The sequence below is a fragment of the Polaromonas sp. P4_F4 genome, from assembly GCF_056401355.1.
Genome location: NZ_JBFUJO010000025.1, coordinates 1 through 57,671, shown reverse-complemented (window position 1 = coordinate 57,671; position 57,671 = coordinate 1). Strand labels below are relative to the sequence as shown.

The following is a 57,671-nucleotide window of genomic DNA, read 5'->3' as shown; positions in this document are numbered from 1 at the left end:
CGAACATGGCCCCCACGCTTGCCACTGCGTGTGCTGCGCTGCCCCCCGAGGGGGCCGTGCCTTGCTCGGGGCGGCCCTTCGCGGCGGCCGCCGCCAGGGGAACCTGCTCCTGCCGCACCAGAATCTCGGGCGACGCCCCCACCACATGGAAATCACCGAAGTGGTAGTAATACATGTAGGGCGAGGGGTTGAGCGCGCGCAGCGCGCGGTACAGCGAGAGCGGCGACTCGGTGTAGCGCTTCTTGATGCGCTGGCCGACCTGCACCTGCATGAAATCGCCGGCCTCGATCAGCCGCTTGGCGCGCTCCACCGCGGCAATGTAGTCGGCCTTGGCAAAATCCCGCTCGGCCGGATAGCCCTGCGAGGGCTTGACGACCGGCGCGCTGACGGAGTATTTGAGCTGCTCCCTGAGTTCGCGCAGGCGTTTCTTGGCGTTGGCATAAGCCTCGGGCTGGGCCGGGTCCGCGTACACGATCAGGTAGAGCTTGCCCGAGAGGTTGTCGATCACGGCCAGTTCTTCGCACTGCAGCAGCATGATGTCGGGGCAGCCCAGCGTGTCCGGCGGGCAGGAGGCTTCGAGTTTTTTCTCGATGTAGCGCACCGTGTCATAGCCAAAGTAACCGGCCAGCCCGCCGCAAAAGCGCGGCAGGCCGGGCCTGAGCGCGACCTTGAACCGCTTTTGGTAGTCACTGATGAAGTCCAGCGGATTGTCTTGCGAGGTTTCAATGACCTGGCCGTCCTTCACCACCTCGGTGAGCATGTCGGCCCCGAAGCCCGAGCAGCGTATCAGCGTGCGCGCGGGCAGGCCAATAAAGCTGTAGCGGCCAAAACGCTCGCCGCCCACCACCGACTCCAGCAAAAAGCTGAACTTGCCGCCGTCTTTGGCATTGGCGAGCTTGAGGTAGAGCGAAAGCGGGGTTTCGAGATCGGCAAACGCCTCCAGCATGAGCGGAATGCGGTTGTAGCCTTGGCTGGCCAGGCTTTTAAATTCGAGTTCAGTAATCACAGTGGGTCCTTCATCAGGGCGGCGCGTTGTGGGCGCCTGCGCCTGTCATTCAAAACGCCCCGAAGTCCGGGGCCGGGATGCTCGTTGCGTGGCGCACGAGCGCATCAATTCAGGAGGGCGCAGGGACTGCAGCAAATGCACGGTCAGGCGGTACGGCTGACACGTGTACGCCTCAGGCGTGCGCGAGATGACAGGTACGCCAGGGCCAGGCTCCCCGGCCTGCACAACCTGTTTGAATGATGCGATGAATGAACATGTAGCCCAAAGTGTAGCAAAGAAGACCCCGACCGAAAGGGCCATCGTGGCAATTCGTGGAGTCCGGCAAATTCCGGTAAATGGGCAGACTCCCCTAATCAGCAGCAGCTAGCCCCATCCATCTGGCAAACCCTATAGCCGCCAGCGCGTCGCGGGCTTGAAAATAGCCTCACAAAAAAAGAACGATCGTTCTATTTAACCCCGTTGGAGACTTTCATGACTTTGCCTTTGTCTTTGCCTTTGTCTTTGTATAAGCAGTGCATCACCGGCCTGGCCGGGCTGATGCTGTCACTTGGCGTGCTGGCCGCACCGGTGGAGATTTCGGGGGTCAAACTGGATGATCCGGTGGAGCTGCATGGCACGAAACTCCAGCTCAATGGCGCCGGCGTCCGCTACAAGGCGGTGTTCAAGGTGTATGTGGCGGGCCTGTACCTGGGCAAGAAGGCCGCCACGCCGGAAGAGGTGTACGCGGCACCGGGCCCCAAGCGCCTGAGCATCACGCTGCTGCGCGAGATTGATTCCAACGAGCTTGGCAAGGCATTCACCAAAGGCTTTGAAGAAAACACGCCAAAAGGCGAGATGTCCAGGCTGATCCCGGGCCTGATCAGGATGGGCCAGATCTTTGCCGACCAGAAAAAGCTGCTGCCCGGCGAAAACTTCACCATTGACTGGATTCCCGGCACCGGCACCGTGCTCACCGTCAAGGGCAAGCAGCAGGGTGAGCCGTTCAGGGAAATTGAATTTTTCAATGCCCTGATGCGCATCTGGCTGGGCCCGCAGCCCGCAGACTGGAGGCTCAAGGACGCCTTGCTGAGTAAAAGCTAAAGCTCAAGCGATTGAAGAGTGCATCGGACTGCGCACACCAGGGGCGGGCCGCCAGACCACCTGCCAGTCGGCGGCAGCCCCCCTCCCCCGGCTGGAGGCACTGCGCTTATATCGCGACGCCCGCGGTGCTCGCCAGGTATTTCTCCAGCACACCCAGCTCTTCCGCCGTGGGCGCGCCTTTGCCGCTGATGACGGCATAGATGTTTCCCCGGAAGCCGTCGCGCGGATAGTAGCTGAGGTAACCCCAGCCGATCAGCATCTGGTTGAAGGCGCTTGGCGAAAAACTTGCGCTCGCGCCCGCCACCAGGGCAGAGTTCACACGCAGCTTTTGCGACCCTGGCGCGCAGGTGAACGACACCACGGACGGCACATTGACGGGCAGCTTGGTGGAGCCGGCCAGTTGCACAGTCTGGCCGTTGGCATCCACCCATTTCGCGCCAGGGCAGCTGTTGGTGAAATTGAGCTCTGACGTGAAGCGGGCCTCGGCCTGTGACGCCTGAAACAACACACCGGTGTTGTACTGGCCGGGCACGCTCACCGCCGCGATGGCAAAGTGCGAATCCTCCAGGTTGTACGGCACCCGGTTCCTGGGATTGGGCTGTATGCCGGGCATCTTGAGCGACTTCTTGCACCAGAAGCCCCAGGTGTTGTAGACCGCATGGTCCGAGTTCTTTTTGCCGTTGGTCACGCGCATGACGGGCACCGACATCGTGCCCATGCCGCCATTGGCCTTGTTGACCCAGTTGATCATTTCCAGGGCGTTGCCGGCGCTGGAGCCAAAGCCGGAGTCGGAGATGGCGCGCACCGGCTCGCCGGCGGCGGCGGGAGCGCCCTGCAGGTAGTCGGTGTACCCGTCGGCGAGATCCCATTTGGCGGCGCTGTATTTCGCCAGGATCGCCATCGCGGCGCCCGGCAGGCTGGTGGCCGCATAGGCGACCGGGTCATTGAGCGAATAGATCTTGCGCTGTGGCGGAACCTGGCCTGACAGCTGGCCATCGCTGGTATAGGTCAGCGTCGCGATGCGGTTGGACTCGGGCACGTAGGTGAAGGTGTCCTGGCCGTTCGCGCCGGCGGGAATGGTCAGCACCGTTTTGCTGAACGTGCCGCCGTTGTTCGAGGACACCCCAATGCTCACGGGCGCCGCCAGATTCCCGCGGGCATAGACCGTGATCGTGATGGGCGTGCCCGCCAGCGCATAACCCGGCCCGTCGTCAAACAGCACGGCTTTGGCGATCCCGGCGGACGCCTTCAGCGGGCCCGAGACCGACGGCTCCAGCGTCTTGTTCTGGTGCCAGCCCGGCACATGGTTAATCGCGTAATTGCGGATGGGCCAGTGGTTGCCACCCATCCAACTGTAGATTTCGCAACCGGCTGCGCGCGCATAGCTCACGGCCCTGGAGAACATGGCCTGCCACCGCAGGTCATCGATCGGCATGCCGGTTTCGGTCAGCGCCAGCTTGACACCGTTGGCCTTGGCCCAGTCCGTGGCAATCTTGATGCGGTCGGCGCCAGTCGACTCCGTGATGGAGCCCACGCCAAAGCCCGCGCTGTAGTTCTTGGCCACTTCGGTGTCATAGTCAAAGGCAGCGCCATTGCTGTATGCATCCAGGTACATGTGGACTTCGTAGATGAGGTTGCTGCCCATCAGCGGGAAACCCGGATTTTTGCTTCCGACGAACATGGCCGAATCCCACAGGTTTCCGGCAACATAGATGGGATTGCCAGCGTCGATGGTGCGAATCGCGTTGATGGCGGCCTGCGCAAAGGCCGGCCAGATCGTCAGGTCTTCGGCGGTTTTGACGGCTTCTTCATTCCACGCAACGATGCCGCCCGGCTGGGGCATATCGTGCGGTTCGTTCATCAGGCCGTAGCCGCCAAACCCGGGGTGGCTGCCCCACTTGGCCGCCACACGTGTCCAGAAATCCGTGAAATGGGCTTGCGTGAGCGTGGCGCCTGCGGCCAGTGCAAAAATCCGCGTGCGCACCTGCGTGCTGTCGGTCGTGTAGGGCCTGATCAGCGGATCCGACGGGACCGTCAGGCCAATCACGGAGCCGTCAACCTGGTACTTGAAGTCCTGATAGCGGCAGTAGTTGTGGTTGTCAATGATGCATTTGGTGCCGGCCGCCGCATGTGCGTCGAGGACGCCGGTGATGTAAGACTCGTAACCCGGATGAAATGCGCCCGGGCTGCCGATGGCAGCGATGGCTGCAGCATTGGCAGAGGTACCGGGCAGCATGGGCTGCAACAACTCCCACTGGATGGGCAGGCGGTTCTTGGCGTAGCCATTGGCCGCCAGGTAAGCGACGTCCTGCGCACGCGGCACGGTGAAGTTGAGGTTGGGTGCCGTGCTCATGCCGAAGCGCAAACCGGGCTTGGCCCACTCCATGCCGGAAAGATTGGTGCCCATGGGCACGCCCGAAATCGTGGTCGTTGGTGGGGGGGGCGTGGTAGTCCCGCCCGGGATCGTCTTGATGGGGCGCCCGGCCGAGGCCACGCCCAAGCCACCGAGAGCGGCCGCCGCAACGGCGGCCTTTGAAAATTCACGTCTTTGCATGAGGAATCCTTCAATTTGCAGGTGGGCGCTTCCTGCGCCAGGGGCCGGCCTGACAAAAAAAGAACAAGTCGGCAAATTCACGCTTGTTACAGCGGCGGGTGTACTGTGAAGCGACTCGCGCAAGCTCGGCAGCTGTGTGTGCTGGCGCACACTATTTGTAAGAATTCACCTACGTGCATTAAGGTGGTTTTGACATTGGCGAAATGCGAGGCTGTAGGAAGACTCCTACGGCCCATTTGAAGCTTTCGTGCTCGTTTTACCGTCACAAACCTTCTTCCATGCACCACAAAGTTTGCGGATTTCAGAAAATTGTTTGTAGGCGCATTCCTACAAGCCTCGTTGCACCGCAAAGGCTGAAACGAGACCGTGAATGTAGGACGAGACTTACAGCAGGCTAGCCGCAGCAAGCTCGACAATAAAGTGTGAAAATGAGCCAATTGCGGGAAGGCATACCCCGATGGCGGTCGGAAGCAACAGGAAAAATGTTAAAAATATCTGATATTCGAAACACAAAGTATTGCGTTGATTACAGTTTTTTTACCTTTTCACCCACCCCGACCACTTTCCGGGGTCGATGGCGCGCACCGGGAGAGGCTTCAATCAAGCAAGGCTTCAACGAGGGGCAGAATGCCCAAGAATGTGCCACCCGTTCAGGCGCATAGCCCGCCCGAAGGACCGCCGGGGGCACGCGCTGTTGGCGCGCCCGTTCAGGCCGAGGCCGCACCCGTCATGGCGGCCATTGCTATTGCCATTGCAACTGCGCCAGCGAGTCGACAAACCCATCAGCATCCACGGCACGCACCGGCTCGCCGTGGTTGTAGCCGTAAGTGACCAGCACCACGGGACAACCGGCCGCGCGGGCAGCCCGGGCATCATTGCTGGAGTCGCCAATCATCAAGGTGCGGCCCGGTCGGGTTCCCAGGGCCTCGCAGGTTTTCAGCAGCGGCAGCGGGTCAGGCTTCTTGCGCTCGAACGAATCCCCGCCAAACACCTCGGCAAAAAAATCCTCCAACCCCTTGAGCTTGAGCAGCGGGCGCGCAAAGGCCGCCGGCTTGTTGGTCACGCAGGCCAGCTTGAGCCCGGCCCGCTGCAAGCCCCGCAGCCCTTCCGGAACACCCGGATAGACCACCGAATGCAGGCCACTGATGCGGTCATAGTGCCGTTGATAGCCCGCATAGGCCCGATCGTAATTGGCTGCTGAATTAATAGCTGGAGATGCCTGACTTTCCTGGACCCGAAGGTGATTCAATACCGAGCGGACCAAATGCTCCGAGCCCTTCCCGACCATGCGGCCCACCGTGGCGGCATCCAGCGGACGTGCCTTGAAGCCCTCCTCGGAAAAATCCGCCAGCATCAGGTTGAGCGCGGCCACAAAGTCTCCCACGGTGTCCACCATGGTGCCATCCAGATCGACAATGGCCGCGTCAAAGGCGCCCTGGTTCAACTTAATAGAGTTCACAACAAAGTAATAGAGTTCACAACAAACGCTTCATCTTAAGCGGAGCGCACTTAATAGAGTTCACAACAGCCGCGTATTCGACGCGAGAATGATGAATGGGCATGGTTTTGCGAATACCGGTGCAAACTGACCGCCGTTCCAGTATTCGTTGACCGGACTGCTGGTTGATGACCATTGACCCGGTCGCTTTGCAGTGCTTGCTGACGCTCACCACTGGCAGCTTTCTGGCTGGCCAGCAAGTCTCAGGAGGCGCTAGTTCGCCTGGCCTTCATCCCGTGTTTGCAATCAATACGCCTCCGGAAAGAACACTGCCGACATTGCTCTGGCCCTGGACGCGATGGAAGCCAACCGTACTGGACTTGACCCGCTTCGTAGACCCTTTTCGGGTTTCTCGATGCCGCAACCACGTGCATCTTGGCCTGCTGGGCCCACCGGCATTCGAGCAGCTTTGCACAGGAAGCTGAAATATGTCCACAAAACGGGCCAAATCCCCCTCCTTACTCCGCAGGGGTTTGCAGCTACTAATAACATAGCCAGCTGAATACTGTATATAATCACAGCAATCGAGTATCACAATGACTTGAACTAAGCGTTTTCCCTCTGAACATCGGCTGAGAGGCTTATTTTTGTGACGATTTCAGCATTACTATTTCCGCACAGTGCAGACGTGTGCACAGCCATTTTGTGACGTCACAGACCCGTCGCCTGGTGAAGGTCTCCAGTTAGAATCCCGCTATGGGGAAAAACAAAAAAACGGCCGGCCCAACAGCCCACTTTTCAGGGCATGAGACCTTCCCGCTGCGTCAGATGTGGCTCAAAAAAGCATTCGAGCAGTCTGTCGGCCACGTTGTCCCCAAGACTGTTTTTGCTGACGAAAATGCCATCTCCTCATTTGGTGTCGGCAAAAACATGGTGGCTGCGATCCGTCATTGGGCGTTGGCATGCGACGTAATGCGTGATGACGCTCCCAACGGCTACACAATCACTAAGACTGCCATCGCCATCTTTGACGATGCGGGTTTGGACCCATATTCAGAGAACCCCAACACCGCTTGGTATGCGCATTGGTGGCTCGCGGGCAAAGGCAACCGCGCAACCACGTGGCATTGGCTTTTTAACCACGTCACCTCTCCGATCTTCTCCCGCGAAGAGCTTGAGGCACCGCTAGCGGAATACGCCCGCCGGCTCGACGCCAATCGCAAGCTGTCGCCCGCCACGCTGTCGAGGGACATAGAGACCTGCATTCGCAGCTATGCCCCGCGCCTGTCGGGTGGCACTCCCGAGGACTACGCTGAGCCGATGCTCGCCGAGCTCGGCTTGATCTATGAGGAGCACCGTGGACACTTCGCGTTTCGTCGCGGCCCCAAGGCCACCCTCAGCGACGGCATGTTCACCTACGCTTTGCTCGATTATTGGAAAACCGCGGCCCCCGGCCTGAGTTCGCTTGCATTCGAGTCCATCGCTTATGGCGAAGGCTCCCCCGGACGAGTGTTCAAGCTTGACGAGGATTCCGTGGCCGAGAGACTCCTCAATTTGGACGCCCTCACCAAAGGGGCCTTGTCATGGACGGACACCGCGGGGCTCAGGCAGGTGCACCGCAAAGAAGAAAAGATGGCCGGCCTCAGTGAAGCCATGATCGAAAGAGCTTATGGCTGAGGCGCACGACAAACTCAGCGACATCGTTCGCATCGCTCGGCATTACCAACGCTCGATCCGCATCGACATCGACTACGGCCGCCCGGACGCGTTGGATGGCTACATCTGCCATGGCACGGCGTCGGGAGTGCTAGAGGGGATGTGCCGGCAAATCGCCGACACCAATCAACGGGCATTCACGTGGACGGGACCATTTGGCGGAGGAAAATCCTCCTTGGCCGTGGCCCTCGCGAGCGCTCTCGGCCCCAACAAAGCGCTGCGCGCGAAAGCTCGAGAAGTCCTGCGCCTGGACGCGCAGCCAACGTTTGACAAAGCGTTGCCTTGCCGCAAAGGCTGGCTCGCCATCCCCATCGTCGGCAAGCGCGCTAGCGTCGTCCAAGAGCTCTCGCGGGGCATGCGAAAAGCGTTGGGCCTAGGCAATGAAGGCAAAAAGGCCACTGCCACCGGGCTTATCGAGGACCTGTGCGAAGCCGCCGAATCCAAAGAGCATGAAGGCGTCCTCGTCATCATCGACGAGATGGGCAAGTTCCTCGAAGCCGCCGCGCTGGGCGTTGGTGACGATGTTTATTTCTTCCAGGAATTGGCCGAGGCAGCTTCCCGCTCAAAAGGCAGGATCGTCGTGGTCGGCATACTGCATCAATCGTTCAGCCAATACGCGACGCGCCTTGGCATCGACACGAGGGACGATTGGTCCAAGGTCCAAGGGCGGTTCTCCGATATTCCATTAGTCGCCGCAAGCGACGAAGTGGTGGAGCTCATCGGCCGGGCCATCGTCGCGGACAAGCGCCCGTTCTGGATGCTCAAGGCGTCCAACGCCATCGCCGATTCCATCCGAGCCCGCCGACCCGCTGTGGGCGCCGACTTTGGCGAGGCCCTGAATTTGTGCTGGCCGTTGCATCCCGCGATGGCCGCCCTTCTCGGTCCCATATCCAAGCGGCAATTTGGGCAGAACGAACGAAGCACCTTTGGTTTCCTGGCTTCGGTCGAGCCATTCGGTTTCCGCTCCTACCTGGAATCGACTTCGCTGGCGACCGCGACCTGGTATCGACCCGACAATTATTGGGACTACCTGCGGGCCAACCTCGAACCCGCGATTCTTTCTTCCCCCGACGGCCACCGATGGGCGCAGGCAGTAGAGGCGGTCGAGCGCACAGAGGCGAAGACGAGCGACTCCACCTCCTTGGCTTTGATCAAAAGCATCGCCGTGATCGACCTCTTCCGCAACGGCTCAGGCCTCGCGGCCGAAGCGAGCGTGTTGGTGTCGGTGCTCTACGACCACTCCAAGAAAAAGGTGGAAGACACCTTGGAGCAACTGGCCGCTTGGAAGATCGTCCTCTTCAAGAAGCACATCAACGCCTGGTCAGTTTTCGAAGGCAGCGATTTCGACATCGAATCGGCGATTTCGCAAGCTCGGGGAGCTCTCCCCGGCGTGGACTTCGCATTGCTGTCGAGTCTGACCAACCTTTATCCGGTCATCGCCAAACGCCACTATCACCACACCGGCACCATGCGTTGGATGGACATGGCACTGTGCCGTTTGGAGGACGTCGAGAGGATCGCCGCGAACTTCAAGCCGCAAAAAGGCGCGTTCGGGCAATTCCTCCTCGCGCTCCCTGGCCGCTCCGCCAATCACAAAACGGCCGTGCGCCAAGGACTGGAGCATTCGCGAGTGAAGCCCTGGCCCATCGCCGTAGGCGTGCCGCCGAACCATACGCGCATCGAAGATCTTGGCGCGGAGCTCCTCGCTTTGCAGCACGTGCAATCGCGCCATGAGCTTGGCGGCGACAAAGTCGCTCGGCGCGAAGTCCAAGCTAGGCTGTCGTCAGTGCGGGCGAACCTCGAAGAGCAGCTTCGCGCGGCGGTGTCGCAGGCCTCATGGATGGCCGAGGAAATGGAGCCGGTGGCCGGCATCAGGCTGTCCCAACTGGCATCCAATCTGGCTGACGTGGTCTATGAGTCGGCTCCTGAGATTTGGAGCGAGTTAGTCAATCGCGAGAGTCCTTCAAGCAATAGCGTCAAAGGACGGCGAGACCTCCTTCACCGCATGCTGACGCATGAGGAAGAAGCGGCGCTTGGCATTGAAGGCTTCCCCGCTGAACGCGGCCTGTATGAGACGCTATTGAGGGCCACTGGCCTCCACCGCCAAGACGAGAACGGCATCTGGCGTTTTCTGCCTCCTACCGAAGAGCGCTCGCCCACGTTTTTGAAGCTTTGGGACGAGACCAAGAAAATGTTCGCGAGCATCGACGCGCGAGTGAAGGCCATCGACATCACCGCAATGTGGGCCGCTCCCCCGTTTGGAGTGCGCAACGGCGTTGTCCCCGTTCTTTTGACTGCATTCTTGTTGGCGCACAAAGGCAATGTGGCGGTCTACAAGGACGGCATCTTCATTCCAAGAATGACCGACGCCGACATCGACGAATACCTGCAAGATGAGAAACGCTTCTCCATGCGCTGGATCGTCATCGACGCAGAAAAGACGAGCGTCCTTTCTGGCATCTCTGAAATCCTCGCGCAGGTTGGCGCCGCCTCCGGCGCCCGCGACCCCCTTGAAGCGGCGCGTGGCCTCGTGGCCCTAGTTGTGGGGCTCCCCGCATGGAGCCAAAGGACGCACCGGATCAGCCCCGAGGCCAAGCTCGTGAGAGACACGCTTTTGAAGGCGCATGACCCGCACAAGGTTCTCTTTATCGATTTGGCGGCCATTTTGGAGAGCCCTGGTGGCGCTTCCTACGTCAATGCCCTCCGAGGTCCCATCGTCGAGATTTCGGGCGCTTACGACGCACTTTTGAAGAACATAGAGGCATCCATGCTCGGGGCCCTCGACGCTCCGGCGGACCGGCTCGACCGGCTGCAAGCCAGGGCCTTCGCGGTCGAAAGCGTGACGGGCGATCTGCGCCAAGACGCTTTCGCGGCCAGGCTCTCGAAGCACGATGGAACCAAGGAAAGCATGGAGGGCATCCTGAGCCTGGCGGCAAACAAGCCCCCTCGCGATTGGAACGACCGCGATATCGACGCGGCCCAACTCGAAATCGCCCAGGCCGCCCTGCGGTTCAGGCAAGCCGAAGCCTTCGTCGCGGTCAAAGGCCGCAAGCCCACCAGCGAGGCCTTCGCGGTGGTCATGGGAGCGGGCGCCGAGACCATCACCGTGTCGAGGGCGTTCTCGCTCTCGGACCGTCATCGCGAAACCGTGGAAACCATGGCGGACAAGCTCGCGCTGGATTTGAAATCTGGCGGCATGGACACCAACGTGCTGCTGGCTGTATTGGCCCGAGCCGGCATGAGGCTCACTGTCGATGACGACTCAAAGAAGGAGAAATCGCATGGCTGACAAACATGTCCTGGGTATTTCCGGCGGCAAGGACAGCGCGGCGCTCGCGGTCTTCGTGCGGCAAAACCACCCTGAGCTCGATGTCGAATATTTCTTCACCGACACCGGCAAGGAACTGCCGGAGGTCTACGAGTTTCTTGGCCGCCTCGAAGGATTCTTGGGCAAGCCCATCCTGCGTTTAAACCCGCGCCGCGACTTCGATTTCTGGCTGCGCGAGTATCACAACTTTTTGCCCTCGGCTCAGACGCGTTGGTGCACTCGCCAATTGAAGCTGGCCCCATTTGAGCAGTGGATTCGACCGATGCTCAATGCCGGCGACAAAGTCACGACCTATGTGGCGATCCGCTCCGACGAGGAATACCGCGAGGGCTACACCTCCAAGCACGACAACTTGAAAGTCAGCTTGCCCTTCCGCGATGCTGGCATCGACAAGCGCGGCGTCATGGACATCCTCGACTCGTCAGGAGTGGGCCTGCCCAAATATTACGACTGGCGCTCGCGCAGCGGCTGCACCTTCTGTTTTTTCCAGCAGAAAATCGAATGGGTCCGCCTCAAAGAGCGTCACCCCGAAGCATTCGAAGAAGCGAAGCTCTATGAGAAGAACGCCCTTGAGCACGGCTCACCCTTCACCTGGACTCAGCGCGAATCACTGACCGAACTGGAAAAGCCCGCTCGCGTCATTCAGATCGTCACCGACTTTGAACGTCGCAAACAACGCGACATGGCGAGCCGTCCCGTGAATCCTCTGCGGCCGGTCGATGCAATCGAGGATATCGACGAGATATTCGGCGAGGACGAAGGTGGCGGCGCGTGTGTTGTGTGCCATAAATAACTTTTCAACTGCTTTGGCCAGCTCGACTCGATAAGAACCCAGATGAAGCCAGTGGCAATTTGCCCCATTTGCTCCAAAGTTCGCGGACTTTCAGAGCACCTTATGGAGCTCAGCGAAGCCGCTTCGCTTTTAGGCAATAGGGCGCAATATACCAATGAGCACGGGACCGTAATCGTGCGCACTGAAACTATTGGCGATTGGCTTCGATTAGCTTCTCAGCTGGAAGAAGTCAAAGTTAACGCCTGGAAGTTTTCTGATGCAGACGCCGGCTTTTGTGGAACGGCTGCCGACGCCATCGACTCCCATTCAGAGCACTACACATCCCAAGCTACAAATCTCACGAGATTTTTGTTTGTTTGCAATGGGCTTGAAGAAGCCTATCGATTGATCGATTGCGAATATCCCTCTTTCATAGCCCGCAAGCCGCTTGGGAAGTCATCGCAAAAGCGGAGCAGTAGTCTTCGAGCGGCTCAGTTGATCGACGATCTTCTGGATCGCAAAACCCATCTTCAGCCAAAGAATTTCGATCATCTAACATCGAATTTCATCGACCTATTCCTCAGGTATGTAGCAAATCACCCTGCTGAGTTAAGCGGAATGGATCCTGGCGTTGAAAGCAAAAAAAGCCACGCGCTCCATTTGGTTAGAAATCTGCGAAACCATACGGCGCATGGCCTGTTCCCGTTTGGCCCTCCGGAGGATTTCGGAGGATTCACAGATGGTGAGGAGCTCCAACAACTTCTCAGGCATGCATGCAGAATCTCCGGTCTATACATCCAGATAATTCTGCGCGGTTTCAGTCCAGGGTTTGAATCCCACGATTACCGGGCGCTAGAGGGCGCCAATGGAATCGAGTTTGAGAGATATCTGGAGGGGTGCACCATCGAATACATCAAAGACCTTCATATCCAGGGCGAATTCGCATTTCATAAAGGTATCTATCAATTTGATACGGACTGAGTCATGGCTCGCCTTAACACTTAGCAAGCACTTGAAGAAATTCCGTTAGCTCCAAATAGTTGTCAGCTTTCGAAATCTTGATGATTTGAACTTTGAAATCCACCAGCCACCGCTCTTTCTCTGCGTCGCTTATGTCTTCATCAGCTAAAAGGGCGTAATGAACAGGGCCGGAAGTGCTTGAAAAAGCATCTGAGATATATCCGAGCAACAGATTAATCTCAGGGTCAGCCATTGACGCGCCAACAAAAACTATTGAATACATGGTGAACATCACCGACAGCAAACTGCGGTATCCCGGGTTGCCATAAAGCAAGGTTCGGTAGTCCACTTCAGTAAGGACAATGCCATTGCCAACTCTATTGGCATCCCCATGCGCTTTTAACAGGAAAAATTCTCGTCTAGATAACCTGCGGTGCACATCGCCAGCATCAACGAAAGAGCTCGGCGTGACAGGCTTGCCGGCGGCCATGAATGCCTCTTCGATCAACGAGTCGTAGTTGATAGTCAAAACAAACGGCAAATTTTCCAACTTTGCTAATGCATGATGAAGATCCGTCGGTTTGGCACCGGACTTGGTAAAAATTCGTTCTACGGTAGTGTCGAAGAGGGCTCCTAGTTGAGCCTTGATAGCGGCCGCGACCATCAGGAACTTTTCTGGCCGCACCAAAAGACTCTTATACATATCGGCGCGATCTTTTTCGATAAGGTTGTCGCCTTCCGCAGCCTCAACCAGTTGACCCAAGAATTCGCCCCACAAAGGCAACCCGGCTCCTTTTGAGGCGCCGGCACCAACTAAAATTGCGCAGCGTTTGTCCCGGTATGCCTCACGCAGAGAGCTAGGAATTCGTTTTTCTTCAAAAGCCATTCTGAGTCAATCCTTATCTGAAAAACGCTTTGATCGCATTGTTGCGAATTACCAAATTGCCATGCGTGCCGCCCTGCGACTGGAAGGCAACGATATACCGGTAGAGATGCTTGCTCAGTGCAGGAGTGAGCCCATCATGTCCGCCTGCGCGAAGCAATTTAGCAGGATTAGAAAGATGCAACCGGCGAAGCGATTCGAAGTGCTGGAAGCGGCGAACAATTCTTGAGACAGTCGGGACTCGGCCATCTTGCTGGTATTGCATGATCAACCAGCAGAGATCTACGAATATCCATTTCTGAATTATCGAAAGTTTGAGTTCCGCATTCACTTCAGCGAGCACAGTGAGGGCGTCATCAACTGCTTCGGACAATTGCAGAACTTCTTCCCCTCGGTCTGCGCCATATTCAGTGACCATGGCACGGAGGTCCGGTGCTTTGATGTCGCGCTGGCCCTGGTAGGCCGCCATCGCATAGACATGTGCGGCATAGTCAAGATGCTTGAAGCGATCAGATGAAATTTTACAGTTCTGAAAAAATGCATGAAGCCTTGCCGTTGAATCTATTGAATATCGAAGCGGGCCATCCATGGCATTTCTGAGCTCTGCTGGATTGAGCGAAACGCCCATTTGAAGCCGAGCAAAAAGATTTCGTATCTCCTCGGTTTTGGACGCAGTAATCTCGCCAATCGAGACGACAAATGCCTCAAATCTATTGCGGAGCTTAACGCTTAGTTGTCCGAACTTTTTCCCATTGATTTCCTCCCCGTCGATTGAAGGTAGAACATCAGAGTGAACTAGGGCGATACCGCCTGCGTGGAATGTCCAGATCGCGCGCAATCGCTGCTGCCCATCAACTGCGTCGTGAGTAAACATTCCATGCGAAAGCTTCCGCAAGTAAACCTTTGGGATATCCATTCCGCGCAGTATGGAGTCCAGTAACAAAACCTGGCGTGGCGGCTTCCATGCAGGTCCGCGTTGCCACACTGGGTTGAGCTCAATCTTGTCTTTTTGAGCTACAAGCTCCTCTATCGTCCAACTCTTTTGCTCCACCTTCACGATCCGTCTCCTGATGAAATATTTCGAATTTTTAGTTGATTACTGCGGCAGCCTTTATTGCCGAGACAGCAGCGTCAATGTCTTGATCGGAGAGGAATGGCGCTTGCGCAAACACCAAGCCCTGTTCGCCATTAAGCTTCGCAGCCATATGCCCCTTGCCCAAAAGCATCTCGGCTCCCGGGCGGTCCAGCGCGATTTTGGATGTCGCTTCGCTAGCCACTTTCAAGATTAAGCGGTTGCCTAAATTTTCTCGTAACTGCATCGGCATCACATCTTTGTCAGGACGTTGAGCCGCAAAGATAAGGTGAATTCCAGCCGCTCGCGCCTTCACTCCCAGCCGCTGCACGGCGGCGCTCACAGCCTGCTTGTAACCATCGTCCAGCATCCAATCAGCAAACTCGTCATGAACGAGAAACAGCATCGGCAGGCGACTCTCTGATTCCGCCTTCGCGTTAAAAGTCGTCAAGTCGCGAGCCCTGGCTCCGGCAAATAGCCGATACCGGTTTTCCATTTCTTCGACCAGCGCTTCGAGAACCGCGGTCGCCCGCTCGCGCGTCGTGACGATGGGCTCCCTCATGTGAGGCAAGTCCTCCAAAGCGGAGTAGTCCACGCCCATCTTCGGATCGATGAGGATGATTTGCGCGAGGTCCCTGGGATTCGTCGCAGCGATGTCAAGCAAGATTGCCTGGATGAGGACCGACTTGCCGCTGCCGGTGGCCCCAGCGACAAGCGAATGGGGCTCATGCGAAGACAATCCGCCGAACTCCCCGCCGAGATTCAAATACAGCAACGATCCATTAATCTCTTGGAGGCCCAGCACAAACGAGGTGTTGATGCCGGCTGCGTTGCGATTGATCTCGCGCTTCGCCCACAAATCCCAAAGGGAGACCGACTGGCGTTTCTCGCCGGCCATCGTCACCACGATCTCGCCAGGCTTCGGCTGGACTGTCACCAGGTTGATGGCGTGCGTGGTGAGCAGTTGCATCCTCTTAGCTTCGATGTCCTCCACGCGAAGCTTGTCGGACCCAGCGAGGCGGACTAAGCATCCATTGGGCGTAAGCCGAGTTCCTAGCACCGCCGCTTGGAGCCCATAGCCATTGAGCGCAGTTTTCAGCTTGCGGGTCATCTCATCGGCCCACGCTCCCCGCTCGTCGACCTTTCCGGCCAAAGCGGCCGACTTGAATGCGATCAGGTCCGCGAGGGCGTTGGAGCCATCGCCAGGGGGTTGAGGAAGAGCAGGACTGTCAGCGACCGCAACGGCTGCCGGGACATGGACCGGGGCCGGCTCTGCAGGCGTGGCTTCAGGTTCTTCGACCTCCTCGGGCGATGGATCATCTCGGGGAAGGTCCACGTCCGCCACTCCCGGCATCGGCTCCGCGCCCACGGCGAGCAAATCCATCATCGCGGTCCATGTGACGCGCGCGGCGGGCTCCTTGGCGTCCATGGCAAGCCAGGGTTCCATGGGTCCGAGTTTCGCCCGAACCGAGGCCGGATCAGCTTTGAACGCGTAGCTCTCCACCAGGCCGCGAAGCTCCGGGCGGTCGAACACTTCTTGCCAGGCCTCCACGCCTTGGTCGCTCTCGATGAGGGATTGCTCAGCCGCGGAGCCGCTTGCCCCGGCGTCGGCTGAATGGATAAAGACGTGCGAATAGCCCCGCAGCGAAATCTTGGCCTTTCCCTCGCGCAGCTCCGAGCGCGCGCGCTCCAACAACCCAGAGCAGCCAGGCGGCACGTCCGCGTCGATGAGCAAGTCAGCGAGTCGCGAAAGCCACACGTCCCGGTCCAGGCGCCCAGGATCGCCGAAAATGGCGGCCCGAAACGTGGACAGCGTCGCCAATAGCTGCGCGCGCGAAGATTTTTTCGCCTCGGCGGCCCCTGCAGATGCCACATATTTCGACTCCACCACTGCGATGTGCAGGTGGGGCACCCCATCGCGCTCTTCGACGCAAAGAGCCAGAATGTCGGCGATTCGATTTTCTTTTTGAGCCAGCCATCCCGCGTAGTCGTCGAGCAAAAAGAACACCGTGAAGGCTTGCGGAGCCGCGCTCGACAGCGCCTTGAACTCGCTGTGGATCAAGTAGCGGCTCATGACCAGACCCAGCATCTCGCCGGCCGACACGCCGCGCTTGGCCGCCCTCAGGACAATGTCTCCGGACACCGACAAGGCATCCTTCTTGATGCGGGTGGCCAAGTCGTCGAACTGCTCGGGCGGCATCGCTAGGCCGAGTTCGGTCAGGCGCCTCCGGGTCAGCACGCTCAGCAGGCGCAGCTCCGAAGTGGAGCTCACGATCATGTTGCGACCATTGGTCGATGCGCGGCGATACCTGACGATGGTCACGCCATTCGCCTGCAGCTGCCGCTTGTCGAGCAGCTCATCGTAGGTCGCGACCCATTCGGCGAGCGCGTGCGCGTCGCTCAATGTCTCGCTGAGTGCCTGGCTCTGCACAGATATGCGTCTGGCTGGCATGAACCGCTGCCCATCGATCAGGTCGGTTTGACGGGCGACTGAACCCACAGCTCCCACATAGGCCCACCCCGTGGCGGTCTGCCTCGGGCAGGTTAGGAACGTGGTCGATTTGAGTTCGTTCTCGCCTGAAACGCTTCGGTAGGACCAGCGGGACGGCGCATGCTCAAGGCTCGGCCGCTCGTTCGCCCAATCCACTGGGATCCATTCGGCAGCGGCAGTGCGCGAGACCACGTCGTGAAGGAACGCGATGTCGAAGGGCTTGAAGGTGGCGTTGGCCGTCGATGGAGTGGAGGACGAGGGCACCACTGCGATGCGCAGCTTCGAGATGAAGTTCTCCGAAGTCTCGCTCACCACCGGCAAGTCGGGATCGTCCCCGGCTTTGGTGACTAGCTCGGCATACACGCGTCGAAGCTTGGATGGGTCCCGGTGTCGGACTGCGACCGCGCACTGGAACTCCGACTCCGATTGGATCGGCGAGAGCTCGCGCACCACCGCCAGGGGAAGCTCGGCCGCGTCGGCGTTGTAGAGCAGCACGCTCAGATTGGCCGCCTCATGCGGCTGGAGGCCGACGTAGCGTCCCAAGAGCTCTTGGACCTGCTTGGCCGCCTCGGCGGGATCGACGTCCGTGAGCATATCCTCGTCGCCGCGCACGGGGCGCTCGAGCAAGCTGTATCCATTGACTGTGCTGCTTTCGGAGAGAAGCACGGGAGCGCCGCTGCGCTGCACGACTGCGATCTCCGGATAGAACGGATGGGCCAACTCCTCCGCGAACTCGCGGAAGAAAATTCCCCGGTCGCCAAAAAGAACGTTTTGGCCCGCCAGCATATGGGTGACGAGGCCCGCCACGCGGCGGGTCTTCACTGCCAGAGCTTTCATGCGCTCCGGGTGCCACGGGGGGATGATCACACACGGCTGCTCGCCAGCGACGCGCACCGTCCCAATCGTCAATATTTCGGCCACCAAGCGCGAACGGCACACGTCACCCCGCGCATGCACCGACAAAGCCCGGAGCAACGCCGCGAACGAGTCGGCCTGTTTGAGCACAGCCTCCCCATGCAGCCCCACAGAGATGAAATCATCCATGGCTTTGATGTAATCCGACTCGAACTCATCCCATGCCGAGCGCAACGTGTCGCGCTGATCCGGCGTGAGGCGTCCCTCGTCCGCCAGATCTTTGATCCGGGATTTGATGTCGGCCCGCAAACTTTTCATCTTTGCGGGAGGCGGCACCAGCGAGCCGGCGTCGCGGGAGAACGTCGCCTCCAAAGTGTTGGTGTCGAGCAGCGACACGCTCTGGACCCCGCCCTTCTTGCTCACGAGCCGGCGCGGAACTTCGGTGCAGCCCACGGCGCCCTTCTCGCGCAGCCTACCCATGTCATCGACCAGCGAAAGCCCAATCGATTCAGGCTTGAACATCCAAAGCAGTTGCGTCTTCTCGATCACTTCCTCTTTGTCGCCCATGCGCTCCAAGAGGGTGACTTCAAATTTGATCTGCGTTGAAGCCTTCGCGATCGACACGACGGGTTTTGTGTTTCCCTTGAAGATCGACTGCTCTTTGGCGAAATAGGCCGGATATTTGAAGAGCGGATCGGGCAGATCGGCGGTCCCCATTTTCAGGACCTTCCAATCGACCTTCGACCCCATCAACTCCTTCAACCCCCGATGCATCGCCGAAAAATACGATCCCACGTCGTGATTGAATCTCTCGCGCCACTCCTTGCGGCCCTTGTTGACGGTGATCCGCAAGAATCGCTCGCCCTTGGGCGCGGCGGAGCCCACGATCAAATGGTGAGCCACGCTGGTGAAGCCTTCGAAAAAATCCACACACTCGATGGGCTTACCGTAAATGACCTTCTCCCATCGGGACAGGAGCCTGGGGTCTTGTTCGAGGTAGCGGCGATGGAGATTGAAGAAGACCTCGTCCTCCTCGTTCCAATCCGACCGCTTTTCACGCGCCTTTAAATCTTCAAGATGTTTGAGCCACTGCGCATCCAGAGCGTCGTTCTCGGCGCAGACATGCTGGAAGAAATGGATCGTGGAGTCCGCCAAGCCCTTGAGCTTTTCGCGCGGCTTCTCAAAGATCAGGTGGACGCCGTCGGACTCCCATTCCAACTCCGCCACGGCCCATGCCGTGTCTTTGTCGCCGGCCGGAGCATTGATGAACGACTCGAGAACGACGCGAGCCGCGTCGGGGATCGCGGCGATGTTCTCTTCGAACCGTTGGCGCATGTCCTCGGGGTCGATGGGTTGGCTGTTCGGGCGTTGCCGCGCCAGGAGCGGCGAGCGGTTTTGATACAGCTTCTCGAACGCCTTGCGCCATGGGGCAACTTGCTGGCCGTATGTCTTGTCGTTGCCGAAAAACGCCGTGTCCCTGGGCAGATCCACGCAGGGCAGCGACCAGCCGATGGCCAACCGGATAGGGAGCCCCTTGGAGGGATGTGAGGCCTCCGCGATCTTGGAGCAAAACTCGCCGAGCTGAATGAGCGACATGTCAGTCACCGACACCAGTCCTTTGAGCGCCGACTGGAACACCTTACGATCTTCAAACGTGGGGGCCAACGACGCCACGTGGCAAGTCGCCTCGACCCAAGCCTCTTCGTAGGCCCGCAACTCTTTGGCGCCCAGCGCGGTCACGTGCCCGAGCGTGTCGGCCAGGCCTTGTTCGTTGCCATTGGCCGTGAGCAAAGCTTCCCTCGTCGTGCCGGCGTTTCGAACGGCGCCCGCGTTCATCAGCGTGAGGGCGGCCTCAGGCAAATTCTCGCCATCGACGAGCATGCGAGGGATTTTTATGTCGATGCGGTCCGCGAGCTTGACGTTTCCAAGAACCTCGCGCACGACAGCCGCGATCTGGCTGGGGGCCAATTTGTCGAGACGAAATATCGCGGCCGACTCTGGCTGGTCGTGCTGTCCTTGGGTCGCATGGTCGAGCCGGTCGTCGAGAATGGTGGCCGCGACGCGTCCGATGATTCTGTCGGCGAGCATCATTGAGCGACCTCGAAGGTGAATGGGTTCTCAACGAATGAGCAGGAATCCGACAGGCGCCTCACGAGTCCAAGACCGACAAGCCGCGTTTCCAAGTTCGCGCGGTTGTCGCTCAAAGCCTCTTGGTCCACCAACTTCTCCTTGACCAAGCGCGCGCCTTCCGCGTCGCCGATGACCATGCCATAGCGATTTCGAATTTCGCTGAGGAATTCATCGAACTGCATGCGGTCGTCCACCATCGAAATGACCAAGGTTTTGAGAAGCTTATCGTTAGGGGCGTAGCGGGTGCGCCGCGAGAGGCGCCTGGAACTCAGCCCCACCGCTCTCGACCACGCTGCATGGATTTTCCCGAAATGCTGTTCATGGCGCGACTCGGCCATCTCCACAAGGCTCTTGATCAGCATCTCGCCGGTTGTGTCATCCGTGACGGAACCGTCCGATCCATTTTCCGGAGGCCATTGGAACCACGACCTCATGAGCGCGGCGCTCTGCGCATTGGGCTCTTCCGACGCACCGGCCCTGGTCCAGTCGTCGGTGAGCCGGACGCCCTCGATGGACGCCCTGATGGCACGCAACGACAAGCCCTGGTTGAATTGATACGACTCCCCGGAGAGCGCCCTCACCTTCGTGCGCTCTCGCGACACTATTTCGCAAATCAGCTCGACCGGCTCCACGTCTCCTGACTGCGCTTTGCCGCACTCCAGGAAATAGAGCAGAAGATTGAGACCCGCGCTCGCCATCAGGTGCTCCAAAGCGTCATAGACCGGCATGTCGCGCGACAGGATCGCCAGCCAGTCGTCGCACAGCCTGTCGAACCTCGGGTGCGAGGCGTGGGGCAGATAGCCCACGGCTCTGTCCGAGCCGGCCGTCTGGGTCTCGCCCTGGAGCGCCCGGACGAGCCTGTTCATCGGGGCCTTGCTGTCGAAGAGGCGCTCCACCAACTGATCTCCAAGCTTGGCGCCATTCCTGGCCCGGCTCAGCATGAGATAGAGCAATTCGCCCGTGCGGGCGAAAAACCGCCGGTCGTTGGAGGCGCCGCCGTCGGCGTCGATCCGCAAGTCCTCGTAGAGGGCGTCTGGCCCGAAGGGAAAGACGAACTTGGAGCTCCAGCGTTTGTTGCTTCGCGCTTCGAACGAGGACGACCTCAACAACTCGACTGCCTTTGCGAAATCGTCGAACGTGTTGAACACCGTCCGCAGGTAGCCCATGTCACCGTTTTCAAGCTTCGCGCAATCCTCGGTAAAGCGATCCATCCACTGCTTCCACTTGTCCTCGTCGGACACCTCTTTCGAGCGGATCATCTCGATGTAGGGGTTGTTGAACAGCAGCGAGCGCAGGCGAATTTGGCGCTGTGGCCGATACATCACGTCGCCCGTCGCAGGCGGGCGCAGCGGGCTCGCGCGGTTAGAGGCGAGCACCCCCATAAACTCTAGAACCGCCAAGTGCGGGAGCTGTTCGTCGTAAAGACGATGGCCCCAGATGTGCTCATCGACCGCGAACTTCTCGACCTCTTTGATCGGCGGCCTCATGACGCAGCCCTCACCGACACTCGGCGAGACAAGCCCAAGCCGCTCTGCTCCACGTCGATAAAATTGAGGGCGAGCGAGCCTTCGTCGGAGCCTGGCTCGTCATCCTCGGCGAGCAGGCGCTTGCGAAGCAACTCCTCTTTGCGAAGGAGCTTGGCTTTGAACGCAAGCATATCCTCCAAGCACTCGTTGGAGAAGCTTCCCGGAAGCGCGCCTTCAGCCACCCGACATAGAAATTCGAAGCGCACGGGCGTGAGGGCGAAGGACGCGGGGTTGGCTTCTCCTTGGGCCAAGGCGACATCGACGGTCGGCCTGGCCGTCAGCGGGTCAAGCCGAACCCGCATGCCTTTGCCACCTTGCCGCTTGGCCGGAGCCTCGGTGTCGCAGAGCACGCTCACCCTTGACTGGGAGAAGCCTCCCGAGCTGGCCACGAACAATTTGTCGTCGTTTTCGATGAGCAAGCCAGTCATCACGCGATTGAGACCTTTGACCAACCGCGCCCGCGCGCCTTCGGTCACTGCTCCGCCAGCGGCCAGCGCGTCCACCATCGAGAGATAGTCTCCGGCGAACCTGAACGCCGTCATGGGCCAGTGGCCGTAGCCAAGCTCGCCGTCGGGCACCGTGAAAAAGAAGCGACGCCGCTGCGTTTGAAGGCGCGCCAAAAACTCCGCAGAACCGGAGTCCAGCCGAGCCGACTCCTCGCCCTCCAAATAGCTGTCGAGCGACGCCAGGTAGCCGGGCGTCGCGCCATAGACCGGGTCGGACCTCATGAGCCTGTCGAAAGTCGCCGTCAACTGCGGGTCATCCGCACCGTAGACCATCAGGCCGTCAGTCGCATTGGTGGTCTCGGAGCCAATCCCGAACGCGGCGAGAGCCCGAAACACCGGCCTGCTCATGGCCCTACGCAGAGGCAAGTTGGCGCCAAACGCATTGTCGTAGAGGCTCGCATGCTCGACCTGATTCGCTTCTTGGATTTTGGGCACGTCGGAGCAGGTCATAAGCCCCTCCTTGGCGTCGGGGTGGCCCAGCACCAGGTTCGACGCCAAAGCAAGCATGTCGCGCACCGGCAAATGCCACCCATTGAGGCGGGCGACCTCTACCACGTCGCCCAACCGCTTCGCGAAGCGGCCCTTATCCGCTTCTCCCAACAGTCGATTGCGGTTTTCATAGATCGGGCAGACAGCGCCGCCCTCCTGCTGCGAGCATCCGCCGCAATTGCCCCAGTCGGGATGGTTCGCGACGGCCGACAGCACTTCGCCCAAGGTTTCCCGATGCGTCGCGCGGCTCAGATCGAAAATGGCGAGGCGGGCAGGAGCCTCGCCTGCTTGCAAAAACGCGTCTTGGATGGGCTTGCGAAGCGGGTGGGTTCGGCCCTGCCTGATGCCTAGGTCGCGCAATCGCTCCAAAATTTGCCCATGATTGGCTGCCACAACCAGGAATTTCGCATCCTCCGCGCCCAAGACGGAAGCCTCCAACAGTGCCAAAGCGGCATCGCTTTGCTCCGGGGTGAGTTCGCTCAAATCCTTAATGAAGATGGCTGTGCGTCCATCGCCAAGCGTCACCTCTTTGACGGCGGCTGGATCGGCCCAAGCCTGTGGCGAGCCCCCGAGCTCGGTCCACAGGCTACGGCAATGGTAGGTCTTGCCGTCTCCCGCGGTTCCAGCGATGAGTATGGAGCAACGAGCGTCAGACGCGAGGCGCGCTTTGATCTTTTCGAGTTCTGGGCTCAAAATAGTGATGGGCTTGACCTTGGCTTTGCCAAGCGCGCCAGTGACATATTCATCGAACAACGTCGTGTTGTTCGGTGTGGGACCATAGGAACGCAGGAATTTGATCCATGCGTTGGGCGGCGCATGGCTCGATGCTTGGGCTTCGCCCGATGTTTTGCTCATGCGGCAATGCTCCTCTTGCCTAAGCCAGCTCTCAAAGCCTGCTCAGCCTTCCTCTTGAGCCTTTCGGCCCCTATATTTTCATTTGTAGGCATATTATTGCGCGCCCCAGTGTCCTCGGAAGCACAATCGTGCCGCTTTTGGAAGCATATTCATGCCGAATATAAAGCTGAAGCATTCTTGGGGCGTACTAGCGAGTCTATTGATTCATGACTTCAGCACCACCAGACGCAAATCTTCCGGCATCCTTACGACAAGGCATTGCACGCCGTCGCGTTCAGGGTGCTTGCAAAAGAACCATCCAGCGCGGGCACTTGCAAAGGTGCGAATCTGAATCGTTACTTCCCTAGAGGTTGAATCGGCCGGAAAATGCCTTCCTCCTTGTAGCCTCCAATCGATAACACCGCCTCCTCTAATTAGGGGATGCGCGCGGGTCGATATTGCTGAAGGGAGCTCGCGCGGCATTCGAACGTCAGTACAGCGAAGGAACTGGCTGAACGCATCTGCAGCAGCATTCTGGTCAACTTAGGAGTTTGATCGTTTGGGATGACGTGCTAAGTGTCCTTACGGAAAACTAGCGTGGTCCATGTGATTTCCTGACGTCCCAAAGCGTCAGTCGCAGGACTGCGTCGGAATAACTGCAAGCCGCATCGAAGAGCTTGCTGAACTACCTCTTGCTCGGACACTGGTAAGATTTTTCGCGATTTATCAGCGGGGCCATGTCGAAGCGAAATTATGAGTAGTCCACTTGGCGCCATAAGTCTCGACAGCCGCTGCATGGCCATTACATACTGATTTGGATTGAGATGCATCCATACCGCACTTACCAAGACCAAGTGAAATTCTGCCGCTCGCTCCTCGAAGCTGAACAACTCAGGGAGCTGATCGTCAATCCATTCGATATCGATATTGGGGTGAAGCCGGGCCGCCTCCAGGCGCATTTTCTGTGATGGCTCGACTGCAGTAACCAAATGCCCTTTACTTGCGAGTGCAGCGGCATCTCGCCCGGATCCTGCGCCCACGTCTAGGACACTAAGGCGATGAGTTGGTATCAGGTCAAGAATGCCCGAGTGAACATGCTCGAAAGAGACCGACTCGTAAGCCCTCGCGAATTCGCGTGCATCACGGTCGTATGTCGATATTGCCGTTTTCACGCTCGGAGGCATTTGAAGCTTTTCGTGGGCACTACGCGTTCAACTCACACCAGAAAGATATGGCACCGGCAAGACCGAATAGCGCAGCAAGGCCAAGCGCGATAGAGAGCGCCCAAACAACCGCCCAGCCTTTGTTGTACCAAGTAGTACCCGATGCCTCAACAAATCCAGCAGGATGGAACTTCCTTAGCTGGGATAGATAGGCTTCCATCACATGGCGCACACGGACCAGCACAAAGATAAACGTCACGTCCCACACGACGCTTAACAGAGATATTGCCACCTTTAAAAGGCTAGCAATTTCAAGAGTGGCGGCTGCATACCAAAGCCCCCCTGTTAGCGTCATGACCAGCAAGGGAACCTGCCACATAATTTGGTTCATTGCTCTGAATTGTTCAAAGTTCTGCTCGTAGCAGATCTTGTCTCTCTCAAAGACATTCGGATCATTTGACGCTGAAATAGTCATGGCTTTTCCTTTTCGCTGAGGTGGTAAATATATGAGATCGGCTGCAAACTAGCTGCGTGGGGAGCCCAGTCACTCACGATTTTCGACCGCCCTTTGTTTGTAAAAAACTTACCTTGGTTATTGCGCTCTATCTCAATATGCGACTTATCAGCCAGATACTGTAAACCACGGCAACCGATGTGTCGCGACTGCCCACTCAAGCGCCAGTTGCATGCATGGCCGCTCCGCCGTCGAACCCTAGTGGTCGTGAAAGCAGAATGAGCTATGCGCAGAACTTGTTGATGGTATTGCGCATACTTAACTCACGACGACATTGACTCTCGAAGTGGCGAAGTCCAACTGGGTCCCGCTTCGACTCGAATGCCATCGGACCGATATCCCTGTTTGGAAAGCAAGTTCAAGTTAGACAAGGCAATTTTCCTCACCTCCCCCAGGCTTCCCGCTTAACTGGCTCCACTAATGCCGGGTGAATCGTTAGGCGCCATGTTTCAGCCAGACTGGATTAGCGAAAGTGACGCTGTATCTGTTGAGGATGCCAATGCCCACCCTCCAGCCTCCTACGGACTAGCTGTTTGTATCGCTCGGGTGGCAACGGGGTCTTTCGGGCGTGCCGAGTGCTGTTGCAGAAGCGACAAGCCGCAACAATGTTGGTAAGTGCATTGGTCCCTCCATCCTTCTTTGCAATGAGGTGCTCTGCAGTGCACGCCATGCGACGCAGGAAATCTCGGGGCACAGCCGTGCCGCATATGCTAGCGCCGTCACGGGCAAGAATCATCGGTTTTCCACAGTAGTGGCACAGACCGCCTTGGCGGTTAAATGCACGCAAGCGTGCCTTGGCTATTTTTTGAGTCATAGATAAGTGAAGTTGAACAATCAACCCCTCAAAGAGGGGACTGGGCGTTCAAACAAATCACTCGCCGAACGCGGCCGGCAGCGTATGCTGTACGGCAGATCTGAGCATTGCGCTACAGACCCGTGGCAATTTCTCTGCCACCGAATGAGATATTAGGGACGATTTCGATGCTCGTCAACCGGGAGTTCCATGCCCCAACATGTGATGAAGAACGTCCGATGATCATGAGCAGGATTAGCCAGCGGGAGCTCGCTTTTCGGTTTCATAAGTCGAAAACAGCTTTTCCGCCGGCGCGGCTATCTGCATGGCTTGAACGTCGCATTCATGGAGCGGCATCAGTGGCAGTTCCAAGAGGCGGTGATGGCGGGCAGATGCGACGGAGTCTGGTTCTCGTCATGTGTCCATGCGAATACCAGTCACAGAAGACTAGTTTTGTGGTCCGCTAAGTGGCAAAGCAGTCGCGGTCGGATGCTCCCGACAACGACCAGAAGGGCTCGCTCAGGACCTGCTTCTAAAAGTCAACCGGAAGTAATTGAAGTTATCCGTTACGACAAGGCGTTGCATGCCGTCGCGTACAGGGTGCTCGCGAAGGGATCTGCCATTGAGTTGAATTGGGCAATACTCGATATATCGGCCAGATACTGTAAACCGCAGCAACCAATGTGCCCCGACTGCCCACTCAAGCGCAGTTGTATGCACGACCGCTCCGTCGTTAGATCGTAAGATGGCGGCGTCGATGCTCGGTTGATTAACTGGCGGTGCCACTGCCGATGTGAACTTGACCCGTTTTTGCAGACACATTGACGCCGGCAAGGCAAAGCGACTGTGGATTGCAATTACCCGACAGCGCCAGCCTCAGCAGACAAAATCAGATGGCTCACCGAAAACGGACCATCGGGTTGTGCTGGTAGAACGCCCCCTGTAGGGCGCCATAGAACTCGCATTGATTGGCCCATGTAGTCTCCTGCATGGACCTTTAGTAGGGCGGCTGGTTTTTTCGGCGCCGTATTGACCAGCGCCTCCTGAAGCCCTACCGGCATGTTGTTCTCGTCAATGCCTTGCACGTAGGTCTCCCCTTCAGCTGGCTCGGACACACCGTCCTCGAATTCCTCCACTCCCGCCGCGATGATGGCGACAAAAACGGTGTCTCGCTTGGACCGCCAGCATTTGATCGCCCCGGTCGCCAGGTCAATCGGCGCGTGCATGATGTAGCCATTTGCTGGGGAAATATCTGAATCGGAGGAGCAGTCACCGGAGGCAAGGGATGCTAGGGGTGCAGCGGTGTATTTTTCAGAGCACTCAGTTCTAGAAACGCTCAGGGCCGTGTGCGGAAAACCGGCGCCCGCCTCTTGGCGTCGGTCCGGCCTTCGCACCAAGTAGCAAAAGCAAGTCTTCTGATTCGGAGAAGCGCTATGGAAAACAGATGGTGTACCGCCTGCGGGCAAGCATTCCGTCCCAGTCCCAAGGTTCCTCGTCAAAGCTACTGCTCAGATCCTGATTGCCAACGTGAGAGGCGGCGCCTTTGGCAACAGGCAAGGAGGCGCAGCGATCCCGATTACCTTGACAACCAAGAGCAAGCCCAGCGCGCATGGAGTAAACGACACCCAGACTATTGGCGCGCCTATCGAGCAGCACACCCGGACTACGTAGACCGCAATCGACAGCTTCAAAGTGAGCGCAATGAGAAGAAGCCACCGCCTGCTATTGCAAAGATGGACGAGTTCACCATACCAATCCTTCTGCCAACGGGGATATACCACCTGGAACCTATCAGGGGCACCGGTATTGCAAAGAAGAACGTCTGGACTGTGCAGATCACTGTGTTATCAGTCGCAAAGCAATAAGTTTTTGATATTGCAAAGAGAGGACTTGATAGCCGTCAAAGCGTAGAACTGTTAATTTTCTCGAAAACACCTTTAGAGGCCCGACCCTCGCCTCAATGGGCGCGATCAATGCCGAATACTGCTCGGCTGGTACGGCTATCGGGATATTCGCAGAAGCACGAGGCGTCGGAAAGTTCTGGTTGGGATGGCAACATGCACCAAGATCACCACAGCCCGGATCGGGAAAGCAGCGCAGGCCAACTGCGCGCTGCAGAGTACGTGCGAATGTCCACGGAGCATCAACAATACTCGACTCAAAATCAAATCGACAAAATCCGCGAATACGCCACCCAACGAGGCTTGGAGATCGTCAAAACCTACGCGGACGAAGGCAAGAGTGGGCTCAAGATCGATGGGCGGCGGGCGTTGCAGCAGTTGATCCAGGATGTCGAAACTGGAACCGCCGAATTCAAGGTGATTCTTGTTTACGACGTCAGCCGATGGGGACGATTCCAAGACGCCGACGAAAGCGCCTACTACGAATATATTTGCCGGCGCGCGGGCATCCAGGTCGCCTACTGCGCCGAGCAGTTTGAAAACGACGGTTCACCAGTTTCCACGATAGTCAAGGGCGTCAAGCGCGCCATGGCCGGTGAATACAGCCGAGAGCTATCGGCCAAGGTATTCGCTGGACAATGCCGGCTGATAGAACTTGGATTTCGTCAAGGGGGACCGGCAGGATATGGCTTGAGGCGCGTGCTGGTCGACCAGGTTGGTTCCATTAAGGGCGAGCTGGCACGCAGTGAGCACAAAAGCCTGCAAACTGATCGTGTGATCTTGATGCCTGGTCCCCAGGCTGAAGTTCGCGTCGTCAATCAAATCTATCAGTGGTTTATTGACGGCGGCTTGATCGAATCCGAGATTGCCGATCGGCTCAATGAGCAAGCAATCAAGACCGAGCTCGGACGGGAATGGACCCGTGCGACGGTTCGCCAGGTCCTGATCAATGAAAAATACATCGGCAGCAATGTCTACAACCGCATCTCCTTCAAGCTGAAAAAGCTGCGGGTGGTCAACACCCCGGACATGTGGATCCGCAAGGAAAATGCGTTCGAGCCCATAGTGGCTCGCGACCTGTTCTATACAGCCCAAGGCATTCTCCGGGCACGCTCCCGTCGCTATAGCGACGAGGAACTGATCGACAGGCTTCGCGGCCTGTATCAGCACCGCGGTTTTCTTTCTGGCATTGTGATCGACGAATCTGAAGGAATGCCTTCCTCGTCAGTCTATGCATACCGTTTCGGCAGCCTCATCCGTGCCTACCAAATGGTGGGTTTTGCCCCGGGCCGAGACTATCGGTATTTGGAAATCAACAGGTTTTTGCGGCAACTGCATCCCAAGGTCGTGGCCCAAACGGAAGCCAAGGTCGCCGCGTTGGGCGGCACCATAGCGCGCGACCCGGCTACAGACTTGCTGCGAGTCAACCAGGAGTTCAGCCTCTCCTTGGTCCTTGCCCGCTGCCAAAGCCAGGTCAGCGGTCGCAACCTCTGGAAGGTGCGCTTTGACACAAGCTTGCTGCCGGATATCACGGTAGCCATTCGACTTGCGCCTGGCAACGAGGCTCCGCTGGATTACTACCTCTTGCCACGGCTTGATTTTTTGCAGCCGCGCATCAACCTCGCGGATCAAAACGCAGCCGAGTTGGAAAGCTACCGATTCAACACACTCGACTATCTTTACGGAATGGCTGCACAACTTCGACTACGGAGGGCCGCATGAATGCTAGATTGCATGACATCCGAATGATCCCCATTGATCGCATAGAGGTGCTCAACCCGCGAGAGCGCAACCAAGATGTCTTTGATGACATCGTCGGCAATATCAAGGCGATTGGCCTAAAAAAACCCGTTACCGTCACGCCAAGACCCAGCGCTGATGGTGCCGAGCGCTACTTACTGATCTGCGGAGAGGGGCGGCTTAAGGCTTTTCGAATTCTCGGCGAAGCCCGCATACCCGCATTGGTAGTTTCTGCCAGCGACGAAGACGCTTTTATCATGAGTCTCGCGGAAAACATTGCCAGACGCCAATACCGTTCCTTGGAGTTGCTGGCGGGGATTTCCGAGTTGCGCGTAAAAGGCTATAGCGCCAAGGTCATTGCAGACAAGACTGGCCTGACCCTTCAATATGTTCAAGCCATTTTGTTTTTGCTTGAGAAGGGAGAAGAGCGCTTGTTGGTGGCGGTCGAACAAGGCAGCATTCCTCTGAACGCAGCCCTGTCCATTGTTGGTGCGGGTGACGACGACAAGGCAGTGCAGGCCGCACTTCAGGAAGCGTACGAAACAGGAAGTCTACGTGGAAAACAACTGCTTGATGCGCGACGACTGATTGAGCGGCGGAAACTGCTGGGACGATCCGTGGCCCGCGGCTCTCCCCGCAAACATACCGACGTAACGACATCCAGTTTGGTGCGCGCGTATCAGAAAGAAGTCCAGCGACAGAAAATGATGGTCAAGAAAGCGTCGTTTTCCCAGCAAAGCCTGCTGTTTGTTGTGAGCGCGCTTCGTAAATTATTTCTCGATGAGAACTTCGTCAACCTGCTCCGCGCCGAAGGGCTTGACTCCTTGCCACAGTATCTCGCCGAACGCATTGCAACGACCGGGAGCGTAGCGTGACCGTGGTCTTGGGATTCCTGCCGAAGCCTCTCTCGGTCCCCATCGAGAATATCCTGCCATCACGAAAGATCGCGCTGAGCCTTGCCACCTCTCATAAGTTCAAACAGATACTTGCGTCAATCAAGGAAATCGACCTGATCGAACCCCTTGCCGTGGGCTCGGTGGATCGAAAATCTGGGCAGCACCTGCTTCTGGACGGGCATATTCGCCTTGCGGCGCTGCGGGAGCTCGGGTACGTTGAGGCGCCGTGCCTGGTTGCCACAGATGACGAATCGTATACCTACAACAATCGAATCAACCGGCTATCGACCGTTCAGGAGCACCTGATGATTAGGCGCGCCATTGATCGTGGCGTTTCTCCTGAGCGGTTGGCCAGCGCTCTATGCGTAGATACATCTCACATCATCAAGAAAATGGGCCTGCTCAATGGAATTTGCGCCGAAGCGGCTGAACTACTGAAGGACCGTCAATTCTCGGTGGAGATTTCGCAGGTCGTCCGCCGCATGAAACCGACTCGACAGATTGAATGTGTCGAGCTGATGATTTCCGCCAACAATCTGACCGTGGCTTATGCCCGGGCATTGCTGACCGCCACAACGCCCGATATGTTGACCGACAACAAAAAGCAGAAAAAACCTGCCGGCGTTAGTCAGGAGCAGATGGCCCGCATGCAAAGGGAGATGTCCAATCTGCAAGGGCAGTACAAACTGGTTGAGCAGACCTATGGGGAAGATGTCTTGAATCTGGTCTTGGCAAAAGGGTATGTCACCAAGCTGCTAGGCAACATACGCGTGGCGAAGTACCTGGAACAACACCAGCAGGACATCATGGAGCAGTTTGTCAGCCTGTCAGAGACGACATCTTTGGAACACTAACCAAGCACGACCGTGGCCCACAGGCGTGTCTCGACAACTTGCAGAATGACTTTCCGCTGGGGTGCACCCTTGCGATTAAGTCGATTGAATCCCTATGACTTAAGTAAGCGCATTCCGCATGATCAACAACGTACGGAGCACCTAGCTTTCCTTGTGGATCCATGGAGGAGGTTGGCCTGGCTCCAACTCCCCAAAATCGCATTCCAGGAAATAGTCCACAAACTTCTGCCGCTCACTGGCAAATCGGTCAATGTCCCCGTCGGTGATAGGCGCACGCATTAAGTACTGTCCCGGATAAATGATTTCGGAAAAGTACTTGCTAACGAGTTCGCGAAGTTCCCTCAGCGGCGGATGCATCACTGGATGGGTGCTCTCCAGCAAGTAGCCAATTGCCCACACGATCCCGACACCAGCCCAGCGCATGGTTCCGGGTTCGCCGGCGAGCTCAGCGCGCCGCATCGCACAGGCAAGCGCGCCTAAAGACCAGGGATTTACCGGATCTGTGAACGAGTACAGAAAATCTTTCGATATCGGGTTTACGCATAGAGCCGCCGGACTATTGGGGCCCGAGGGAAGCAACAAATCCTCTCGGAAAAGCGGTGGAAGATTATTCACACATATCAAGAGATCATCGAAAGAGACCTTCTCTTCTCTCAGCAGGAACCACAAGGGGGTCATGAACCACGCCCTTGTATCGGGCCAAACCTTAGCAGCCAGCTCTACCCACTTCCCACTTGTGTTTGGACCGAGTGCTCCGCCGGCACGTTGTTTGCCGCCGGCGTACCTCTTCATGCTCGTGTAGTCGTGCTTATCCAAACCCAGTCTCGACATTAGGGATTTGGCAACCTTTTCGGTGCTATTAAGACCAGTCACCTGCTTAAGCGATGCCATCCAGAGTTGCGCCCGAATGTGGTCGATTGGAGAAGCTTTGGGATTTGTCATGGGGCGAGTTTGAGAACAAATGCGCCATTGCTAAACCCGTGCGCAAATGGCAAATTCCGACCCTGTTTTAACGCAGTTCGGCCGTGACCCCATTTTCCATCCAACAACGCATTGACGGTACTGGTGAGAGCCAAGACCCGCGCCCCGTCTTGACTTCGTCTGCGTTTCGGAAGCAGGGCGTCACCGTGGCCGAATGGGCTCGGTCCCAAGGATTCAGTCCCCGGCTTGTCTATACAGTTTTGAGGGGCGAGCGAAAGTGCCTAAGAGGGCAAAGCTACCAAATAGCGAGGGCACTTGGCATGAAATAGCGCCCCACGGCCCACTCCAATACCTGATACAGGTTCTCTGCCAGGGCATCTCGCCCACATGGATAAGGCCGGGCAACTACCACATCGCCCGGCCCCTCCAGACACCGCAAAACTAGGTGCCGCTTCAACAGCGTTCAATGTACATCCCGGCGATTCGGGAGGTCAAGCCTCGTTTTGTGCACTTTTGTGGACATAACTTCTGACGAGGCATTTATGGACTGGACAGCATTTGATTTTGCACCGGGCGAGTTCGCCCGGGCACGCGGGCGAGAGCCCGCACAAACCGGGAAAATGACCTGGGAAAAACTGGCCGCGCTGATCAAGGCGGGCTACGGCCAAGGACATTTCCAGCGCTACAAGCCGTGGCTAAGAGTGACAAAGCGGGACTACTCGCCCAATAGCAATATCGGGCATCTCCCCCACGCCGCCCTCGGCCGAGCGCATCATTACCGCGCCCGTACAGAACGCGGGACGATGCTGATCATCCGATGGCTAGGCGTCGCCGATATTCGTGATGCATTTCCCGTTTGGCCATGGCCACACCGACACCCGGGCTTTGGACTTCCCGGCTTTGAACACTCCATAGAGCTGCCGGGGCTGCTAAGCATCGCCGAAGCAGCGGAAATTCCGCATGGGTATTACCCAGGCACTGCCATCCCGTACCTCGCCACCCTGGATAGCCTGGTGACCTACAAGAATTCGATGGGCTCGTACCGGCTGATGGCCATTGAAAACAAGCCCGAACCCATCGCCACCGCGCCAGACCCACTTTCACGGCCCAAGGAACGCCTCGAGTTAGCCAGGCGCTACTGCGTCCGTGCGGACATACCGCGCCTCCTCATTCATGCCGAGAAGATACCACCCGAATTGATCGTCAATCTCGATCTGCTTGCACCTCCATTGACGAACCCCCAGCAAACAGCTTTGCTGGGGTCGAAAATCTATCAACATGTCTCGGAGCTCCTGCAAGCAAAAGGCTACTCCACTGCGCCCAGTGAGTTAACAGCCTCCCTGAAGGCTCGATTTGGGTATCACCCCAGCATGTTGCAGGCTGCCATGCACCTGGCCATCTGGCGCCAGGACGTTGATCATGACCTGACGCTCCCCTTCAGGCCTTGGCAGCCGCTCACGCCTGGCGGACGAGCGTTCAAACAGCAGCTGCAATCACAATGGTTCGAGGCGTAACCATGACACCATGCCTTAAGCCAATGGATGTCCTGGATAACTGCCCCGGCGTCGCCATCCTCTCGGGCCCCACCAGGGTACTCGGGTACAAAATTCAAACGGATCTCTTATGGCTTATTGACTTTCCGAAGAGCGAAAGGGCCTTCGCAAAACGCGGCTATTTGGCAGGCCCCTACCAACGCAGCCTCGCCAGGTTCGAAGAGCACATTCAAGACAACCTCTTATATAGATTGAAGCTTATTCCTGCCCCGAATCTCCAGGTTTCCGATGCCGACCTCTTGAAGGAATGCGAGGACGACAGACGACGAGAAGCACTATTGGCCGACCATCAACGCAGGGATTATCGGTACAGCGTTATCGAGCCGCTGCTTTGTATACCCGGTACCACTAAGCTTCGATTTCATCTGGATATTCTTTCAGACGAGTCCTTAGCTCAACAACTTGCAATTCAGTCGGAAACTCACAACCATTGTCGAGCGACCATCTATAACTGGCTTCACCGCTATTGGGTCGGTGGGTGCCAAAAGAATGCGTTACTTAGCGACTTTGACAGGTGCGGCAACCCTGGCCAACCCAAACCACAAACAACCAAGCTGGGCAGGTCGACTCGACTCTACATAAACAAGCTATCCACCACGCGTGGATACTGTCTCACAGACGATGACAAGCAGAAGTTAGGTCGGGGCTATCTCCTGATCAAGCACGACGTCCCCATGAATGATGCCTACTTGACTACGTGCGCTGTCCATTGGGCGGAGCACCAGGTTGACAACCTTGGCCAGGTGCGAGCGGTTCTGTTCCCGCCCACCGAGCGCCCAACATTCTCACAGTTCGTTCGATGGGGAAAATCGCTGAACAGCATCACCGTCACGGACATGCTTTTGGGCCCCACAAAAGCGCGCCAACGTTCAGACGCTCGTGGTGGGTCTGAGCAAGACCTGGTCGTTGCCGTCGGCCAGCTCGCTGGATTTGACGGCACCTCGTCGGATGTGTATTTGACGTCGCATCGGTCCAGACTCAAAAAACTGCCTCCCATGACCCGGCTCATACTCAAGGAGGTAAGGGTGGGCCTGATCTACGGCTGGCATTGCAGCTGGGATCCCCCATCGCCAAAGACCGCCATGCTGGCAATTTTGCATGGCGCGATGCCCTCCAAGGTCGCGTGGGCAAAACGTTTCGGGATTGAACTGGAAGAGGACGTCATTCCAGGTATGTTGTGCAGGAATCATCTTGCCGACAATGGCGAGTTGAAAGGGGCGGAGCCCACAGAAGCCGAGACACAATTCGGGTACGGCATTGACATACCATCCACAGAGCGCGGCGACAGAAAGGGCGGCGTCGAGTCGCAGCATCACGCAGACCATGCCCATCTAGACCGAAAGCTCCCGGGAACCACCCGCGGAAAACGCCCGGGTCGCGGTGATGTGCTGCCGGTGACGCAGGGGCTCTGGAACTACTACGAATACATGCGCGAGTTGATCGAACACATTGTTTGGCATAACTCCAAGCAGGAAGTTCCGGACCTCGCTCCGGACGACATGCTGCTGGCGGATCCCCCGATCAGTCCAACCCGCATGAACATCTATCGCTGGCTGACAGATCGGGGCATGAACGTTTCACTGCCCTATGACTACGAGGCACTGCGCGCCTTTACCCTGCCCGACGTCGATGCCGTCATTCGCAAGAATGGCATCTATTTGGAAGTAAAGATTCACGGACGCAAGGCACTGCTGCCCAGGCTGAGGTTCACCAGCGAAGCCTTGGTGAAATTAGGCCTGATGTCACAGGTGAAGCGGACCGGCTCACCGCAGCACACCCGCTTGAAGATGGACGCGACGGATCTTTCACAGGCATGGCTACCCACCAAGTCGGGACTGATTCAGGTTTTCAGTTCAGCCAGGGACCAGACCATTCACAGCCGGCTCACGCTGAATCAATACGTGGACTTCGTGGAAGAAAAAATCCTCGAAAAAGACGCCCGCAGGGGTGAAGTTGAGCAAGGACTCACCGACTCCATTTTTCGCCGCGCCGCCGTTACTGATATGGCCAAGGCCGAACTGAAAACGGAGGAAAAACGCCACGGAAAACGCGTCAGTATCGCCAGCCTGAAATCGAACCTCCGCCAAAATCGTGACGAGGAAATGAAGTACCTGCGTGAGCAACAAAGGGAGCAGGAACAGGATTCCAAGCCTGCTTGCGACCAGATCTCCCTAACACCTCAAAACGATGAAGTTGGCGACACGCCCTCTGCCGCTGACCTCCTGATGGAAGAGTTGCACGCACGGGAGATGACTCAGTGAGCAGCGCAGCGCAACTCCGCCCGGAACTCCTGCTGGGCCCCAATCCATTCTTGGAGGCCCTGCCGCCGCCCATTACCTTCTCAGATCTACCCAAGACGCTGCAGCGCTCGGCATTTGCCGATCTGCCCGTCTGGGACCTGCTACCGGCACAGCGGGAGTTCCTCGTTGAGACGGTCGACAACCAATTTGTCGCGACAAGTTGCGTGCTTGAACCAGCCAGCGGTGTTCAGATCTTGCTACGGCGCGCCCTCACGATGCGAAATCCTTTGATGGCAGAGGAGCAGATACGCACTAATCGAATCGGGCTCGCTGACAGCAAAAAAACAATCAGAAGCCTGGCGGGAATGGACGGAGCAGGCATGCTGCTATCGGGCATGACAGGAACAGGCAAGTCGGCCCTGCTCAAACGCATCCTGGCACTCATTGCCCCCGAGCAGGTCCTGGATTTCGGCAGCTCCAAGGCCTGCGGGTGGTTCAGGCTGAAGCAATGCGTTTACCTCTATGTTGATCATCCGTCCAATGGCACCCGAGGCGCCCTGTTGAAGCGCATCCTTCTCCAACTCGATGCTTCCGTGGGGACCGACTATTTCGAGCAGCACAAGCGCACGACCAACCTGGACACGCTCCTGGTCGTGGCGTGCAAACTTCTGGTCCTGCACCGTGTCGCCATGCTGGTCATCGATGAGAAGCAGCAACGCAGCTTCGCCGACAGTCCCTGGGCCTTGGAGTTCGTCCTGTTTTACCTGACGCTCATGAATCTCGGTGTCTCGGTCGTCTTGGCGGGAAATCCCTTGGCATTTGACCATCTGCGCTCGCTCAGCCAAGTGATGCGACGCTTTTCAACGGGGGGCATTCATGAGCTTTCCCCCGCTACTGGGTCTGATCGCTGGTGGACACGTGACTTTTCAATCAACGCGCGCAAGGCCAACCTCGTTGAGCAGTGGGAAATCGACGAGATCGTGCGCTCGGAACTGGAACTCCGGCACAGTGGTGGGCTGCCAGGCCTCTACATGGCGTTGCACAAGGAAGTCATGCGCCAGGCGTTGCGGCGCGGGGGAAATTCGGCCGCGGTATCCGAGAAAGACTTTTCGGCGGCCGTTGCATCGCCGCGCTATGTCGAAGCCAAGCGCATCGCGTTGTCAATCGCTGAAACCCAGGCCAGGAACGCCATGGACTATGAAGACATACCGCCCTTGCATAAGGAGGTCCTCGCTGGCGAGCCGAAGCACGAGAAGCCTCAAGTCGTTTCAGAAGTTGCGATGGCATACGTTACCCGTCTGCTGACCAAGCACAAGGCAGCCCAAACCAGGGAGCTGAATCGTGATCTGAAACGGATGGAGCTCCTGAACTCATTGGACCCTGAGGATGCACGCATGCTTGGCATCGGCGATGAATTGCTGGCATCGATGGAGAAAATAAAACCGCCCATCGAAGGCCTGCCAGGAAAGCGGTCCTCGCGGAAAGGAAAGGGCGAAAAAGATGGCCCCCCACAGTAATCTTCCGGTACTCCCCCTTCTCGTCGACGATGAAACGCTCTACAGCTGGTGCGCGACCGTGCATGCGGTGGACACTGGCTTGAGTGCAGCACAGACCGGAGTTCAGCTCCTGGGATCACCACATGCCGCAAGGCAGCATGATTTGCCGGCATCTCTGACTCGGCTCCCGCTTCTTAGGGGGAGATTACCGACGGAGGGCATCGACCTGCTACGCAGGCACACCATTGCCAATTTCTACTGGCCATTCACAAGTGCGGTGGCTAGGCAATCCGTGGTTAGTGCACTCAGGGCAGGCGCTACCAATCATTGGCGCCGGACCTTGTGCTCGTCTTCGCGAACACAGCCGATCGAGCATCCTCTCAAATGGTGCCCAGCGTGCGTCGTGGCTGACCAAGGCCGAATCGGCCGCGCGTACTGGCATGTCCAGCATCAATTCCCAACCACCACGGTCTGTCCGCTGCATCACAGCGCTCTTCACCAAATCCCGGGCCACCAAAAAGTTTGGCTTCTTCCGTCAAAAGCAGTTCTCCAGCTTGCCAAAACTGACTCCCCACCCTCAAGGTCGGCACGGGTCCTTGAACGTGTCGGCGGTGCGTTGACCAGGATCGACGCTATCGATATCGCATTCTTGCGCAAATCTGCCCTGCGGCGCCTGCGTGAAGCCGGCGTTATCTTGTCTACGAATGGTGTCAGTCACGAACGGATCGAACGCTGGTTTACCCAAACGCCCACCGCGGCGTGGTGCGAAGCGACTGGCAATGGCCTTGAGAATTTCAGGGACGGGAAGTGGATATCAAGCATGCTGTGGCGTCGACACCTCGGAAATGCTGTCCGGTGGGTCGTGCTTTGGAGCRCATTGAACTGGGAGTCTCCGGAAGTCGCGGTGGCAAGCTTCACCGACGCCTGCAGGGGCCATGGGCACGATTTTGGCGGACAGCTTACGCTGTTTGGAATGGATGTGGAAATGCCATCCCGTGCGCCCGAGCACGTCTGGGAGGCGTTTTCAGAATGCAGCAGCTACGCAGATGCGATGCTGAAGTTGCAGTGCCGCCGCAGCGATGTTGTTCGATGGTTGGAACTTGACCGGGAACTGCGCTTTCACTGGAGACGGCGGTTGCGATCCGAGAAACAAGCGCAATGTCTCACCGCTATTCGCACGGCTTTGACCGCGAATCCAAACTTGACCCGCGGAACACTTGAGGAGCAGTTCTCCGCAGATGTGCGCTGGTTGCGCCAACATGCGTTCCGGGAGCTGGATGAGTTACTGAGGGCCATCCCGGCTCGTGATGGAAAGCAAAGCGAGCTACTTCACCGAAACCCACCCCCTGATTGCGACGACGCCCATGCCACAACCGAATAATCCAGATCTCTTCGCGACAAGTCCAGCACACGGCATGAGCGAGCGCCCCAACCCGTATGACAGCTGGTCAGAAAGGCTGATCGCAGGTGAACGTTTGTCGCGAGAGTCCGCTTACAAGTACCGAACACTGTGGAATGCGTGGTGTGACTGGTTGCGGCTGCGCGCTTTGAAATGGTACGCCGTCGATGGCCCACTGATCGAGGAATTCCTTCAAGGCGCCGCACCGGGCCAGGGCGTATCGCGGCGCAGGGCGATCAATGCAGAACGTATGTCCAGCTACACCCGCCAGCGCTACTGGCGACTTTTGCGGGGGGTCTACGCCGCGGCCGCTAGAGACGGTACGATCCGATACAACCCGGTGTTGGACATAGCGGAAGAAGCGCGCCCCTTCATTTCCAACGGGGATCGACGGTCGCAGGTGCTGGATCCTCATGTTTTTGCGAAGCTCCGTGACCCACGGATTATCGAAGCGCTCATTCCGGCAAAAACTGCGGCCGACTGGTGGCACCCCCGCGATCAGGCAATTTTGGCGGTACTTGCAGACACCGGCATCACCGCCTCGGAGTTGCTGGCATTGCGGGGACTCCATGTCGTCCGTGCGGAACAGCAATTTTCGATAGCACATGAATATCCAGCCTCATTGGCGATCAAAGTCATGGCGTCATCCGACGGCGTGGAGCGGACCTTAATAATCTCCCCTACCGCCACGCCGGCGCTGGTTGAATGGCTACACCTGCGCCATCTCCTATTGGCGGAGCATGCTGCACACAAGGGAGCAATGGTCCAAGGAGACGAGTTCATCAAAGAAATGGACAGTCAGGGCCCCTTGTTTGTGGCTCGACGTGGTCGAGCCAAAGCGTCGGAACTTCCGCCCATGGGAGCTCCCGCCTTGTATTACTGCGTCAGCAAGGCTCTTAAAAAGCTTCGCCAGGAAACCATTGTTGGCTCCGGCACACTTGATATAAACATGCCTCATCTGGCCAAGGGACCTGCCATTATTCGCAATACGGTGATTCACCACTGGCTCAATACGTTAGGGCCAGAGGAAACAGTCACCCGCGCCGGACTAAAAAATCTCGAGGCGTTGCGATTCCCATCTTGAATGTATGCGTCTGGCCAAATGCTGCTTTGGGGTGAGGCCGCCGGACTTCGACGTTGAGAATCACAAGTCCTTGAGCTCGTCAATCATCGTGGAAACGCTTTTGGAAGGTGGCTGGCCAGCACCCGACAGGGCGCGGGCCACCTCACGCGGCACCAGCAGCACTTCCTGCCCGGTGGCCTCAGCGATGGCCAGCAGTGAGGTCACGTTGAAATTGTGCTTGCCACTCAGGGCACGACTCACGCTCTGGCGGGTCAGTCCGGTTTTAGATGCCAATTCCACATCGCTCGTATCCTTGCAACCGTGGCGAAGGCTCTCTGCAATGCTTTTTAGCGTGTTCATTTAATTTAACAAATCCTGAATATGTTCTATTAACTTAACAAAATTACAGTGCACGTTTTAGCCATAAACATGTTAAATATAGAGGTGATGGAAGTCGCTGACCATCATTCCGGCTGTGCTTGACCAGTGATGCTGGCAATGACTGCTTTGAAGAAATTATCTGTAGGTCAACAGTCCACCCTTTGCGGTCACTGAGAATTGGGCTTCGAACGCCGGGACTGCAGCGGGAGCGGTCCGTCGCGGTCAGCCCGCGAATTCACACTCCCGCCCAGAAGCAGACATCGCCAGACGGTCGACTCAAAGACTACGGCGGCGTCAGCCTGGTATCACAAGTGCGCGCCATGCTCCACGCAGGGACGGCGATGCGTGGAGCGGCGTGCAGCCCCACGCTGAAGCAGTGATGCGGTGCGTTCCTACGTGGGGGTGTACTTCAGCCAGATGACCGCGTCGAGTTCTGCGATGTTTTTTGCCGGGTGCCCTTTGCTCACGCGCAGCGCCATGCGAAGGCGCTGCGCGAGATCAACATAGGCAGCTCCCTCCGATGCCCCCCGCGGGCCTTTGAACCTGATGTCGGCGAGGAAGTCTTCCACGGGCTGATTCTTCACCGGATAGAGATCGGGGAACCGCAGGCACAGCATCTCAGAGAGAAATGAGGTACGCGAGGACACTTTAAGCCGGCGCAGATCATCAATTTGATCTGCGACCACATCGTCTCGCTCGCTGGGCTTCGCGTTGACGATTTCGAGGAACGCCGTACTCAGCGCTTTGAAATCGCTTGCTTTGCCCTGGCGCTCCCAGCCGGCACCCTGAAGACGATCGCCCAAATCGCGGTGCCAATACTTGGGTAGCTGGTCGTAGAACTGGGGCGATGTGACCCGGCCGGCCGCGCAATCCCTGAACAACTTCATCAGCCCAGACTGGTGCTTGCGATAGGCCGCAAGCTTCTGGCGCCGATCGCGGACGATGTCCGCGGCGCCGGAGGGGCGGGGAAGCTGCAATTTCTCCTTCAGTTGCTCGGAAGATGGTTTCTTGGACGGGCCGCTGGGACCATTGCGAGGGGCTTCCTGATACAGCTCGAGCCAGTCCTCGGAGACCGCGATGCACGAGGGCTCGATGGAGCGGATCCATGCTCGGGCCTGCTCGAAGTGCGTGGGCGTCAGCTTCTGATAGACGTTTGCCTCGTGGTTGCTGGAGAAGGCTGCTCGGGTAAGGTTGGAAGAACCGATGAGAGCGTGCATGCTGCCGCCGGTCTCCTTCCAGAACATCGCCTTGGGGTGGAATCCCTCAATCTCCTCGGCCACCATGAAGCGGTTTTTCAGCTTGCTCGGCAGCCATTTCATCACCTTGCGGCAGGCGTCTTTCCGCGTGATGCCGAAGTCCCGGCCGACAATTAGCCGAAAGGTCTTGCAGCCGGCATTGAGCTTGGCCGGCGCATCCCACTCTGTGAGGTAGGCCGAGACGATGTAGAGCTCAATCGCCTTCTTGAGCGCCCGCTCGTAGAGCGCTTCCAGTCCAGCCTCGCTCCCCTTTGGCAGCAGGATCAGGTCGATCATGTAGGTTCTCCTCGTTCTTGTCGTTGGTAATCATTACTGGTGATGCCACCTATCGCACCAGCGGTGTTCTTCAATCTGCAGAAGCTCGTCCAGCGGCACCATGCTGTCCAATGCTTCCAAAAGCGTCATCTGACCAAGTCGGGCAAGGCCCTTGCGCAGCTGAGTGGGCTTGTTCCTGAGCGCTCGCAGGACATCCTGAGTTCCAGTCGGGATCTTACGATCGAGAAACGCTTGGACTTGGGGGTCGTAGTCCTCGCTGCCTCCCAAAACGTCCCCGACGCTGAGAACGCCCCAGATCGCCGCCACATCTGACTCTGCGAGAAGCGAGGCGGCCTCTTCCACAAAAATTGCGACGACTGTCACCCCAAGAGTCTCAGAAGTGAGGTCCTTCAAAGGCCTCTCTTTGCCGGCACGTTGTGACAGCCCATAGTGATTGTCGATTTGCTCCCGTGCCAGGTGGTACTGGCGGCGTGACAACGAGAAGTCGGCACAGATACTTACCTGCGCGGAACGCAGTGCCTGCTTGCCCTCTTTGGCTGCCTCCCCAAGGCGCTGCGCGACTTCCATCAGATCCGATCGCGACAAGTTCTCGGTGTACGTACCCAACGAGTATTCCCACTGAAGCCCTTCGATGTGCGCATACAGTTCCTTCACCGTGTCGAACATCCGCATGAAAGACCGTTCGAACTCCGGAACGTAGATGACCGCCAGATCCCGCAGATGCTGCTCATTGTCCCTGTTGTTTCGATAGCGAAACGTCTGACCTGTCGGGTCCAATGCGGCGATAGCCATAACGGCATCGCGCAATCTGTCGGGGAATTCGCGCAGTCGCCGATCGACGCAGCATGCGACGTCGAAGGCCCCCCAGAGCTTCTGTATGTCGTGATGCTCTTCAGACTTGAACTCCGCATTCCGCAGGGCATGGAGCTCATGCGGAACGTCCTTCAGAAACAGTTCGACGAAATGACGGGCGCAGTAGGCTAGCGGATGGATAAGCGCGTCCTCGGGGATGAACTCTTCTGGATCACCACTTGCCTCCCGCCATGTCAACGAGCGTAACAGGACCTGCGCGGCAAGTCCGAAGCCGATTACGTAAGCGTGGCCTCCCGAGCCGCCCGTATTGGCGCCGACAGCCGCAATCGGCCCCTGGAGATCGATGCCGCTCCGCCGTGCTCCGAAGAGCGCTCGAGCATCAGCATCTTCAGGTGATGATCCCGACGGGCTCGATACCGCCTTCAGCAAGCTGGGCGAGGAAATAGTTCTGGGTGATTTCATGGCCTATTCTCCGTTGAATCACGGGCGCTTTCGTTGACTGGGCGCGGGACGTCCTTGCTTGAAACTGCCCCCCGGAACGCCAATGCAAACTGCACACTAGGCACAGCATGAGCGCACCAGTTGCCCTGACAGCGCCGTCGGTGAGAATGCCTCGGCGGTCGGTCTCGGCAGCCGCTGGTTCTGAATTCAACAGCTGCATCGTCGCAGCAATATGCCCGATTACTTCACGAGCCGGCCGCGACCCTGGAAGTCCGCCCCCGGCTGCTACTCATGTGTGGCTGCTTCTTGTTGGAAGTGCGCATCCAGTATGGTTCAATGAAATCCGAAATAGCCTGAAGCAGCCATCCCACACTTTGAGATGACGGTCTGCTCCTGGCCGAATACAGTCATCTTACCGTCGGCTGCAGCGGGCCCACTCCAGACAATCGATTTCCAAATTTGACGCGCCCAAGGCGGCCATTTAGTGACACAGGGATTCACATTTGCTAATTACGGCAATGGAGTTGGCTGATTTGTGCTCGTTCCGTCCCTTCGCGACAAGCTCCTGACATTGCCCAGCGACTCATTTCTGGCTCTAGAAACTTGAACTTCTCAATGTCACTTAATAGCCCTTAGTTACACTTCCAAGGAATAGTTAGTCCACACCATGGTTCCCTGGCGCCCACTGCTGGCGGCACCAAACCAGGAGGCTTTGGATGATTCGACGAGTAATGGGCTGGATCGACTTGCTGCTCTTCGTGGCGTTGGTGGGCTTGAGCATTTGGGTAGTCGCATTTCCACCTTGGGGCCTCAAGGCGGAGCCTGCGGCGTCGTTGGCAGGTGCCCTGTTTGCCGCTGCTGCCGTCCTGCTAGGAAACTGGATCAGCCGATCCAACGAGCAACACAAAGCCGCCGCACGCCTCGAACGACGAAGTGCGGCGCTCAGGGCGCTGATTGCCGCAGAACTCGTAAACCTCACCGCCGGTTTACTCGATTCCAAGCACATGATGGATGCTGCCATTCGAACTATCCGAGCCGGCGGACCAGCGCCCGGGAAAATCGACCTGAGTGACTATTTTCCCCGCGCCATGCCCTTTATGGAAAGCCTTGGCGTGGAGCTGCTGTTGTTGGAAGTTACAGCGATTGACGCACTTACAACTCTGCATGCGAATCTCGCGCAGACGCGCCGCGCCATGGAAAGCAACGCGCAAATCGTTAAAGGGACGGCTGGGCTATCCTTGGCCATTGCAACCCAAATTTCTCAAAGCCTTAGTCACGACATGAAGATCTTGGCCGAAGCTTTTGAGCATGTTGCACCCATACGCAAGCTGCAATGGCCCGGCGAAGACCAGCCCAAGCTGGTGATAGACGTCCTCAAGAACGCCGCTCGATCGCCAGATGATGATCCCCATCCGCCGGGCCTGCGGGCTGCATGATCACCGATTCAGGAAGAACGCAGCATGAGCATGATTGACCGGCTACACAAGACGCTCGCCCGAGCAAAGAATGCGCCACGACTGGTCCTGCACAGCGGCGAGCGACGCTGGAGTCAGCTAGTACTCCGGATGAAGCGTTGGTACGCACTAGCGTGGAAATCGGCATATCACGCCTCCGTGGTGACTGGGTCGTTGATTGAGCGCTGGGGCGGAAGTATCGGCGGATTGCTGCTTCTCGTCGTGCTCATCGGCTCTATCGTATTGGCCTCAACTTTGGAGCAGTGGTTGCAATATCTAGGCGACGGCGGCCACCTCTCGGCCCTCCAACAGTTGCTGTCATCGCTGGGGGGCGCGCTGTTGGGCGCGACGGCAATCGCGTTCTCATTGATTATGTTCGCGATGCAGGTGAACGTTGACCGGATGCCGTATGGCCTGTTTCGGAAGCTTGGTTCGGATCTGCGGCTGTTGTTCGCGTTCGTCGTCACATTCATGCTGGGCGTCGGTATCGCTGGCCTCTCGCTTGCGGTGGAACAAGTCGGCGTAGCCCGTTCGCTGGTGCTGGCGGTTTGGGCAGCGGTATTGACACTGCTGCTTTTTCTTTACGCCTATCGTAGGGCGCTCGTGCTGATCAGTCCGCACGAGCAGTTGCGCATTGTCAGGCAAACCGGGATCGCGAGTCTGCAGCGGTGGGTAGCCCGTGCCAAACGCATGGCGCCATTGCTGCCAACTGCCCCTACGCAACCGGATGCTGAGCAGCGACCTGGCCGCGTTCAGCAGATGGACTCCGAGCGGATGGCATTCTTCATGGTCAATCCTCGCTGGACCGACGACGCGTTTGAAGCGCTGAATCACGCGATTGCCTTTGCGCGACGATTCTCGGAACGGGGCGATTACGAGGTCGCCGGCACCGCATTGACGGCGGTCGTGGCCATCAATGCCAAGTACGTAGAGGCCAAGGGGAAAACCTTCATGGCGGAAAACTACTTCATTGAAAATCCGCTTACGTCAGACGGATTCGTCAATCACACACTTGAGCAGCTGCGGCAGAACGCACAGGTAGGCCTCGCCAGAGGTGATGAGCGTCAGGTTCAAGACACTTACAGGACGTTGGCCGCGCTGGTGCGCGTGTACTTGCAGATTACCTACGCCGGGGAGAGCGCTGCGAAGACACATGCCTACCTTGCGGCAGGATACTTGGCCGGTGCAGTCAAAGCTACGGCCCAACACGATCTACCTGATGTACTAATGGAGGGTATTCGGCTTATGGGAGATGCGGCTCGCCAGCAGCTGGTCTTCGCCGAACCAGAGTCTGTGGTAACCGGCTCGGAAAGTATCTCCCAAATGGCGTTGGTTGGCGTAGTCCGCGCCAACCAGTTGGCGGTCATCTCATGCGGCGCTGAGCAATTGACTTGGTTGTCGCTGGCGTTGCTCCAATACACCGGCGAGCGTGACAGCCGCTTTGCAATCAGGGAAGTCCGCGACGACGTGTTCAATCTAGGGTCTACGGTGGTAGAGAATTTGCGCGACACTCCGCTGACAGCCGCCCATCGGCACGCTCTTTCGTCCTATTTCTCATTGACAGGCAAGCAGACGTTCGCGGTGATGCTCACCACAGTGGCGAATAGCGTTGGCGATCAACCGGTTAACGACGAGCGGGCTCGACAGGTAGTCGCGAATGTTGTGGACTGGGCGGAAGGCCTATACGACCCATACAAGAATATCTTCCTGGCTGCCGTTGCAAAGCGCTCCAGCCTGACGCATGAGCTCATTGCTTGGGCCAACCACATCGCCAAGCTGTTGCTCGCGCTGTCGTGCGCGCCGGCATGCGCAGACCATGACCGGGACGAGCTACGAAAGAGCGCGTCGTGGCTGATCTTCAGCTGGTCTTGGATACCAGACGATCGCGAGGATGTGTCATATATTGAACGGCATCAGTTGGCAGACATGATTTTCAACGCTGCCGCCGATGCACATCTAAGAGACTGTCATGACTTTGCCCAGGATGCTTTCAAGTTGTTGATGCAATGGGCATTCAAGTCAGGTCGCTATCAGACAGGGTGGGCATCGCTGGAGAACGCCTTGTGCGGCGCTGTCGCGCTGTGCGTGTTGGGCGTAGTTTCCGAAAACGAACTGATGACAGCCATCGATGGCCAACTGCAGCAACCCAACGCGCCCTCGCCGGAAATCCGCTTCCGCACAGCCGATCGAATCAACGAAACGGCCGGCTCGCTCCATCGCCATAGCTACGCATCCTCGGACATTGACTCCGCCCTCGGTAGTTTGGATGACGCGACGCTGGAGCCTTTGCTCGGGCGCGTCGCTGAACGCCTGATTCCAGAAGCTCATCAGGGCCAATGATGCTCCGTGCCAAGGTAACCCAGCTATCAATTATTAGGTGACCGCATAGGAAACTTGCGATTTTCAAGACGAAGACTGAAGTGGGCGCCTTGCAGGCACTGACTACAGTTCGGTCGAGGATGCTTCACGCGTCGAAAATTGAGTTACCCAAAAGCTGCCGTTGACCAGCCACTGCTACTGGCCGGGTGCGGGTGCAGCAATCATCAAAATCGGTGCCACATTGCCGACACCCAGCCTGCCGATGTCAACGTCGGGTATGGAGCGAGCATTTCGGATAACCCTATGTCAGCAGTCCGTCTGAACTCGACTTCCGTTATGCAGCAGCGAAAGCAGCCGTTGGCATTAGCCTCGCTACTTGACGGAGTCGGAAATCAGCGGTCGACCTGTCAAATCGGGCCAATGACGGCTTCTGCCGACTAAATGAATCTATTCGGCATAGACTGCTTTTTTCATGATCTCAAAAACAAATTGGAGTTTTTCCTCCGTTGGCTCCTCCTGGCGCAGCCACCTGACCTCAAACCCCAGATAGGTGGCCCATTCGATGCCCCGTTTGAAGTCGCGCCACTTGTCGTTTTTTGCTGCCAGCTCGATGTATTGGTTGAGCAGAAGGTACTGGTGGCCACCTGCACAATATTGTGCTTTTTCAAAGGCTTCCTGAATGAACGGATAGGCGTTATCGTACCGTTCGGCGCGGTAGTGGTGGGTTGCCCGTTGCCATGGGAGCATCCACGGAAGCACATGGCGGAGTCCGCGGTCGTCGAGACGTGCCGCATATGCCTCAATTTTCTCGATGCTGAGGTCAACGCTCTTCCGCAGCGCAAGCCCATCAAGAACAGCTTCGCTAAAGCCCTGGGGCATTGAATGCTGTGGGGCGAATGTTTCGGGGTTCTGAAAAGGCAATGCCGCGAGTCTTCCGAAATTTCGGGTTATTTCCACGGCTTTGGCCATTGTGATTTGCTGACGCTGCAAGGCTTGGATGACCGCATAATTCCGATCAGCAAATGCCGTCCAATAGTCCGTGCAAACGGTACCCCAGACCGTATCCTGTTTTTCCAATGAAATCTCGTGTTGGGCAATGATCTGCTGGGCACAGTCTCGAATCTTCTGAACATCCTCGACCACACAGTCTGCGACCATTTGGTAGCGTAAACAAAATTCTTGCAGCACTGCTTCGCCGTGGTGGGCCAGCACCGACTTTGAAATGTAAGTTGAAGCCCTTGCTGCAAACAGCGCCGTCCGAATACTGTTTTTCTGAGTGTCTGAGAGGGCGGGCCGCCCCTGTTCGGCCTGCACCCGGTCGAGAGCGTCGAAGGATTGATTGAAATTCTTGAGTAATGCCGGCCACGAAGGAAGGTGGCGGTCCGCCAGCCAGTTCTTTGCGTTGTCGAGGTTCTTTTCCTGAATGGACCGATCAGCCTCATCTGGCCAGTGGAATTTTTGAATGGATGTTCCGGCCAGCTGGTAGGCCCAGCGCATGACCCTTTCCAGGGGCCATATCCATCCATCCGCCCCCTTGCTAGGTAGATACCAGTAGGTGTCGGCCGGGGCGACTAGACCATCGGCGGCCACGTTGTATCTCTGGAGTTGCTTGGCAATTGAAACGGGTAGCCTTAATACGGCGCTACCTAACAGAAACCATTTGATGGTTTCAGATTTGGTGAGGAATGTGCCTTCGTCCCGGAGCGTGACTTGGTAGATCTCGAAGAGATCGGAAAGAATATCGCCGAGAGCTAAACACTCACGGGGCTGGATGCTGCCAGCAACCAAATAGCTCAGTGTTTGCACCATTTCGCCCAAACGCTGATCCAGCGCGCCTTTTTCCAAGGCAAGCCGCTGCAGGGCCTTTTGGGTGGATTTCTTACGGGTTTCGTCGAACGATGCGTCGTCGTGTTTCCTGGGCAAGACGCCTAAGGCGTCGAAGATGAATTGGATCACTTCTCCTTGTGTTGGAAAGCTAACGGGATTCATGGAGGGACAGAGGCTGGGGTCGAATGAGGAACGCACCCCACGGGGGTGGGGTGCCGCGGCACTATTTATTCTTATGGTTGGGGTTCAACTGTTTCCCTCGGTTGCCTTGAACTTGTGCGTTCGTGGGATTGGTGCCGCTGGTTCCACGGTTCTTGTTGAGGGCATCGGAGCGATGGTTGCGTTGCTGTTGTGTCGATTTCGTCATGTTGGATCCTGGTAAGGGTAAAAGGAGCCTTCATGTTAGGAATCCAGTGCATCCGGGGCCAGATGAAAAATGGCGACGTTGTTTTTCCGCGAAAGTACTTTCTGCAATTCCGCGGAAATGGTCCACATATCCCTGCCATGCCCTGATCATGGCGTTGGCATGCTTCTCCCTCGAACGTCGGCTTGCAGTCTTGACCTGCCCCTTGATGCACACGCCCGGCTGACTGAGGTTAGTCGAAAGCGGGTCATCGCACACCGGCCACCGCTGGCAAGAACTCCACACCGGTCCGCCTTACCAGCTCCTCATAGCTGATTGGCCTAGATGCCTGTGTATCATCCCTGTTCTCCTGCCAATGTGCCCAGGCGCGGTTGCGCTCGGTGTCATAGACCAACTTGAACAGGTACTTGGGCACCCGCACCCGGTTGTCACCGATGGTTTCGCTGCTCGGGCCAAACACCGGACCGGTGAGCACATACACGTCGCCTTGCGCCCGTCCTGCGTACTTGCGGGTGTCCCGCTCGATCTTGGCCCACGCCCCCGAGTTGTGCTGTCTGGCCTGAGGCACCACATTGGCCAAGGAAAAGCTCTGTGCCATCGCCTGCGCCGTGGGCATATCTCCCGCAGGGGCCATGTGCCCGCGCGAGTAGCCCGAGCGCTTGTAATCTTCCAGCTCAGCCCGCTCCCGGCGTGGCAGTCGGGCATCTGCAAAGAACTTGTTGGTGCGCTTTTCGTCGGCATCCTCGATGCTTTTCCGGCTCAGGCGCTGGGCGACGTAAACCGGGGTCTTGGTTTCCCCGCTATGAAGGACAGCGAAGGCTTCGTAGCAAAGCTCTCTCTGTGCAGGTTGCTTCGGTGCTGCAGGTGGCTGCCCATTCGCAAAGAACTCTGGACACTCCGCAAAACCACTGGCGGCCTGGGCTGCCAAGCCAACTGACATTACTGCTGCGGTCAATGTCCGCCGTACCCATGTCCTCTTCTGATTCTCTCGTACCACTTATCTCACCATTGAAGTTCAAGGCCGTTATTGGACCACCGATGAAGGAGCAGACGCGATGAGTGTTGGGCTTATTTTTCTGATTCAATCGAGACAAGATACTGGATGAACTGGGCATTGCGGCCATGCCCGCCAATTCCGTAGTGAATCTCGCGGTGGCCGGCGGGACAAATGGCGCCAACGTGTCAGGGGTGATCAAGTCCCCCCGAAACCCTGGTCGTGTGGTGAGGCTCCAGGTAGGGGCTTCCTTGCCATCCATGCAGCTGTGCAAACCGGAAACAAAAAAGCGCTCCGGTCAATGACAGGAGCGCTTCCATCGATACTTGGTTGCGCGGGCAGGGTTTGAATTTTGGGTTATGAGCCCAACGAGCTACAAGGTTGCTCCACCGCGCGTTAAGAGGCTGGCCTATAGCACCTGCTGCGACACAAACATGCTTTACAGCGTGCACATGCGTAAGGCTTATTCGGCAAGGTCTACTTCGCCGCTGCGCGGGCTGCTTCGGCCTTACGCTTGGCTTCGTCGGCCTTGCGTTGCAGTTCCTGGGCGTCCTTCTCGGCGGCCAGGGCTTCCGATTCCTTGGCCTTGGTTTCCTTGTCCGAAGACTGGCCACCGGCCAGCGCATTACCTGCCATGGAGCCAGCCACGGCGCCCACGGCGGCTGCACCCATGGTGCCCATTAAGCCAGGACCTCGGGCGGCGGGTGCCGCGCCAACAGCAGGAGCTGCGGGTGCGGTCGCTGCTGCAGGAGTCGCAGGCGCTGTTGCAGCCTTCGGAGCGGTCGGCGCCGCAGGAGCAGCAGGAGCAGCAGGAGCTTTGCTCATGCTGGTACGGGGCATGGATTTGCCTCCACCGCCCATGCGCTTGGCGTAGGCCAGCGAGGGGACGGCCAGCGAAGCAACGGTCAGGGCGATCACGGTTGCGGTGGTGCGAAAAGAAGTGCTCACGGATTTTCCTAAGGTAAAAAATTGACAAAAATGGGGAGGGGGCGGGTGCCCCTATAAGGGTGTCAGAGTCGCTTGGCTCTATTTCTGACTCAGTCAAAGATCTCACTAAGCCACGATTTGTGCTTGCGCTGGCCATGAGCAGCGCTGTGGCGGAAGTCCGAGTCCTCAAAGTCGGGACGTCGGGCAGCTTGCGGGTACACCGGCTGCGGTACCGGCGCAGCTACTGCACTGCGCTCAATGAGCTTGTCCAGTTCACCGCGGTCTAGCCACACGCCACGGCATTGTGGGCAGTAATCGATCTCGACGCCTTGGCGCTCAGACATTACCAGGGCCACGTCGCTGCAATGGGGGCATTTCATGCGTTTCTCCTTGAACTTAGTCGTTGCTTCCGCCAAACCCGAACAGGCTCAGCAGGCTGGTAAACAGGTTGAACAGCGACACGAAGAGGCTTACCGTGGTCAGCACGTAGTTGGTTTCACCGCCGTTCACGATACGGCTGGTTTCGAACAAAATCATCCCCGCCGACAGCAACGCCACCATGGCTGAAACGGCCAGCGCCAGCGCGGGCAACTGCAGGAACATTGCTGCCACGCCAGCCAGCAGTGCAATCACCATGCCGGCGAACAGAAAGCCCCCCATAAAACTGAAGTCACGCCGGGTTGCCAACACCCAGCCCGACAAGGCCAGGAAAGTCACGCCCGTCGCACCAAGTGCCAGCGTTATGGCCTGCGCTCCACCTGGCAGCGCCAGATGCATCGACAGCACCGGGCCGAGCGTGTAACCCATGAAACCGGTCAGGGCGAAAACCGCTGGAACAGCCCAAGCACTGTCTTGCAGCTTATGGATGAGGAATAGCAGACCAAAATAACCGACCAGAGTAATCACCAATCCGGCTGGCGGCAGTTTCAACATGACACCCAGCGCTGCAACGGCTGCGCTGAACAGCAGTGTCATGGACAACAAGGCATAGGTGTTGCGAAGCACCTTGTGCTTGGCAATGGCGGTACCCCAACCTGAGTTGGCGGTGGGCGATGTGAGAACAAGAGGTCGGTTCATGGTTTGTCTTTCGTGGGTGTGGAAGGTCTGCACCTATAACGACAAAGGATAGAGCTTCAACACTCATTAAAAAAGCAGACAATTCATGATTAAACATCCTGTAAAACCTGAATATGAGCCTCGCATTCAACTATCGGCACCTGTACTACTTCTGGGTCGTTGCGAAGGAAGGCGGCATGTCGCGCGCTGCCGCGCGAATGGACATGGCGGTCCAAACGGTGAGTGCGCAAGTCCGGGAACTGGAGCGAGACCTGGGGTGCCAGTTGCTCAAACCTGCCGGACGTGGTCTGGCGCTGACCGAAGCTGGGGTCGTTGCGCTGCAACAGGCAGAGCACATCTTCCAGCTGGGCGAGACGCTTCCCGAACTGGTACGTGGCGCCGCCCACGTCAAATCGGTTCGGCTTACGGTGGGGATTGCAGACGGCCTGCCTAAACTGGTGGTGCAGCGCCTGCTCCAGCCGGTGCTGAGCACACCCGACTTAAGGCTCGTGTGCCACGAGGGCGAAATGGCCGACCTGTTAGCCGACTTGGCCATGCATCGGCTGGATGTCGTGCTTTCCGATCACCCCGCACCGTTCAATCCACACCTGAAGGTGCACAACCACCCTTTGGGCACCTCAGGGATGGGCTGGTACGCGTCGCAGCACTGGTGGGCGGTGGCGCAGGACGGTTTTCCGGGATCATTGGACAGGGTGCCGGTATTGCTGCCCACCACGCATTCCACCGTTCGCGGACCTCTCGATCAGTGGCTGATCCAGCACGGGCTGCGCCCGCGAGTGGTCGGGGAGTTTGAAGACAGCGCCCTGCTGGAAACGTTCGGTGGCAGCGGGTTAGGCGTTTTTCCAGCCGCGCTATCGGTACGAAATGACCTCATGCAACGTCATCAAGCCATGCTGCTCGGTCCTTGCGAAGGCGTGGACGAGAACTACTACGCCATCAGCACTGAGCGCAAAGTAAAACATCCTGTGGTCCAACAGTTGCTAACCCAACGCTGAGCTTCGCACTTTCTCTTTCACAATATCTATGAGGGTCGGCAGGGATTCATGTAAAAAACCGCAGAAACAAGCTTAAGTCCTTGCACATGCTTGGTTTTTTGTGAACTCAACCAACTCCGCACTACCTTGAGGTGGCACGCGGCACTCCAGCGCCTGGATGCCTATTTCCAACTCAAGGAGCGTGATGACGGACAGGAAAAGCTTGCTGCTCGGCGGCCCTGCGGCCAAGGCCCGCACCGCGGCAGATTCATAAGGCTTGCCATGGCGCAACTCGGAAATGACGTTGGTATCCAGAACGAACATTGAGAGCTCTCAGTCAAACGATGCGCCATGGATCTGGAGATTGAGACGAGGCGGATCGAAATCGATGGCGTCCCCACCTGGGATGCCATCCATGACGTCAAGGAGCGAGCGTTCGCTTTGACCGGCGATGCGGTAATAGTCGTCAATTTTGAGTAGCACAAATGCAGGACGCCCGCGGTCGGTAATAAACACAGGGCCATCAGCAGCCGCGCGCTTGGCCGCTGACACGTCACGAGTGAAGTCGCGGCTTGAGAATGTGTGGATAGCCATGTCGATCTCCTGAAGCGAATCAAGGTTTGGATGTGACGACAAACATGGTGACTTGTCAATTTAACAATTCCACCAGCAGTACCGGCTCTTTTTTCGCTACCGCGCCAAAGCCCGGCTGATTGTTCTGGCCTGGGTGAATGATGAGGACACAAAACGAGCTTATGGCAGCAGCGACGATGAGTCAGCGAATTCCAGCGCCCGCAGCCGATCACATCTCTATATTTCGCTAGGGCTCAATATGCTACAAGGCACTATCTCACCGCTCTGACCATTGCACCTGGAACGCCAAGGAAAAAAATTAACCTCGCGTACACAAGCTCAAAACAGATCCGGCGTCTCAGGCGGAGGCGGACGAGCCGTCCTCACACTACTACTCCTTGGCACTCTGGGCGGCAATGGCGCTGCAAAAGCGTCCAGTGGTCCTTGCCATTGCTTGAAGTACTTCGGAGCTTCTGCCACCGGGCACGACAGCCAGTCACCATAGTCCTTTGGATCCAGGATCACCACCATGCGCTTCTCGTCTTCTGGCTTGTGAAACCGTTGCATGACGGGGTGACCGTCCGCGTTCACAGTCAGCATGGCAAACGTGAATTGCTCAAGGCCGTTAGGGTGACGCCACTTCCGGTAGATGCCGGCAATACCCATGGGCACCTCACCCGGTTGCTGAATGAGCCAGCGGACTGCCTTGCCTGATTCCCAATTGGGTTCGTAGAACGACTCAGCTGGGATAATGCAACGCCAACCGTTTTTCCAGGACTCCCTGAAGCTGGGTAACTTGGCGACAGTCTCGGAACGGGCGTTGTAGGTCTTGCGTCCTGCTGCCAACTCCGCAGCAAAGTGCGGCAGCAGGCCAAAGATCCCATCCTCGATGATCTTGTTGCCTGAGCCGCCTTCGGCCAGGCGTATGAACGGTGCCAATCCAAGCGGCCAAATGTCCACTGGAGGCTCGTCTCTTGCACGTTCAACGCCAAAGAAAGTCAGCAGTCGATCCGACCGGGTGACAGGGCGGTAGTTCGAACACATGCCTCAATATAGCGTGAGGCGACCCCTAAAAGCCATCCTGCGTCACTGCCCATTGCTGCGCAGTAGTCGCAACGATCCGCCGAGCATTCGCCATGATGTCAGCCTCCGAGTGCCGTTTCACTGCAGCAGGAAAGGGCCAGGGAGAAACCTTGCGTAGACGCGGAGGGGGAGACGAAGGCATTGCTCGACGCGGTTGACTTTGAGGTGAAGGGTGCTGCATGGCTCTGTTTCCTTTTTCCTGCGATTGCGCACAATCTTACTGGACAAGCTGTGGATTTATACAGTATATTTAAACCATGGACGAGATGACCCCGAGCCAGTGGATTGCCAAGTGCGGCGAGAAGCTGCACGAGCGTTGGCACACGGTTGAGACGGCTCAACTTGAAGAGGTTGCTGTGGCGATATGGCAGGACGCCCAGCTTCGTTCAATGCCGCCGGAAGAGGCTGCTGCAGTGTGGCTAAGGCCAGTCGCGCCTGTTGCAGGCTAAAGTGCAGCGGTCCCAATGAAAACCTACTCAGTCCTCTTCGTCTGCATGGGCAACATCTGCCGAAGCCCCACGGCTCACGGTGTATTCCGGCAAAAGCTCATCGAGCATGGCCTGGCCGATCAGGTACAAGTGGACTCGGCCGGCACGCACAACTATCACGCCGATAACCCGCCAGACGAACGTTCCCAGGCTCACGCCGTGAAGCGAGGCTATGACCTGTCAGACCTACGAGCCCGTCAAATCGCGGATGCAGACTTCGCGAGCCACGACTTGATCCTGGCAATGGACTGGGACAACTTGGCTTTGATCCAGGCTGAATGCCCTGCTGAATATCAAGGCAAGGTGCGCAGGCTGACTGAGTTCTGTCTGAAGCACGAGAGTCCCGTGGTGCCTGACCCTTACTATGGTGGCAAGGATGGCTTTGAGCATGTGCTGCACTTGGTGGAAGATGCCTTGTGAGGGGGTGATCCGGCATGTGAGGCTGCGGGTTCAATCCTGAGTTGATCGCTGTTGGTGCTTGCTTCTGTAGTGTTCGGTCCCGGGCGGTGACATTCACCGCAGCCATGCTGGTAGACCTATTTTGGAATCCCCGGCACCTGGTTAAACTGCCCTTCGGGATGTCCCCACTCACAAGGATATGTTTCATGCTGAAAAAACTTTGTCTGATTGCTGCTCTCTCATTCACCGGTGCGGTGTTCGCCCAGGATGCGACCTGCACAGCTGCCGCGGCTGAGAAGAAGCTTGCCGGCGCAGCCAAGAACTCGTTCCTGAAAAAATGTGAAAAGGACGCTGCAGCCAAGTGTGATCTGGCCGCCAAGGACCAGAAGTTGGCCGGTGCTGCTAAGAGTAGTTTTTCTAAAAAGTGTGTGAAGGACGCGGTCGGCGCGTGAGGCCAAAATTCCAGGATGGTCTCGTCGTAGCTGTACAGGGTGCTGGTGCCGGCCAGGCTACTGCACATCCCAATGAGGACCTCCATGAGCTTCGCCGCCTGGTCCAGTTGGAATCCATACATTGCCGTTACCTTCTTTCCAGCCATTCCCTCGACTATTGGGGTTCCGCACCCAATCAAAAAAAGCCACCTGAAACCCACAGCTTTAGCGGCTGGAGGTCGCAGGTGGCTTTTTGTTTATTAAGTCAGCATGTCGGAGACAGTGTTTCTCTCGGAATCAGGAAATAACACACGCAGTACGTGGTCAGGAAACACCGTAGCATCCGTTGCGACTTCTGATCGACCAGCAGTACGAGTCCAATCATTGACCGCTTCACGAAGAATTTCCAGATAGATGCGACAGTCCACAGGATTGGCATGTAGCGGCACATCGCTGTGCACGATCACGATTTGCTTTTCCCGGACCCATCCAAAATCCCGCAAGCAATCTAAGAGTGCATCCCAATTGCCTCCGAAATATTCTGGGAACTGCCCGGCTCTAGCAAGTGCGTCCAATAGCGCCCCCTTTGATTGGATGCCTGCTGGCACCTCTAAAAGGAACTCTTCTCCCGGCGCATCGTGGCCCGACGAGGCGATAAATTCAAATGGAGTGGTCATCATTGGATCAGGTTTATGGAACAGGAATGAATGTGCGATAGTGGTCGGGCGTGTAGTAGGCTTCACCCCCTTGTCCAGTCACCACACGTTGGGCTCCCGGCCCTTGAACACCGGGCGTGGGATGCACCCATTCCCGGTAATATCCATCTGGCTTCATTGGCAACATTTTCTCCTTATTCTGAAACACCGATCCATCATTGCGATGAGGGTACCCCTCACCAGCCTTGATTCGATCGAGGGTGTTTTTCACGCCCGGCGGACATTGAGGGGCGGATGTTTTCGGTCCGAATGGGGAACGCCCGCTAGTCGTTGGTCCACCAAAACCTGGGCCTCCACCACCTTCTAGCGGAGTCAAGTCCTTGTAATTGCCTGGGAGTTTGACAAGGCCTTCCGGGTCTGTATAGCCCAACGGATTGCCCTCCACATAGGCAAAGGTATTGATGCCCCCTTGGAGTCCAATCGGATCAGACTGAACGTAGCGCCCCTGCCGAGCGTTGTACTCCCGGTTCCAGTTCTGGAACAGGCCGGTCTCCGCGTCAAACACCTGCCCGGGGAAGCGCGGGTTGTAGACAAAGGCGCCCAGGCCACTGGGGTTCTGATTCGGCGCCGTGCCGCCAAAGGCTTCTGCCGTGTCCCAGCGCCAGACGATGGTCTGGTCCTGCCGCGTGATCACCCGCGGGGTGGCGATGTGGTCGGCATGCAGGTTGTACAGGCTCACCGCAATGTCATTCGTGGCCGCCGAGC

The 57,671-nt window shown here is 57.6% G+C and carries 47 protein-coding genes, 1 tRNA gene and 2 pseudogenes (1 of these 50 running past the window's edge); 22 read left to right on the top strand and 28 right to left on the bottom strand.

All coding sequences use genetic code 11. The features are described from left to right. On the bottom strand, window positions 1-1,006 hold the 5' portion of the coding sequence (locus AC1DUR_RS21320; protein WP_477722124.1) for an anthranilate synthase component I family protein. Its footprint begins 587 nt before the window's first position; 1,006 of the gene's 1,593 nt are visible here — the first part of the coding sequence; it begins with the start codon at window positions 1,004-1,006; its stop codon lies off the left edge, out of view. Between the two features lie 471 nt (window positions 1,007-1,477). Here AC1DUR_RS21320 and AC1DUR_RS21315 point away from each other — a divergent pair, with 471 nt between their 5' ends. Beyond that, entirely contained in the window at window positions 1,478-2,086 is a 609-nt protein-coding gene (locus AC1DUR_RS21315) for a chalcone isomerase family protein (protein WP_477722123.1), read from the top strand. Between the two features lie 106 nt (window positions 2,087-2,192). Here AC1DUR_RS21315 and AC1DUR_RS21310 read toward each other — a convergent pair whose 3' ends face one another. Further along, window positions 2,193-4,640, bottom strand: coding sequence for a glycoside hydrolase family 5 protein (locus AC1DUR_RS21310; RefSeq protein ID WP_477722122.1), 2,448 nt, complete (start codon window positions 4,638-4,640; stop codon window positions 2,193-2,195). Window positions 4,641-5,382: 742 nt separating this feature from the next. Next, window positions 5,383-6,099 (bottom strand): phosphoglycolate phosphatase, encoded by a 717-nt coding sequence (gene gph, locus AC1DUR_RS21305; RefSeq protein ID WP_477722121.1) that lies wholly within the window; start codon window positions 6,097-6,099, stop codon window positions 5,383-5,385. Window positions 6,100-6,834: 735 nt separating this feature from the next. On the opposite strand from gph, the gene AC1DUR_RS21300 reads away from it, so the two are divergent. The 4 genes from AC1DUR_RS21300 to AC1DUR_RS21285 all read left to right on the top strand — a co-directional run bounded on the left by AC1DUR_RS21300 (window position 6,835) and on the right by AC1DUR_RS21285 (window position 12,875). Then, window positions 6,835-7,755: a DUF4007 family protein gene (locus AC1DUR_RS21300; protein WP_477722120.1), complete on the top strand. Its 921-nt coding sequence runs from the start codon at window positions 6,835-6,837 to the stop codon at window positions 7,753-7,755. Beyond that, complete coding sequence (locus AC1DUR_RS21295) at window positions 7,748-11,083, top strand: ATP-binding protein (RefSeq protein ID WP_477722119.1); 3,336 nt, start codon at window positions 7,748-7,750, stop codon at window positions 11,081-11,083. The genes AC1DUR_RS21300 and AC1DUR_RS21295 overlap by 8 nt, the downstream gene beginning before the upstream one ends. Beyond that, on the top strand, window positions 11,076-11,915 hold the full coding sequence (locus tag AC1DUR_RS21290) for a phosphoadenosine phosphosulfate reductase domain-containing protein (RefSeq protein ID WP_477722118.1): 840 nt from the start codon (window positions 11,076-11,078) through the stop codon (window positions 11,913-11,915). The genes AC1DUR_RS21295 and AC1DUR_RS21290 overlap by 8 nt, the downstream gene beginning before the upstream one ends. Before the next feature lie 102 nt (window positions 11,916-12,017). Beyond that, a complete protein-coding gene (locus AC1DUR_RS21285; protein ID WP_477722117.1) occupies window positions 12,018-12,875 on the top strand; it encodes a hypothetical protein in 858 nt (285 codons plus the stop codon). Window positions 12,876-12,888: 13 nt separating this feature from the next. Here AC1DUR_RS21285 and AC1DUR_RS21280 read toward each other — a convergent pair whose 3' ends face one another. From AC1DUR_RS21280 to AC1DUR_RS21240, 9 genes are all read right to left on the bottom strand, one after another. After that, entirely contained in the window at window positions 12,889-13,740 is an 852-nt protein-coding gene (locus AC1DUR_RS21280) for an SIR2 family NAD-dependent protein deacylase (protein WP_477722116.1), read from the bottom strand. Window positions 13,741-13,753: 13 nt separating this feature from the next. Continuing rightward, window positions 13,754-14,794: a DUF262 domain-containing protein gene (locus AC1DUR_RS21275; RefSeq protein ID WP_477722115.1), complete on the bottom strand. Its 1,041-nt coding sequence runs from the start codon at window positions 14,792-14,794 to the stop codon at window positions 13,754-13,756. 31 nt (window positions 14,795-14,825) lie between these two features. Beyond that, the gene (locus AC1DUR_RS21270) at window positions 14,826-20,246 is read right to left on the bottom strand and encodes an FtsK/SpoIIIE domain-containing protein (RefSeq protein ID WP_477722114.1); all 5,421 of its coding nucleotides are present in this window, start codon (window positions 20,244-20,246) and stop codon (window positions 14,826-14,828) included. Further along, complete coding sequence (locus tag AC1DUR_RS21265) at window positions 20,243-21,772, bottom strand: methylation-associated defense system protein MAD7 family protein (protein WP_477722113.1); 1,530 nt, start codon at window positions 21,770-21,772, stop codon at window positions 20,243-20,245. The genes AC1DUR_RS21270 and AC1DUR_RS21265 overlap by 4 nt, the downstream gene beginning before the upstream one ends. Continuing rightward, window positions 21,769-23,661: a hypothetical protein gene (locus tag AC1DUR_RS21260; protein WP_477722112.1), complete on the bottom strand. Its 1,893-nt coding sequence runs from the start codon at window positions 23,659-23,661 to the stop codon at window positions 21,769-21,771. Before AC1DUR_RS21260 ends, AC1DUR_RS21265 begins: the two co-directional genes overlap by 4 nt. A 551-nt stretch (window positions 23,662-24,212) precedes the next feature. Then, window positions 24,213-24,824 (bottom strand): class I SAM-dependent methyltransferase, encoded by a 612-nt coding sequence (locus AC1DUR_RS21255; RefSeq protein ID WP_477722111.1) that lies wholly within the window; start codon window positions 24,822-24,824, stop codon window positions 24,213-24,215. A 19-nt stretch (window positions 24,825-24,843) separates the two neighbouring features. Next, window positions 24,844-25,278: a hypothetical protein gene (locus AC1DUR_RS21250; RefSeq protein ID WP_477722110.1), complete on the bottom strand. Its 435-nt coding sequence runs from the start codon at window positions 25,276-25,278 to the stop codon at window positions 24,844-24,846. A 502-nt stretch (window positions 25,279-25,780) separates the two neighbouring features. Continuing rightward, window positions 25,781-26,131 carry an HNH endonuclease gene (locus AC1DUR_RS21245; protein ID WP_477722109.1) on the bottom strand — a complete coding sequence of 117 codons (351 nt, stop codon included), beginning with the start codon at window positions 26,129-26,131 and terminating at the stop codon, window positions 25,781-25,783. An 836-nt stretch (window positions 26,132-26,967) separates the two neighbouring features. Continuing rightward, complete coding sequence (locus AC1DUR_RS21240; protein ID WP_477722108.1) at window positions 26,968-27,336, bottom strand: hypothetical protein; 369 nt, start codon at window positions 27,334-27,336, stop codon at window positions 26,968-26,970. Window positions 27,337-28,167: 831 nt separating this feature from the next. On the opposite strand from AC1DUR_RS21240, the gene AC1DUR_RS21235 reads away from it, so the two are divergent. The 3 genes from AC1DUR_RS21235 to AC1DUR_RS21225 are packed head-to-tail and all read left to right on the top strand — an operon-like array spanning window position 28,168 to window position 31,501. Next, on the top strand, window positions 28,168-29,733 hold the full coding sequence (locus tag AC1DUR_RS21235) for a recombinase family protein (RefSeq protein WP_477722107.1): 1,566 nt from the start codon (window positions 28,168-28,170) through the stop codon (window positions 29,731-29,733). 23 nt (window positions 29,734-29,756) lie between these two features. Beyond that, window positions 29,757-30,626, top strand: coding sequence for a plasmid partitioning protein RepB C-terminal domain-containing protein (locus AC1DUR_RS21230; protein ID WP_477722106.1), 870 nt, complete (start codon window positions 29,757-29,759; stop codon window positions 30,624-30,626). A gap of 2 nt (window positions 30,627-30,628) precedes the next feature. Continuing rightward, window positions 30,629-31,501, top strand: coding sequence for a plasmid partitioning protein RepB C-terminal domain-containing protein (locus tag AC1DUR_RS21225; RefSeq protein WP_477722137.1), 873 nt, complete (start codon window positions 30,629-30,631; stop codon window positions 31,499-31,501). 141 nt (window positions 31,502-31,642) lie between these two features. Here AC1DUR_RS21225 and AC1DUR_RS21220 read toward each other — a convergent pair whose 3' ends face one another. Beyond that, window positions 31,643-32,443: a hypothetical protein gene (locus AC1DUR_RS21220; RefSeq protein WP_477722105.1), complete on the bottom strand. Its 801-nt coding sequence runs from the start codon at window positions 32,441-32,443 to the stop codon at window positions 31,643-31,645. A gap of 83 nt (window positions 32,444-32,526) precedes the next feature. On the opposite strand from AC1DUR_RS21220, the gene AC1DUR_RS21215 reads away from it, so the two are divergent. From AC1DUR_RS21215 to AC1DUR_RS21185, 7 genes and pseudogenes are all read left to right on the top strand, one after another. Continuing rightward, complete coding sequence (locus AC1DUR_RS21215; protein WP_477722104.1) at window positions 32,527-32,751, top strand: DNA-binding protein; 225 nt, start codon at window positions 32,527-32,529, stop codon at window positions 32,749-32,751. Between the two features lie 213 nt (window positions 32,752-32,964). Further along, entirely contained in the window at window positions 32,965-33,936 is a 972-nt protein-coding gene (locus AC1DUR_RS21210) for a PDDEXK family nuclease (protein WP_477722103.1), read from the top strand. 713 nt (window positions 33,937-34,649) lie between these two features. Then, window positions 34,650-36,236 carry a hypothetical protein gene (locus AC1DUR_RS21205; RefSeq protein WP_477722102.1) on the top strand — a complete coding sequence of 529 codons (1,587 nt, stop codon included), beginning with the start codon at window positions 34,650-34,652 and terminating at the stop codon, window positions 36,234-36,236. Then, window positions 36,233-37,732, top strand: a complete 1,500-nt coding sequence (locus AC1DUR_RS21200; RefSeq protein ID WP_477722101.1) for an AAA family ATPase — start codon at window positions 36,233-36,235, stop codon at window positions 37,730-37,732. Before AC1DUR_RS21205 ends, AC1DUR_RS21200 begins: the two co-directional genes overlap by 4 nt. Further along, window positions 37,716-38,195: pseudogene (locus tag AC1DUR_RS21195) on the top strand (TniQ family protein); the annotation flags it as partial. The gene AC1DUR_RS21200 and the pseudogene AC1DUR_RS21195, both read left to right, overlap by 17 nt. A gap of 132 nt (window positions 38,196-38,327) precedes the next feature. Continuing rightward, window positions 38,328-39,092 carry a hypothetical protein gene (locus tag AC1DUR_RS21190; RefSeq protein WP_477722138.1) on the top strand — a complete coding sequence of 255 codons (765 nt, stop codon included), beginning with the start codon at window positions 38,328-38,330 and terminating at the stop codon, window positions 39,090-39,092. Window positions 39,093-39,126: 34 nt separating this feature from the next. Beyond that, window positions 39,127-40,194, top strand: coding sequence for a hypothetical protein (locus AC1DUR_RS21185; protein WP_477722100.1), 1,068 nt, complete (start codon window positions 39,127-39,129; stop codon window positions 40,192-40,194). Window positions 40,195-40,254: 60 nt separating this feature from the next. On the opposite strand, the gene AC1DUR_RS21180 is transcribed toward AC1DUR_RS21185, so the two are convergent. The 3 genes from AC1DUR_RS21180 to AC1DUR_RS21170 form a co-directional block, all read right to left on the bottom strand. Further along, window positions 40,255-40,533, bottom strand: coding sequence for a helix-turn-helix domain-containing protein (locus tag AC1DUR_RS21180; protein ID WP_477722099.1), 279 nt, complete (start codon window positions 40,531-40,533; stop codon window positions 40,255-40,257). A gap of 413 nt (window positions 40,534-40,946) precedes the next feature. Continuing rightward, window positions 40,947-42,086: a phospholipase D family protein gene (locus AC1DUR_RS21175; protein WP_477722098.1), complete on the bottom strand. Its 1,140-nt coding sequence runs from the start codon at window positions 42,084-42,086 to the stop codon at window positions 40,947-40,949. 33 nt (window positions 42,087-42,119) lie between these two features. Then, complete coding sequence (locus tag AC1DUR_RS21170) at window positions 42,120-43,361, bottom strand: hypothetical protein (protein WP_477722097.1); 1,242 nt, start codon at window positions 43,359-43,361, stop codon at window positions 42,120-42,122. Window positions 43,362-44,056: 695 nt separating this feature from the next. On the opposite strand from AC1DUR_RS21170, the gene AC1DUR_RS21165 reads away from it, so the two are divergent. Continuing rightward, the gene (locus AC1DUR_RS21165; protein WP_477722096.1) at window positions 44,057-44,776 is read left to right on the top strand and encodes a hypothetical protein; all 720 of its coding nucleotides are present in this window, start codon (window positions 44,057-44,059) and stop codon (window positions 44,774-44,776) included. Between the two features lie 24 nt (window positions 44,777-44,800). After that, on the top strand, window positions 44,801-47,134 hold the full coding sequence (locus AC1DUR_RS21160; protein WP_477722095.1) for a hypothetical protein: 2,334 nt from the start codon (window positions 44,801-44,803) through the stop codon (window positions 47,132-47,134). Window positions 47,135-47,560: 426 nt separating this feature from the next. Here AC1DUR_RS21160 and AC1DUR_RS21155 read toward each other — a convergent pair whose 3' ends face one another. The 6 genes from AC1DUR_RS21155 to AC1DUR_RS21130 all read right to left on the bottom strand — a co-directional run bounded on the left by AC1DUR_RS21155 (window position 47,561) and on the right by AC1DUR_RS21130 (window position 52,335). After that, window positions 47,561-49,069, bottom strand: coding sequence for a hypothetical protein (locus AC1DUR_RS21155; protein ID WP_477722094.1), 1,509 nt, complete (start codon window positions 49,067-49,069; stop codon window positions 47,561-47,563). Window positions 49,070-49,551: 482 nt separating this feature from the next. Continuing rightward, window positions 49,552-50,244 carry a DNA/RNA non-specific endonuclease gene (locus AC1DUR_RS21150; protein ID WP_477722093.1) on the bottom strand — a complete coding sequence of 231 codons (693 nt, stop codon included), beginning with the start codon at window positions 50,242-50,244 and terminating at the stop codon, window positions 49,552-49,554. A 381-nt stretch (window positions 50,245-50,625) separates the two neighbouring features. Beyond that, a tRNA-Met gene (locus tag AC1DUR_RS21145) sits at window positions 50,626-50,694 on the bottom strand. 81 nt (window positions 50,695-50,775) lie between these two features. Further along, window positions 50,776-51,246 (bottom strand): ABC transporter substrate-binding protein, encoded by a 471-nt coding sequence (locus tag AC1DUR_RS21140; RefSeq protein ID WP_477722092.1) that lies wholly within the window; start codon window positions 51,244-51,246, stop codon window positions 50,776-50,778. 89 nt (window positions 51,247-51,335) lie between these two features. Next, window positions 51,336-51,605 carry a TFIIB-type zinc ribbon-containing protein gene (locus tag AC1DUR_RS21135; protein ID WP_477722091.1) on the bottom strand — a complete coding sequence of 90 codons (270 nt, stop codon included), beginning with the start codon at window positions 51,603-51,605 and terminating at the stop codon, window positions 51,336-51,338. Between the two features lie 16 nt (window positions 51,606-51,621). Further along, window positions 51,622-52,335 (bottom strand): Bax inhibitor-1/YccA family protein, encoded by a 714-nt coding sequence (locus tag AC1DUR_RS21130; protein ID WP_477722090.1) that lies wholly within the window; start codon window positions 52,333-52,335, stop codon window positions 51,622-51,624. A gap of 80 nt (window positions 52,336-52,415) precedes the next feature. On the opposite strand from AC1DUR_RS21130, the gene AC1DUR_RS21125 reads away from it, so the two are divergent. After that, window positions 52,416-53,297 carry a LysR family transcriptional regulator gene (locus AC1DUR_RS21125; protein WP_477722089.1) on the top strand — a complete coding sequence of 294 codons (882 nt, stop codon included), beginning with the start codon at window positions 52,416-52,418 and terminating at the stop codon, window positions 53,295-53,297. Window positions 53,298-53,369: 72 nt separating this feature from the next. Here the strand turns inward: AC1DUR_RS21125 and AC1DUR_RS21120 are convergent, their stop codons facing one another. Both AC1DUR_RS21120 and AC1DUR_RS21115 read right to left on the bottom strand, forming a co-directional pair. Next, window positions 53,370-53,600 (bottom strand): PIN domain-containing protein, encoded by a 231-nt coding sequence (locus AC1DUR_RS21120; RefSeq protein ID WP_477722088.1) that lies wholly within the window; start codon window positions 53,598-53,600, stop codon window positions 53,370-53,372. Window positions 53,601-53,609: 9 nt separating this feature from the next. Beyond that, window positions 53,610-53,870 (bottom strand): type II toxin-antitoxin system prevent-host-death family antitoxin, encoded by a 261-nt coding sequence (locus AC1DUR_RS21115; RefSeq protein ID WP_477722087.1) that lies wholly within the window; start codon window positions 53,868-53,870, stop codon window positions 53,610-53,612. Between the two features lie 64 nt (window positions 53,871-53,934). On the opposite strand from AC1DUR_RS21115, the pseudogene AC1DUR_RS21110 reads away from it, so the two are divergent. After that, window positions 53,935-54,048, top strand: a pseudogene (locus tag AC1DUR_RS21110) (type II toxin-antitoxin system YhaV family toxin); the annotation flags it as partial. Between the two features lie 140 nt (window positions 54,049-54,188). On the opposite strand, the gene AC1DUR_RS21105 reads toward AC1DUR_RS21110, so the two are convergent. Next, complete coding sequence (locus AC1DUR_RS21105) at window positions 54,189-54,893, bottom strand: SOS response-associated peptidase (protein WP_477722086.1); 705 nt, start codon at window positions 54,891-54,893, stop codon at window positions 54,189-54,191. A gap of 296 nt (window positions 54,894-55,189) precedes the next feature. On the opposite strand from AC1DUR_RS21105, the gene AC1DUR_RS21100 reads away from it, so the two are divergent. The 3 genes from AC1DUR_RS21100 (at window position 55,190) to AC1DUR_RS21090 (ending at window position 56,271) form a co-directional block, all read left to right on the top strand. Further along, entirely contained in the window at window positions 55,190-55,381 is a 192-nt protein-coding gene (locus AC1DUR_RS21100) for a hypothetical protein (protein WP_477722085.1), read from the top strand. Between the two features lie 15 nt (window positions 55,382-55,396). Next, a complete protein-coding gene (locus AC1DUR_RS21095) occupies window positions 55,397-55,840 on the top strand; it encodes a low molecular weight protein-tyrosine-phosphatase (protein ID WP_477722084.1) in 444 nt (147 codons plus the stop codon). A gap of 185 nt (window positions 55,841-56,025) precedes the next feature. Beyond that, window positions 56,026-56,271 (top strand): hypothetical protein, encoded by a 246-nt coding sequence (locus tag AC1DUR_RS21090; RefSeq protein WP_477722083.1) that lies wholly within the window; start codon window positions 56,026-56,028, stop codon window positions 56,269-56,271. A gap of 57 nt (window positions 56,272-56,328) precedes the next feature. Here the strand turns inward: AC1DUR_RS21090 and AC1DUR_RS21085 are convergent, their stop codons facing one another. The 3 genes from AC1DUR_RS21085 to AC1DUR_RS21075 form a co-directional block, all read right to left on the bottom strand. Then, complete coding sequence (locus AC1DUR_RS21085) at window positions 56,329-56,442, bottom strand: polymorphic toxin type 37 domain-containing protein (protein ID WP_477722136.1); 114 nt, start codon at window positions 56,440-56,442, stop codon at window positions 56,329-56,331. 68 nt (window positions 56,443-56,510) lie between these two features. Further along, window positions 56,511-56,927, bottom strand: coding sequence for a barstar family protein (locus AC1DUR_RS21080; RefSeq protein ID WP_477722082.1), 417 nt, complete (start codon window positions 56,925-56,927; stop codon window positions 56,511-56,513). A gap of 13 nt (window positions 56,928-56,940) precedes the next feature. Next, the coding region (locus AC1DUR_RS21075) for an RHS repeat-associated core domain-containing protein (protein ID WP_477722081.1) at window positions 56,941-57,671 on the bottom strand (731 nt) is incomplete at its 5' end.

Coding starts and splice junctions, on each gene's coding strand:
- AC1DUR_RS21170 (WP_477722097.1), bottom strand. CDS start 43,361: ATGAAATCACCCAGAACTATTTCCTCGCCCAGCTTGCTGAAGGCGGTA.
- AC1DUR_RS21250 (WP_477722110.1), bottom strand. CDS start 25,278: ATGACTATTTCAGCGTCAAATGATCCGAATGTCTTTGAGAGAGACAAG.
- AC1DUR_RS21185 (WP_477722100.1), top strand. CDS start 39,127: ATGAGCGAGCGCCCCAACCCGTATGACAGCTGGTCAGAAAGGCTGATC.
- AC1DUR_RS21230 (WP_477722106.1), top strand. CDS start 29,757: ATGATCCCCATTGATCGCATAGAGGTGCTCAACCCGCGAGAGCGCAAC.
- AC1DUR_RS21120 (WP_477722088.1), bottom strand. CDS start 53,600: ATGTTCGTTCTGGATACCAACGTCATTTCCGAGTTGCGCCATGGCAAG.
- AC1DUR_RS21205 (WP_477722102.1), top strand. CDS start 34,650: ATGAATGATGCCTACTTGACTACGTGCGCTGTCCATTGGGCGGAGCAC.
- AC1DUR_RS21240 (WP_477722108.1), bottom strand. CDS start 27,336: ATGCACGCGCCGATTGACCTGGCGACCGGGGCGATCAAATGCTGGCGG.
- AC1DUR_RS21090 (WP_477722083.1), top strand. CDS start 56,026: ATGCTGAAAAAACTTTGTCTGATTGCTGCTCTCTCATTCACCGGTGCG.
- AC1DUR_RS21300 (WP_477722120.1), top strand. CDS start 6,835: ATGGGGAAAAACAAAAAAACGGCCGGCCCAACAGCCCACTTTTCAGGG.
- AC1DUR_RS21080 (WP_477722082.1), bottom strand. CDS start 56,927: ATGACCACTCCATTTGAATTTATCGCCTCGTCGGGCCACGATGCGCCG.
- AC1DUR_RS21180 (WP_477722099.1), bottom strand. CDS start 40,533: ATGAACACGCTAAAAAGCATTGCAGAGAGCCTTCGCCACGGTTGCAAG.
- AC1DUR_RS21245 (WP_477722109.1), bottom strand. CDS start 26,131: ATGACTCAAAAAATAGCCAAGGCACGCTTGCGTGCATTTAACCGCCAA.
- AC1DUR_RS21100 (WP_477722085.1), top strand. CDS start 55,190: ATGGACGAGATGACCCCGAGCCAGTGGATTGCCAAGTGCGGCGAGAAG.
- AC1DUR_RS21295 (WP_477722119.1), top strand. CDS start 7,748: ATGGCTGAGGCGCACGACAAACTCAGCGACATCGTTCGCATCGCTCGG.
- AC1DUR_RS21220 (WP_477722105.1), bottom strand. CDS start 32,443: ATGACAAATCCCAAAGCTTCTCCAATCGACCACATTCGGGCGCAACTC.
- AC1DUR_RS21285 (WP_477722117.1), top strand. CDS start 12,018: ATGGAGCTCAGCGAAGCCGCTTCGCTTTTAGGCAATAGGGCGCAATAT.
- AC1DUR_RS21235 (WP_477722107.1), top strand. CDS start 28,168: ATGCACCAAGATCACCACAGCCCGGATCGGGAAAGCAGCGCAGGCCAA.
- AC1DUR_RS21165 (WP_477722096.1), top strand. CDS start 44,057: ATGATTCGACGAGTAATGGGCTGGATCGACTTGCTGCTCTTCGTGGCG.
- AC1DUR_RS21105 (WP_477722086.1), bottom strand. CDS start 54,893: ATGTGTTCGAACTACCGCCCTGTCACCCGGTCGGATCGACTGCTGACT.
- AC1DUR_RS21125 (WP_477722089.1), top strand. CDS start 52,416: ATGAGCCTCGCATTCAACTATCGGCACCTGTACTACTTCTGGGTCGTT.
- AC1DUR_RS21280 (WP_477722116.1), bottom strand. CDS start 13,740: ATGGCTTTTGAAGAAAAACGAATTCCTAGCTCTCTGCGTGAGGCATAC.
- AC1DUR_RS21095 (WP_477722084.1), top strand. CDS start 55,397: ATGAAAACCTACTCAGTCCTCTTCGTCTGCATGGGCAACATCTGCCGA.
- AC1DUR_RS21115 (WP_477722087.1), bottom strand. CDS start 53,870: ATGGCTATCCACACATTCTCAAGCCGCGACTTCACTCGTGACGTGTCA.
- AC1DUR_RS21265 (WP_477722113.1), bottom strand. CDS start 21,772: ATGAGGCCGCCGATCAAAGAGGTCGAGAAGTTCGCGGTCGATGAGCAC.
- AC1DUR_RS21315 (WP_477722123.1), top strand. CDS start 1,478: ATGACTTTGCCTTTGTCTTTGCCTTTGTCTTTGTATAAGCAGTGCATC.
- AC1DUR_RS21290 (WP_477722118.1), top strand. CDS start 11,076: ATGGCTGACAAACATGTCCTGGGTATTTCCGGCGGCAAGGACAGCGCG.
- AC1DUR_RS21255 (WP_477722111.1), bottom strand. CDS start 24,824: ATGCCTCCGAGCGTGAAAACGGCAATATCGACATACGACCGTGATGCA.
- AC1DUR_RS21150 (WP_477722093.1), bottom strand. CDS start 50,244: ATGTCAGTTGGCTTGGCAGCCCAGGCCGCCAGTGGTTTTGCGGAGTGT.
- AC1DUR_RS21135 (WP_477722091.1), bottom strand. CDS start 51,605: ATGAAATGCCCCCATTGCAGCGACGTGGCCCTGGTAATGTCTGAGCGC.
- AC1DUR_RS21160 (WP_477722095.1), top strand. CDS start 44,801: ATGAGCATGATTGACCGGCTACACAAGACGCTCGCCCGAGCAAAGAAT.
- AC1DUR_RS21270 (WP_477722114.1), bottom strand. CDS start 20,246: ATGATGCTCGCCGACAGAATCATCGGACGCGTCGCGGCCACCATTCTC.
- AC1DUR_RS21210 (WP_477722103.1), top strand. CDS start 32,965: ATGGACTGGACAGCATTTGATTTTGCACCGGGCGAGTTCGCCCGGGCA.
- AC1DUR_RS21260 (WP_477722112.1), bottom strand. CDS start 23,661: ATGAGCAAAACATCGGGCGAAGCCCAAGCATCGAGCCATGCGCCGCCC.
- AC1DUR_RS21175 (WP_477722098.1), bottom strand. CDS start 42,086: ATGATCGACCTGATCCTGCTGCCAAAGGGGAGCGAGGCTGGACTGGAA.
- AC1DUR_RS21310 (WP_477722122.1), bottom strand. CDS start 4,640: ATGCAAAGACGTGAATTTTCAAAGGCCGCCGTTGCGGCGGCCGCTCTC.